We start from the raw sequence: 55,787 nt of genomic DNA, 5'->3' as shown, positions 1-55,787 counted from the left end.
GGACGCCTCGTCGTGGCCGGACCCGAGGTGCCCCTGGAGATCCGGCTCTACCGGAACGGCGCCAAGGCGTACGGAGCGAAGGCGCGCGCCGCCGTCGCGGCGATCTGGGCGGCGGCCGAGGCGGGTTAGTCCGAACCCAGGTCGATCCGAACCCAGGTTAGTCCGAACTCGCATGGGCCTTTCCGACACGGCATTGGCCCCCGGGCCGGACTTCGCGCATCCCGTCACCGGGACGAGCGGAGAGGACACGGGCGATGGCGGGGAGCGAGGTGCTGGGCGTGCTCGGCGGCATGGGGCCGATGGCGACGGTGGATTTCCTGCGCAAGCTCGTGGAGGCGACGCCCGCTGCCCGTGATCAGGACCATCTCGCCGTGATGGTGGCCCAGGCCGCCGATATTCCCGACCGGACCCGGGCGATCCTGGGGCAGGGGCCCGACCCGCTGCCGGCGATGACCCTGGCGCTGCGCCGTCTGGAGGCGGCCGGCGCCACCCACCTCGCGATCCCCTGCAACACCGCCCATCACTGGCACGGCGCGCTCCAGGCCCTGACGCCCATCCCGATCCTGCACATCGTCGACGCGGTGGCAGCAGAGCTCGCCCGCAGGGGCGTGGCCGGCGGGCCCGTGGGCCTGCTCGCCACCGACGGCACCCTTCGCACGGGGCTCTATCCGCGCCATCTCGGCCGCCACGGCTTCGCCTGCCGCGCGCCCGCCGATCAGGCGGCGGTGATGCGGGCGGTGCGCCTCGTCAAGGCGGGGCAGGGCGCCGAGGCCCGGCCGCTACTGCAGGCCGCGGCCGAGGCGCTGATGGCGGGCGGGTGCCGGCAGGTGGTGATGGCCTGCACCGAGATCCCGCTTGCCCTGTGCGACGCGGCGGAACCGCTCGGCGCCGTGCTGCTCGATGCGACCGACGCCCTGGCGCGGGCCTGCGTCGCGGCCGCCGCCGTTCCGACGAGCCGGGCGGCGTGATCCGGGCGACCTGAGAGAGCGGGCCTCAGTTCGCCTTGGCGTTGACCTCGAGCCGGTCGAACAGGGCCGCAGGGGTCGGGGCCGCGCCGAATTCCAGCATGCCGATGCCGGTGCCGTTCTTGGGCCGCAGGCTCAGGGAGAGGGTGCCGGGCTTCGTCACGAACTGGCCCATGGCGGCGCCCACCGCCTTGGCACCCGCCGAATTGCCCAGGATCGCGGGCACGCCGAAGACGCTGGCGGTGACGTATTCCTGCTTCAGCTCCTCGGGCTTGAGGCTGAGCACCTTCGACTGGGCGGCGATGAAGCGGTCGAACAGGCCGGTGTTCTCGATGGTGAGGTCCAGCGCCTTGGCGGTGGCCGACAGCATGGCGAAACTCGAGATGGCCACGTCCGGGTTGAACACCTCCGGGCCGATGCCGCCGATCATCCCGTTGATGCGCACGCGGCCCATGTCCTTGCCGGAGATCGAGACCTCGCTGAGCTTCAGCTCCCGGGCCCCCTCGTCCCAGGAGGTGTCGGCCACGAGGGCGAGGTCGAGGTCGCTGTAGCCGTAGAGGCCGAGGGAGCCCAGGCCCGGCACCCCGGCCACCGCCGAGGCCGGCAGGGTCAGGCCCGACAGGCTGAGGCGCCCGGCGGTCGGCACCCCGTCACGGGGCGGGGCGAAGTTCAGGGCGGCGTCCCGCAGGCCCACATTCATTGCGCCCGTCGCGTCGGCGGGGTCGCGGGGGCCGCGCGGGGTCGCCGGCTCGGGCGGCAGGTCGAGGCTGAGGTCCTTGAGCGCCAGGGTGCCGATGGCCGGCGTGAGCAGGCGCAGATCGGCCTCGGAGGGCTCCGCCGTCAGGGCCGCGAGCTTGCGCAGGGCCGCGATGGTGGGGCTCAGGGAGAAGCCGTCCAGGGAGAGGCGGGCGATGCGGGCCTTGGCGCCGTCGCCACCCGAGAAGGTGATGTCCTCCAGGGTGCCGCCGGCATTGGTCATCCCCATCCGGGCGATGCCGAGGCGGAACGCGTCGCGGGGCTTGGCCTCCTGCACGCTGAGGCCCGTCGCCTCCAGGGTGCCGAGGGAGACCGCCTCGGCGAGGTCGGCCCCCAGGGTCAGCAGGCGCGTGCGCTCGGCGGGGGCGATCGTCTCGTAATCGACGCCCGTGAAGGCCTGGAGCGCCCCGGTCCAGGTGGCCGGGATCTGGCGGCCGCTGAGGTCGCGCCCCTCGATCCGCGCGATGGTGACGGCGGTGCCGCGCGCATCCACGTAGGCGACCTCGTCCACCGAGAAGGTGGCGTAGACCCGCTGCAGGGCGCTCTTGCCGTCGCCCGGTTCGCCGTAGAGGCGGGCCAGCACGGCGAGGTCGACATCCGTCGCCCGCAGGCGGCCATAGGTGCCGGTGCCCTTCTGCGGCCCGCCCGCGACGAGGATCGAGGCCCCGGCGGCCGTCAATTCGGCGATGCGGCCGGCACGGACATCCCGCGCCATGACGTCGCGATAGGTCACGACCGGGGCCGCGGCCGGCCCCGCGCGCTCCACCCGCAATTCGGGGATCGCGAGGCTCGCGGCGTCCAGCCGGACGAGGCGGGCCGGCCAGGACTCGCCGGGGCCGGATTTCAGCAGGGCGGTGAGTTCGTCCTTGGAGAGGCGCGTGCCGCTCGCGGTGATGCGGGGCGCCTTGAGCACGGTATCGCCGAAGGTGAAGGTCACGTCCTGCAGCGTCACGTCCTGCACCGCCGAGGCCGCCTCCTGGGCCAGCACCGGCCCGGGCCGCGCCGCGAGGCCGGCCCCGAGGAGGACCAGGACGCAGGCCGAGGCGCCGGTCGCCCACGCACAGAGGGGGCGGCCTTTCGAGCGGGTCATGGGCGTATCCGGAATCGCTGGCTTGGAGGGCGCTGTCGAAAGAGCAGGCTCATCCGTGACGCAGTTTCGCGCGCGAGGCAATCGCGGGACGGCGCGCCGCGACCGCCCCCGGCGCCTCACAGGGAGAACGAGGTTCCGCAGCCACAGGAGGCGGTGGCGAGCGGGTTCTCGATCTTGAAGGATTGCCCGATCAGGTCGTTCACGAAATCGATGGTCGAGCCGCTCATGTATTCCAGCGACATCGGGTCGACGAGGACGGTGGCGCCGTCGCGCTCGATCGCGACGTCGTCGGCCGCCCGCGCCCGCTCGATGTCGAAGGCGTAGGAGAAGCCCGAGCAGCCGCCGCCGTTCACGCTGATCCGCAGGGAGGCGCCGGGCGGCTCGGCGCCCATGATCTCGTTGATGCGCTTGGCGGCGCGGGGCGTCAGAGTGATGTCGGCCATCGGGGATATTCTCGCGGGGTGCTCTCGAGATCCGCCGGCCGTCCCGGCCGGTCGCGGGCCGGGGCGGCGTTGGAACAACTGCTAGGGCACACAAGATATGCCTGGGGGGCCGATGCTGCAACGCGGCGGCGCGTTGGAGGCCGGGCCGAGGCCGGCGGAACTCTCTCGGTCGATCGAATGGGGGGCGGCGAGACGTGATGCAGGCGGATGAGACTGGGCGGGGCGAGGCCCGGCGGCGCGGTGAGCGCTGGCGGGCGGCCTATGCCACCGACCCGGCGGCCACCCGCGGGCGCCTGATCCCGGAGGCGATCTCGCCCACGCGCAGCGACTTCCAGCGCGACCGCGACCGGATCATCCACTCCTCGGCCTTCCGGCGCCTCAAGCACAAGACCCAGGTCTTCGTGCATCACGAGGGCGACCATTACCGGACCCGGCTGACCCACACCCTGGAGGTGAGCCAGATCGCCCGGGCGCTCGCGCGGGCGCTCGGCCTCGACGAGGACCTCGCCGAGGCGCTCGCCCTGAGCCACGACCTCGGCCACACCTGCTTCGGGCATACGGGCGAGGACACCCTGGACGCCTGCATGGCGGCCCACGGGGGCTTCGACCACAACGCCCAGGCCCTGCGCCTCGTCACCCGGCTGGAGCGGCGCTACGCCGGCTTCGACGGGCTCAACCTCGCCTGGGAAACCCTGGAGGGCCTCGTCAAGCACAACGGTCCCCTGCTGGAGTCGGAGGGGCGGCCGACCCCGCGCTGGACGGCGCGCGGCATCCCGGCCGCGATCCTCGAATACAACGCCCTCAACGACCTCGAACTCGCCCGCTTCGCCGGGCCCGAGGCGCAGGCCGCGGCGCTCGCCGACGACATCGCCTACGACAGCCACGACCTCGACGACGGCCTGCGCGCCGGCCTGTTCGATCTCTCCGACCTCGCCGAGGTGCCGTTCCTGCGCGGCCTCCTCGACGAGATCGACCGCCTCTATCCGAATCTCGAAGCCTCGCGAAAAATCCACGAGTTGGCGCGGCGCGTCATCACCCGCTTCGTGGAGGACGTGATCGCCGAGAGCACCCGGCGCATCGCCGCCCTCGATCCGCGCTCGGTCGCCGACATCCGGGCGGCGCGGGCGCCGGTCATCGCCTTCTCGGAGGCGATCGCGCGGGCGGATGCGGAGATCAAGGCCTTCCTGTTCGCCCGGATGTACCGCCATCCCGGCGTGCTCGCGGTGCGGGAGAAAGCCAACCTGATCGTGTCCGACCTGTTCGCCCGGTTCACGGCGGAGCCCGGCGCGATGCCGGACGAGTGGTCGGAGGGCCTCGCGGGGGCGGGGGAGGGCCGCATCGCCCGTCGGGTCGCCGACTACATCGCGGGGATGACCGACACCTATGCGGCGCTGGCCCACAAGCGGCTCTTCACCACGACGCCGGATCTGCTGTGGCACCCCAGCAGCCGGGGCCTGCCGCTGGCGGAGCCGTGACGCTCAGAGCGTCAAACCCTCGTGGAACAGGTCGGGGGAGATCGGCAGCATGAACTGCACGCCGAGGCCGCCCTCGAAGTAGCGCACGACCCGGCCCGGGGTGCGCCCGACCATCACGCTCGCGCCGAGGGGCGGGGCGGTCGCCGTGGAGAGGGCGACGCCGGACATCGAGAGATCGATGATCCGGGCCTGCACCTCGCGACCGCTCTCCAGGCGCAGGACGACACCGGCGGCGTGCGGCGTGAGACGCTCGTGGGTCCGGCCCTCGGGCAACCCGAGCGAATCGCGGTTGGCGAGCCAGGTCAACTGCGAGGCGATCTTGTCGCGCTTGCGCGGGGTCGCGATGAGCTGAACGGCGAAGCCGCCGGGTAGAAGCCGCGCGATGGTTCCCTCGAGCCGGCCGATATGCTCGAGGTAGAGGACGACGCGTTCCTGTAGGTCGCCCACGACCGCGCAGGTCAGGCGGACGCCGCCGGGCGACATGTCCACGGTCTGGCAAGGATATTCCCGCCGGTCGGACAGCATGTAGCGGCCGAGCATCGAGACCTTGACGCGCTGATGCCGACGCAGGTCGGAGCCACGGATGTCACGGTAGGGTTTGGCGGCAGAACGTGGGGTGGCCTCGATCATGGCGGGCGGATGTACTCGTTTCGAGGACTCACTCCCGGTAGAAATAGGCCCTCGGCGTTACGAAAGTTTTGCGCAACCGCCGCAGGACGCCTCGAAAAACGTCGTTGCCATCGGGCGTACTTATCAGGACCGCCCACCCGGATGGACGAGGAGATGCCCCCGGCGGAGCGGGGCGGTGTCGTTGGCGGGCTCGGGCAGGTTGCGCAGCGTCGCCTCGGCATCGAGGGCGGCCGGAGCCGGCTCGTGTCCCAGGATGCGCATGGAGGTCGCCCGCAGGCGCGTCACCGGACGGATGCCGAGCCAGTGGGGCACGCAGGCCGGGCTGAGCGCGCCGAGGATGCGCGAGTGGGTCTCGCCATGATGGCGCAAGGGGAGCAGCAGCAATTCGAGGTCGACGGCCTCGTCGCGCTCCGTGGTGCCGTGCAGGCCCGCCACGACCCCGACCGTGTCGACGGCCACGGCCTCGACCAGCCGCCACGGATCGGCGTCGGGCGTGCCCCAGATCTCGCCGAAGGACCGGCCCCTCAGCTCGCGCCCGAACAAGGCGCAGACATGGGTTCCGGCCAGCCGGACGGAAGCCGCGGCGCGGGATATGTCGACTTCGAGGATCAGGCTGTCGGCCAGGAGCGTGCGGATCTCGCCGGGCTCGATCTCGCTGCGCTCGGGGGCAGCGCGCGCGCGGCGCAGGCGGTCCCAGTAGCTGTGGAGCATGCGGCTGGTCGGGTGCTTCATGGTGTCCCACATTGGCACGGCTCGGAAGCGAACCGTCTCGAACTCGGAAACCGTCGGCGCGAACCGGGCCGGACCCGAAGGATGTGGTCCGTCACCCGCACAGCCTATGCCGTCCGCATTTTCCGCGCCCCGTTAAGTTTCGGTCAAGGTTAATGGTCCGGGCGGGTTGTCCACCGCCAAGTTTCAGGCGAAGTTGCGGGCCTTGCCGGAGGGAGGCCGCGCCGCCCTCCCGCGAGACACGGGAAGGAACGGGTCGGCCATGCCGGCCCGGCGGCTTGCTGGTCCTGGCCGGTGCCCGGGAACGCTCAGGCGTCACCGGGCGGCCTTCCACCTCGGGGAGGGCGCCCGCGCGCGTCCTCCCGTTTTTCGCGCCGCGCTGGTTTTTGGCACCGCGCGGGTCTTTCGCGGCACGCAGGACTTGCCGGGCCGATCCGGGAGCCGACATGGTGGCGCCATGGATGCCACGCCCGACCTGCCGCCCCAGAACCGCGTTCCGATCTTCAACATGCCGGGCGTGGTCACCGCGTCGATCGGGGTGCTGGTGGGCATCCACGCCCTGCGCGAATTCGTGCTGCCGGATATCTGGGACATCGCGGCCCTGATCGACCTCGCGCTGATCCCGGGGCGCTGGAGCGTGGCCCTCGACCCCGCCCGGGCCGGGGACCTGCTGGCGAACGCCGCGACCCTGGCGGGCGATCCCGACGTGGTCCAGGCCCGCCAGGCCTTCGCCCGCTACGTGGCGGCCGAGCCCGCCGCGATGCCCTGGACCTTCGCCACCTACGCGCTGCTGCACGGCTCGTGGATGCACGTCATCTTCAACACGGTCTGGCTCGCCGCCTTCGGCTCGCCGGTGGCCCGCCGCTACGGCCCCTGGCGCTACGGCCTCATCGCCCTGGCCGGCGCGGTGGCGGGCGGCATCCTCCACGTCATCCTCGACCCCTTGAGCACCGCGCCCCTGATCGGGGCGTCGGCGGGCGTCTCCGCCCTGATGGCGGCGGCGGCGCGCTTCGTGTTCCGGCCGCCCCCCGTCTACGCCGGGGGCGGACCGCCCTGGCAGCGTCCCGCTCCGCCGCCGCTGCAGACGATCCCCGAACTGATGCGCAACCGCACGGCGGTGATGTTCCTGGGCATCTGGCTCCTCACGAACTTCCTGTTCGGCATCATCGCCCTGCCGCTCGGTGCCGAGGCGACCTCCGTCGCCTGGGACGCCCATCTCGGGGGCTTCATCGCGGGCTTCTTCCTGCTGCCGCTGATCGACCGCTACGGGCGCTGACGGCGAGCCCGGGCCACCCCCAGGGTCCTGAATTATCCTGCAATCCGCACGCCTCGGGCTTGCGGGATCTTGCCATGTGGGCGCCGGGGCCACACAATCGCCTCAGACCGAGCCGGGCACCCTGCCGCGACTGGCCAAGCCCGGCCGCCCCGTCCCACGGGTGAATTCAGGGAAAGGACACGTCCATGACCGTCGCTCGCATCCTCGCCGAGAAGGGCCGCTCCGTCATCACGGTGGAGCCGCAGCGCACCCTCGACGAGGCCATCCACCTCCTGGCCGAGAAGCGCATCGGCGCCGTCGTCGTCAGCGATGCGGACGGAGCGGTGCGCGGCATCCTCTCCGAGCGCGACATCATGCGGGCACTGGCCGCCAAGGGCGCCAACGCCCTCGACGCCCTGGTCTCCGAGCACATGACCGCCGAGGTCACCACCTGCACCCGCGCCTGCAGCATCGAGGAGGTGATGCACCTCATGACCGATGGCCGCTTCCGCCACGTGCCCGTGGTCGAGGATGGCCGGCTCACCGGCCTCATCTCCATCGGCGACGTGGTCAAGCGCCGGATCGAGGCCGTCGAGGCCGAGCATCGGGCGATGCGCGACTACATCACCATGGCCTGACCTGAGCCGGCCGGAGCATCGCGCCAGCGGCCGGGAACCACCTCAGATCCGGGCGGCGGCCGCCGCCACGAGGCCGCGGATCTGAGGCAGGACGGCGCGGGCCGCCTCGCGGCCGAGGGCGATCCCCTCGGCGGCCCGGTGGAACTCGAACAGGCCCATCTCGGACAGACGCGGCACGATGGCGATGTCCGGCGGGTCGCCCGCCAGGCGGGCCCGCGAGATCCGGTCCTGCGTGATGTTGAAGGCGTCGAGCATCACCCGCGCCATGCCCGGGGTGGCGAGGCCGTTCGCCCGCTCGGGCTCGCTGCCTCCGGCCTGGCGCGAGCCGGGACGGCGCAGGATCCAGCGCCGGGGACGGCGGGGGACGGGCAGCACCGCTTCGGCCGTGATCCGCGCGGGCGAGGCTTCCCGCACGCCGGGGCGCGGGTCGCCGTTGAGGTTGACGCAGATCACGAGGTCGGCTCCCAGCGCCCGCGCGATCGTCACCGGCACCGGGTTGACCAGGGTGCCGTCGAGGAGGAGCCGGCCGCCACAGCGCACCGGCGGGAAGATGCCGGGCAGGGCGTAAGACGCGCGCAGCGCCTCCACGAGGCAGCCCCGGGTGAGCCAGACCTCCTCGCCGCTGTCGAGGTCTGTGGCGACGCTGGCGAAGCGGATCGGCAGGCCCTCGATGCGGCGGTCGGCCAGATCGTGCTGGAGGCGCCGCTTCAGGCGATCACCCGCGATGAGGCCGGAGCGGAGCCGCAGGTCGAGGAGGCCCATCACGCTGCGCCGGGTCAGCGACAGGGCGAAGGCCTTGAGCAGGCCGAGCTGGCCCGCCGCGTAGCAGCCGCCCACCACCGCACCGATGGAGCAGCCCGCCACCACGGCCGGGTGGATGCCGGCCTCCTCCAGCACCTCGATCACCCCGATCTGCGACCAGCCCCGGGCCGAGCCGCCGCCAAGCGCGAGGCCGATGCGCGGGCCGGGAGCCTGCGGCGCCGGCACGGGCTCGACGGCGCCGGCGGGAAAGCGCGCGCGCGCGGGCGAGACCTGCCGGATTTCGGCCTGCGCGGCCCCCGGGGACAGGCCGTCCCACATCATCGACACGGGGCGCAGGAATACGGAACGCACGACGGGGGCCGCCTCGGACAGGTCCGCATCGCACCGGGATCAGGCATCGGCGGGCCGCAGGGTCGCCTGCCCGGTCGCCGGATCGTGATCGACGCGGCGATAGAAGCAGGCGCGCCGGCCGGTGTGGCAGCAACCGCCGTCGCCGCCGACCGCGACGCGGATCAGCACGGCGTCCTGGTCGCAATCGACCCGCATCTCGACGACGCGCTGGACCTGACCGCTGGTGGCGCCCTTGTGCCAGAGCTCGCCGCGGGAGCGCGACCAGTACCAGGCCTCGCCGGTCTCCAGGGTGCGGGCCAGCGACTCGGCATTCATGTGGGCGAGCATGAGCACCTGCCCGTCGGCAGCATCGACGGCGATGCAGGAGACGAGGCCGTTGGCGTCGAAGCGGGGGGTGAAGGCCGCCCCCTCCTCGACCTCGGCCCGGCTGCCCGGCTCCGGGAAGGCGCGGGTCATCGGGAGACAGACGTCATCGCGGGCCGGCTCAGGACTTGTTGCGCACGAGGGTGAGGAAGCGGACCTGCTCGTTGGCGTCGTTGCGGAAGGCGCCGCGGAACTGGGTGGTGATGGTGGAGACGCCGGCCTTCTGGACGCCGCGCATGGCCATGCAGAGGTGCTCGGCCTCGACCATCACGGCGATGCCGCGGGGCTTGAGGATGCTCTCGATCACGTCGGCGATCTGCGCCGTCATGGTCTCCTGGGTCTGCAGGCGGCGGGCGAAGGTGTCGACCACGCGGGCGAGCTTCGACAGGCCGACCACGCCCTTGGTCGGGTAGTAGGCGATGTGCGCCAGTCCCATGAAGGGCACCATGTGGTGCTCGCAATGGGAGTAGAACGGGATGTCGCGCACCAGCACGATATCGGAATAGCCCTCGACCTCCTCGAAGACCCGCTCGAGGAGCGCGTCGGCGTCCTGCTCGTAGCCGCCGAAGATCTGGCCGTAGGCCTTCACCACCCGGGCCGGGGTGTCGCGCAGGCCCTCGCGGGTCGGGTCGTCGCCGGCCCAGCGCAGGAGCGTGCGCACGGCGGCCTCGGCCTCCTCGCGGCTCGGGCGGCCGGTGGCGATGGCGTCCGGCACCCGCTGGGCGGAGGCGGGCAGGGGGGCGATCTCGGGCTCGGGCGCCTCGGCGACGCGCGCGTTGTCGTTGCGCATGGCGCTGAGGGCGCCGTTCTGGCGGGTCGGTTCCATCCCGGATTCCTCCGTCTCGGTCAGGCGGTAGGAGAGGGACTTGAGCGCGGCATCCATGGCATCTTCCGCCCGGGCGATCCGGGTCGTCATCGGGTGGCTGTCAGGCTTTGCGTACATCGTCGAACCATGGGGCCGTGAAGCGGCCGATGCCCGGACGGTGCCGTCTGCCGTGGCGCGACCCGGGCCGTGGGCGCGGCCAGGGTCGACGAGCCGCCTCCTCGCGAAACGGTGCGTTGGCGCCTATATCGACGTTATCGCGCCGACGCGCAATGCGGGCCGCGCGGATCAGCCCTTCGGATCGGAAGCCGGCGGCCTGCCGGCCTCCCGGCGGGCCGCGCGGATCAGGTCGCAGACGGAACGGAACGCCATGCTCGACGACATCTACAACCGTCGCATCCTCGAACTGGCTGCCGACATCCCGCGCCTCGGGCGTCTCGCCGCCCCGGATGCCAGCGCCACCGCGCATTCGAAGCTCTGCGGCTCCACCGTCACGGTGGATCTGGCGGTGCGGGACGGCACGGTCACCGATTTCGCCCACGAGGTGAAGGCCTGCGCCCTGGGCCAGGCCTCGTCCTCGCTGATGGCGCGCCACGTGGTCGGCGCCAGCGCCCAGGAGTTGCGCGAGGTCCGCGCCGCGATGCGGCGGATGCTCAAGGAGAACGGGCCGGCGCCGGCGGGCGCCTGGGCCGACCTCGCCGTGCTGGAGCCGGTGCGCGACTTCAAGGCCCGCCACGCCTCGACGCTCCTGACCTTCGACGCGGTGGTGGATGCCCTCGACCGGGTCGAGGCCGGGGCGGTGGCGGCCGAGTAGCATGCTGCTTCGCCGCCTCGCCCACGGGGCGATCCGGGGCTACCAGCTCACCCTGTCGAGCCTGATCGGCCGCCAGTGCCGGCACTGGCCCTCGTGCTCGACCTATACGGACGGGGCGATCCAGCGGCACGGGCTCTGGGCGGGCGGCTGGATCGGGTTTTCCCGCATCTGCCGCTGCGGCCCCTTCGGCACCCACGGCATCGACCTCGTGCCGGAGGCGCTGCCGGCGCGGGCCGCCTGGTTCACGCCCTGGCGCTACGGCCGCTGGCGCGGCGTGAACGCGCCGCCCTCGCCCTTCGCCTGCGAGGCGGTCGAGAGCGGGTGAGGCCGGTCCCGTTGCGGGTCCTGTTCGGCCGATCCCGCCGTTCAGGCGACCTGCAGGACCGCATCGGGAGCCGCGAGCCCCATCTGGACCCGGTTGCGCCCCTTCAGCTTGGCCCGATACAGGGCCGCGTCGGCTATGGCGATCGGCGTCACGTGCGGACGATCGGCGTCCGGCACCATCGCGACGCACCCGATGCTCACGGTGACACCGACGCCGCCCTGGGGACCGCCCGGGAGGGACACCGGGGCGGCCTCGACGGACCTGCGGACCTGCTCGGCGATCACGTCGACCCGCCCGGCCTCCGGCCCGACCAGGATCACCGCGAATTCCTCGCCGCCGTACCGGAAGGTGGCCGCGGCCGGGTCCCGCATCGTCCCGTCGACGATGGCCGCCACCGCCCGCAGGCAGGCATCGCCGCCGAGATGGCCGTAGGTGTCGTTGAGGCGCTTGAAGTGATCGATGTCGATCATCATCAGGGCGACCGGCGTCCGGCACGGACCCTGGTCGCGCCAGACGCTCTCGAGCCGGGCATCGAAGGCCCGACGGTTCCCGATGCCGGTCAGGCCATCGGTGTCGGAGAGGCTGAGCAGCGTCCGGTTCCGCTCGACCAGGCTCTCGGACCGCAGCGCATCGCGCAGGTTCAGGAGATAGAAGCGCCGTTCGCTGATCTCGTTGCGGAAGGCGGCGAACAGCAGGTAGCCGGCCATGCTGAGGTTGAGCATGATGGCGAACAGACCGCCGCCGAGGTCGAACCGGGGATGGAACGCGACGGCCCCGGCCGTGAGCATCGTGGCACCGATCGCCACGATGGCCGCCTGGGGGACCGGGAGCGGCAGGGCGATGCAGCCGTAGACCATGACCATCGGGATCGCGAACGCGATCATCACGGCGTTCTGCATGTGCGACGCCAGCATCAGCGCCAGCATCGTGCCGATGATCGGGAACAGGAAGAGGGTACTGGCGAGGACGGACGGAACGATCCTCCGGTGCATCAGCCAGACCAGAACGAGCAGCGCGGGCGTGAGGACCGCGAGATCGAGGACGATCACCAGCGCGAGAACGTCGGGAATGACGAGGGCGTTGATGAAGATGAAGAGGTCGAAGACAGCCATCCCGGAGAGGTGGCAGAGGATGTAGCGGCGCGTGCGGCCCGGCTCGATCGCGCGCTGATATCGCGCTTCGAGGGCGGCGCCGAAGCCGATCTGCGACCAGGGCCGTCGGAGTTCGGCCTCGACCCACCTCGGCAACGAACCGTTCTCATCTGGGATCGCGTTCCCCGGACAGACATGCATCGAACCGCGCCGGACCTTCCTCGCAGGAGGCCTCGGCACGCCGTACCGTTCAGGTCATCCTGAGGGTATTCTGGCCCTGAACCTCTTAAGGTCTGTTTATCCGCTCGCTTCGATTGCCCTTCGACCGCAAGACGCACGACAAAATCAGACTATCGCCCAGGGAAAGTCATTCACAAGCACGTGAAGATCCAGGACGATAGCCTGCCGCGACGCCTCGGGCCGGCACCCGGCTCTCAGACCGGCGCCGCCGTGATCCACTTCAGAAACACCAGCGTCCCCGTCACCGTGAGCGCGCCGCCGATGCGGGTGGCGATCTGCGCGAACGGCATCAGCGCCATCCGGTTGGCGGCGGTGAGGATCGCCACGTCACCGGTGCCGCCCTGGCCGCTGTGGCAGGCGTTCACGATGGCGGTCTCGATCGGGTACATGCCGAGGCGGCGCCCGACGGCGTAGCCCGTCGCCATCAGGGTGACGACGGTGGCCACGATGGTGATGAGGTTGGGGAGCGTGAAGGCCGCCACCAGCTTGTCCCAGGGGGTGAGCGAGACGCCGATGGCGAAGAGCAGCGGGTAGGTCATGCCGACCTGCACGAACTTGTAGACGATGAAGCCGCCGGCCTGGAGCCGGGGCGAGACCGCGCTGGCGAGCTTGGCCAGTACCGCAAGGAACAGCATCGCCACGGGGGCGGGCAGGCCGGTGAGGTGGTGGCACATCACGCCCAGCAGGTAGAGCGTCACCGCCGTCAGGCCGGCCGCCGCCACCGTGGCGGCGTCGATCGGGCCGGTCTCGACGGGCGTGCCCGCCTCCATGTCGTTCTCGGTGTCGGGCTGCAGGCGGCCCTCGCCGGTGAGGTGCAGATTGCGCTTGCCCACCCAGTTCAGGGTGCCGGCCAGGATGATCGCCGTGAGGCTGCCCAGCATCACCGGCGGCAGCACCTGGGCGAAGACGTCGCCCTGCGGAATGCCGAGGATCGCCCCATAGCCGATGGAGAGCGGGATCGCGCCCTCGCCGACACCGCCGGCCATGATCGGCACGACGATGAAGAAGAACGTGTGGTGGGCACCCAGCCCGAGGAGCGTGCCCACCAGGGTTCCGACGCAGCCCGCCGCCAGGGAGCCGAGGCCGAGGGGGACGAAGATCTTGAGGAAGCCCTTGATCAGCACCGCCCGGTCCATGCCCAGGATGCTGCCGACGATGATCGCCGCGATGTAGAGGTAGAGGAAGTTGGTGAACTTGGTGAAGTCCGTGATCGCCTTGACGATCGGCCCCGGGATCAGCGCGTAATAGACCAGCGCCGAGGGGATGAAGGTGGCGAAGATCGCCCCCGCTCCGATCTGGCGCAGGACCGGCAGGCGCTTGCCGATCTCCGCGCAGGTGAAGCCCCCCAGCACCAGGACGGCGATCATCGTCGGCGCATCGGATTTGATCTCGCCCTCGGCGGTCAGCACCGAGAGCAGCGCCACCAGGATCACGTAGACCGGCAGCGGGATGATGCCGATCTGCAGGTCGACGAGGCGCCACCAGCCATGAGGCCACAGCTTCCGCGCCGGGACCTGGCCCACGGGCGTGTGCGCCCCCGGTACCTGGGCGGTCGTCGTGATCGCGATGCCCTCGGGATGTACCGTCTGTGCGGGGCTCGGCATGAACGTGTCTCCCGGCGATCGCCCTGCGCCCCGTCGGGACCGGACTTTTGTTCTGTGGCGTGGATGTTTTCTTGATCTCGACCGTGCTCGGGGCCCGGTGGTCGGCCAGCATCAGTCGTCTCGCGCCCACGTTGTCAATTGATCGGCCGCCACCACGGGACGCGGGGATTGATGATCCCCGGGAATTGTCAGGGCCGGAGCGGGATGGGATCGCGTGGCGTTTCTCCTTCCTGCCCAATGCGCATTCCTTCCCAATGCGAATGGGTCTAAACGGCCGGGCGCGGCGCCGCACTGGCAGCCGCCCCGATCACGACCCGCCCCCGCTTACCTGCCGCGTACGCAGGAGTGAGCCTCCAAGGAGCCACCGGCCATGCCGATCCTGACCTTCCCCGACGGCAACACCCGCAGCTACGACGCCGCGATCACCGGCCGTGCCGTCGTCGAGGGCATCGCCAAGTCCCTGGCCAAGCGCACCGTCGCCATGGCGCTCGACGGCACCGTGCGCGACCTCGACGACACGATCGCGCACGATGCGCGCATCGAGTTCCTCGACCGCGCCGACCCGCGCAGCCTCGAGCTGATCCGGCACGACTGCGCCCACGTGCTGGCCGAGGCGGTGCAGGCCCTGTGGCCGGGCACGCAGGTCACCATCGGCCCGGTGATCGAGAACGGGTTCTACTACGACTTCGCGAAGGCCGAGCCCTTCACGCCGGAGGACTTCCCGAAGATCGAGGCGAAGATGCGCGAGGTCATCGCCCGCGACGCCCCCTTCACGAAGGAGATCTGGAAGCGGGACGACATCCGGGCGCTCTTTGCCGAGAAGGGCGAGGCCTACAAGGTCGAACTGGTGGACGCGATCCCGCCCGGCGAAGACCTGAAGGTCTATCGCCAGGGCGACTGGTTCGACCTCTGCCGCGGCCCGCACATGACCTCGACGGGCAAGGTCGGGACCGCCTTCAAGCTGATGAAGGTGGCGGGCGCCTATTGGCGGGGTGATTCCAACAACCCAATGCTGACCCGCATCTACGGCACCGCCTGGGCCACGAAGGAGGACCTCGACGCCTACCTGCACCGGCTGGAGGAGGCCGAGCGCCGCGACCACCGGCGCCTGGGGCGCGAGATGGACCTGTTCCACTTCCAGGAGGAGGGGCCGGGCGTCGTGTTCTGGCACGCCAAGGGCTGGACGGTGTTCCAGGAATTGATCGCCTACATGCGCCGGCGCCTGCGCGGCGACTACCAGGAGGTCAACGCCCCCCAGATCCTCGACAAGGCCCTGTGGGAGACCTCCGGCCACTGGGGCTGGTACCGCGAGAACATGTTCGCGGCCCAGAGCGCCGGCGACGAGGCCGAGGACAAGCGCTGGTTCGCGTTGAAGCCCATGAACTGCCCCGGCCACGTGATGATCTTCAAGCACGGGCTGAAATCCTATCGCGACCTTCCCTTACGCATGGCCGAGTTCGGGGTGGTCCACCGCTACGAGCCGTCGGGGGCCATGCACGGGCTGATGCGGGTGCGCGGCTTCACCCAGGACGACGCGCACATCTTCTGCACGGAGGACCAGCTCGCCGACGAGTGCCTGAAGATCAACGACCTGATCCTCTCCACCTACGCGGATTTCGGCTTCGGCGAGATCGTGGTGAAGCTCTCGACCCGCCCCGAGAAGCGGGTCGGGTCGGACGCCCTCTGGGACCATGCCGAAGAGGTCATGACCCGCGTGCTCACCCAGATCGAGGAGCAGTCCGGCGGCCGCATCAAGACCGCGATCAACCCGGGGGAGGGCGCCTTCTACGGGCCGAAATTCGAGTACGTGCTGCGCGACGCCATCGGGCGCGACTGGCAGTGCGGCACCACGCAGGTCGACTTCAACCTGCCGGAGCGCTTCGGCGCGTTCTACGTCGATGCCGAGAGCGGCAAGAAGCCCCCGGTCATGGTCCACCGCGCCATCTGCGGCTCGCTGGAGCGTTTTACGGGCATCCTGATCGAGCATTTCGCGGGGCATTTCCCCCTCTGGCTCGCCCCTGTGCAGATCGTCGTGGCCACCATCACGGGCGACGCCGACCCCTATGCCCGGGAGGTCGTGGCCGCCGCCACCCGCCTCGGCCTGCGCGTCGAGGCCGATCTGAGAAACGAGAAGATCAACTACAAGGTCCGCGAGCACTCGCTCGCCAAGGTCCCGGTGATGCTGGTCGTCGGCCGCAAGGAGGGCGAGGAGCGCACGGTCTCGGTGCGGCGCCTCGGCAGCCAGCACACCCGCACCGGCGGCCTCGACGAGACCCTGGCCGCCCTGGTGGCGGAGGCGACCGCGCCGGACCGCATCCGGGCGGATGCGGTCGTCGAGACCGTGCCGAGCGAGAACGTCGCCCTGGATGGCCAGCACGGCGAGGCACCGACGCCCTGATGAAGGCCGGGCCCCCTCCGGACCCTATCCGGAGGGAGCCCGGATCAGGCGGCGCAGTTGGCCGCGTATAGGGTCAGGATGCGCTGCATGGCGGCGTAATCCTGGGGGCTCCCCGGATTGCGCAGCTCCGGCCCGTCGGGAAGGATGCCGGCGATCCCCGCATCGAGGTCGGCGACGAAGTGCCGGGGGCCGACCGGCTGGCCCATGCGGTTGGTGGTCTCGACCTCGCCGCAGAACGCCCCCGCGCGGCCCGCGCGCAGGCGGCCGTAGCGGGCGGTCTCGGGCATCCGCAAGGTGCGGCCGAGAAGGGCGGTGACGCGGGCGGCGGTGTCCGCGTCGAGGCCCGGCTCGGCCCCGTCCGGCGCTCGGGCGCCCGCCGGGATCGCCGCCAGGAGAAGGGCGAGGGCGCCGATCGAAACCTGCCGCATCCGCGCCCTCCTCCCCACGATCATCGGTGCCCTCGTCGTCAGGACGCCTTGGCGATGACCTCGACGTCGCGGTTCAGGCCGCTCTCGACCTTGAACTCGCGGGTGTAGACCTGCCCGTCGTGGCGGGCGATGAGGACGTAGTCGCCCTCCGCCAGGGTCACCTGCGGGAAGGCGCCGATGGCCTCGCGGATGGTGTCGCCGCCCGGCGTCAGCACGCTGAAGGCGGTGCCGGCGAAGGCCTCCGCCCCCTCGGCCGCGACGAGCTTCAGGGTCAGGGTGGCGGCGCGGTGGTTCAGGGTGGCGTCCGTGACCTTGCCGTTCTCCACCTTGAGGTCGGCGCGCTGGATCGCGTTCGAGCCGCCATAGGTCGAGACCACGTGGTAGGTGCCCTCGGGCAGGCGCAGGAGTTCGCCCGCCTTGACGCCGCTGCGCACGAGGCGCCCCTCCGAATTCGTCCCGATCGGCACGAAGACCGAGAAGGCGAGCTGGTCGGGGCTGAGCTTCACGTCGCCGATGGCGCCCGAGAGCTTGAGCGCCCCGGCATTGACCTTGAGCTGCTCGGAGGCCGGCCGGCCCGCCATGACGACGCGGCGCGAGGCGCTGGCGAAGCCGTAGGTCACGGTGGCGACGTAAGAGCCCGGCGCCAGGGTGAAGCTCGGCTCGGCCGCCTCGGAGCGGGCGACGATGGCGGGCTTCGCCCCGTCCGTGCGGTCCTCGTAGACGCGCCAGGCGAGGCCCGAGCGCAGGGGCTTGTCGCCCCCGGCGAACACCGCCGAGAGGGTGAGGGCCGCGCTCGCCACGCTGGGCAGCGGCGGCACCGAGGGATCGGACATGGACGGGGAGGGGAGGTTGGGCCCGATCCGGTTGTGGAAGGCGTTTCCGTCCTGCGCCGAGGCGGCCCCGGGATGGACGCCGAGGAGGAGGGCGCAGCCCAGCAAGACCGATCCGTACCCTGCCCGCGCCATCCCGCACCTCCCAATCCCGACCGGGGCGCCCCGCCGGCGTTGCCAATCCGCCGCCGACGCGCCATGTCACGAACGGCCGCCGCGCCCCGGTGCCCGCCCTCTGGAACCGGACCATGGCGGCGGCAAGGCCGGTCCGGCCTCCGGGCCCTCCCACGGCTCAGCCTCCACCCGCCCGATCCTGCTCCAGGGATGCCATGAACGCCACCCTCGATCTCCTGCGCACCCGCCGCTCGGTCCCGCCGCTGCGCCTCAGTGAGCCGGGCCCGGACGCGGCCGAGCTCGACGCCATCCTCACCATCGCGTCGCGGGTGCCGGACCACGGCAAGCTGGCGCCCTGGCGCTTCCTGGTGATCGCGGGCGAGGCCCGCACCCGCATCGGCGAGGCGATCGCCGCGGCCTACGCCGCCGACCATCCGGAGGCCGACGCCGCCCGCCTGGATCTCGAGCGCAACCGCCTCGCCCTGGCGCCCCTGGTGGTGGCGGTGGTGTCGCGGGCCGGGCCGCACGTCAAGATTCCGGAATGGGAGCAGGTGCTCTCGGCCGGCGCCGTAGCCATGAACCTCGTGGTGGCGGCCAACGCCGCGGGCTACGCCACCGCCTGGCTCACCGAGTGGTTCGCCTACGATTCCCGCATCCTCGACGTCCTCGGCCTCGACCCCAGCGAGCGCCTCGCGGGCTTCATCCATATCGGGCGCGCCGACGAGGTGCCGCCCGACCGGCCCCGACCGGTGCTGGCCGACATCGTCACCCGGCTCTGAAGGGCACCCCATGCATTACGACGCCGAGACCAAGGGCCTGCCGCACAACCCGCTGAAGGCCCTGGTGGCCCCGCGCCCGATCGGCTGGATCAGCGCGATGAACCGCGAGGGCGCGGTGAACCTCGCGCCCTATTCCTACTTCAACGCGGTGGCGTCCGGTCCCGACATGGTCATGTTTTCCTCGGCCGGGCGCAAGGACGCCATGACCTTCGCGGAGGAGGGCGGTGAGTTCGTCTGCAACATCGCCACCTACGACCTGCGCGAGGCGGTGAATGCCACCTCGGCGCCCCTGCCCCGGGGGACGAGCGAGTTCGCCTACGCGGGCCTGACCCCGGCGCCCTCGCGAAAGGTGCGGCCGCCCCGGGTCGCCGAATCGCCGGCCGCGCTCGAGTGCAAGTGGCTGCAGACCGTGCCGCTGACGCCGCTCGACGGCAGCGACGCCTCGCACTTCCTGGTGATCGGGCAGGTGGTCTCGATCTACATCGACGACCGCTTCGTCAAGGACGGCCTCGTGGACACCGGCGCCATGCGGCCGATCCTGCGCGGCGGCTATTTCGACTACTTCACCGCCGAACCGGAGACCCGGTTCGAGCTGCGTCGTCCGGCCGGCGGGGGCGGCTAGGCCACCCGCCGACGCCCCAGGCGCTCGGCGATGGCGATGCCGCCGATGACCAGCGCCAGCGCGAGGCCCTCGTGCCAGCGGAAGGGCTCGCCCACCAGCAGGATGGCGAGCCCCGCCCCGAAGATCGGGACCAGGTTGACGAAGAGACCGGCCCGGTTCGGGCCGATCAGCTCGACGCCGCGCATGAAGGCGAGCTGCGCGATGAGCGAAGGCCCCAGCGCCACGAACAGCACGATGACCCAGCCCTTGCGGGTCGGCCAGATCGTGTGGCCCAGCGCCCATTCGGCGTAGAGCGGCGGCAGGGAGGTCACGAGGGCCGAGAGCGCCACCGCGGTGAAGAAGCTCAGGCCCGAGACCTTGGGCCTGCGCGAGAGCGCCACGGTGTAGCCGGCATAGAGCAGGCAGGCGACCAGCATCAGCACGTCGCCCCGGTTGAAGGCGAAGGTGGCGAGCACGCGCCAGTCGCCGTGGGTCGCCGCCACCACGGCGCCTGCGAGCGTCACGACGACGCCCAGCACCTGCGCGCCCGTCACCGCCACCCGGAGGACGGCGTAGTTGATCAGGATGACGAGAACCGGGATCGACCCCTGGAACAGGGCGATGTTGATGCCGCTGGTGAACAGCCCGGCGGCGTAGAACAGGCTGGCGTAGAGGGTGTAGCCGCAGGCTCCCATCAGCAGGACGTAGCGCCAGTGGCGGGCCAGCCGGTCCCATTCCGCCACGAAGCCTGCCCGCGCCGGCAGCGCCAGGGCGAGGCAGGCGAAGGCCCAGCGCAGGCAGGTGAGCACCTGGGGCGAGACCTCGCCCGCCGCCCACTTGCTCGCCACCACGTTGCCGCCCCAGAGCAGCATCGTGAACACGAGGAGCGGGTAGGCGGCGGCCGACTCGGCCGCGGCCGCCGGCTCGGCCGCGCGTCCGGCGGGCGTCTCCGGGACGCGCATGGGCGGATCTCCCTGGGCTCAGGCCGGGCACGCGGCCGGCGACCGGGGCGGGATAGCCCGCCGCGCCGCGCGGGGACAGGCTGCACGGCGCAACGCCGCCATCGAAATCCACCCGCCTCCGCCGCTGGCGCCCCCCAGGGCCGCACCCATCCCCCGCTATCGATCCGCCCGCGCTATCGACGGGCGCGCCGATTCCCTATGCCGGTGGATAAGGTTATGCCGGCCCGGAACGCGGCGGCGACACGGCCGCGGACCAATCGGGGAGGGCGAGACATCCGGTGACGTGGCGATCCCTCCTCCTCGCCGGCCTGCTGACGGTCGGCCTCGGCGGCCTCGCCGTCTCGCCCCAGGGCGGTGCCCTCCTCGGCGCGGTGCGCGAGCGCCTCGAAGCGCTTCAGGCCCGACCCGGGCCGGCCAAATTCGTGCACCTGCCGGCCCAGCGCACCGCCGTGGAGGAGGGCCGCACCGTGGTGCGCCTCTCGGCCGCCGAGCGCGCCCGCATCGGCATCGTCACGCAGGCCCGGCCCCTCGCCGACCACCGGGAGGAGCTGCAGGCCTATGGCAGCGTCCTCGATCTGGCCCGGGTCACCGACCTGACCAACGCCTATGCCAGCGCCCGGGCCGCCCTCCAGACCGCCCAGGCCCGGGCCGAGGTCTCGCGCAGCGCCCTGCAGCGGGCGAGGTCGCTCGGTCAATACGCCACCACCGTGCAGCTTGAGACCGCCGGGGGCACGGCCCAGACCGACCAGGCCGCCCTGGCGGCGGCGGAATCGCAGGTGCGCACCCTCTCGGCCACCGCCCAGCAGGAATGGGGGCCGGTGATCGGCCGGGCCATCGTCGAGCGCTCGGCCACCGTCACCCGGCTCATCGAGCGGACCGACTTCCTGGTGCAGGTCACCCTGCCGCCGGGGGAGGGCCTGAAGGGCCCGCCGGCGGCGGCCTTCGCCGAGGTGCCGCCCCAGAGCGCGCGGGTCGCCCTGACCTACGTCTCCCCCGCCACCCGCACGGACCCGCGCATCCAGGGCCTGAGCTTCTTCTACACCGTGCCGGGCGACAGCGGCTTCCTGCCCGGCATGAGCATGCTGGCCTTCCTGGCGGCCGACCGCAGCGTCACGGGCCTGAGCGTGCCCGAGGAGGCGGTGGTGCATTGGCAGGGAGCGGCCTGGATCTACCGGGCGGTGAGCCCCGACGCCTTCGCCCGCCACCGGCTCAAGGCCGACCCGCCGATGTCGGCCGACGCCTACGTGGTGGAGGACCTGCCCGGCGACACCGAGATCGTGCTCTCGGGAGCTCAGGCGCTCCTCTCCGAGGAGATGAAGAGCCAGCTTCAGGTCTCGGGCGGCGTCGATGACGATTGAGGCGAGGGGACCCGGGGCGTCGGACGCGCGCGGGCCCCAGGCGGCGCTGGTCGCCTTCGCGGTACGCTTCCGCGGCATCGTCCTGGCGCTGAGCCTGGCGCTGGCCGCCTACGGCTTCGTGGTGCTGGCGGACGCCCAGTACGACGTCTTCCCGGAATTCGCGCCGCCCGCCGTGGTGATCCAGACCGAGGCCCCCGGCCTTAACCCGGAACAGGTCGAGGTGCTGGTGACACAGCCGATCGAGGTCGCGGTCAACGGCCTGCCGGGGGTGGTCTCCCTGCGCTCGAGTTCGATCCAGGGCCTGTCGGTGATCACCGTGACCTTCGGGGCCGGCAGCGACATCTACCGGGTGCGCCAGCTCGTCACCGAGCGGCTGACGGCGCTCGCCGGACGCCTGCCGCAGGGCGTGCTGCCGCCGGCGATGACGGCGCTCACCTCCGCCACCAGCACGGTGCTGCTGGTCGGCCTGACGACCGAGAGCCGCTCCGACATGGACCTGCGCACCCTGGCGGACTGGACGCTGCGCCTGCGCCTCCTCGCGGTGCCGGGCATCGCCCAGGTCTCGGTCTATGGCGGCGCGGTGCGCTCGCTCCAGGTGCAGATCCGCCCCAACGACCTCGTGCGCTTCAACGTCGGCGTCAACGACGTGCTGGCCGCCGCGCGGAAAGCCACGGGCGTGCGCGGGGCCGGCTTCGTCGATACGGCGAACCAGCGCATCGCCCTCCAGACCGACGGGCAGTCCCTCAGCCCCGAGGCGGTCTCGCGCACGGTACTGATCAACGAGGGCGGGGCCAGCGTGACGCTCGCCGACGTCGCCAACGTGGTCGCCACCGGCGAGCCGGCCATCGGCGCCGCCCTGGTGGACGGCCGGCCCGGCGTGCTCCTCATGGTGGGGGCCCAGTACGGTGCCAACACCCGCGCGGTCACCGCCCGGGTCGAGGCGGCCCTGGAGGACCTGCGCCCGGCCCTGGAGCGGGAGGGCGTGACCCTGCACGCCGACCTGTTCCGGCCGGCCAACTTCATCACCATCGCCAACGCCAACGTGCTGCAGGCCCTCGGGCTCGGCGGCATCCTCGTGGTCGTGGTGCTGTTCGTCTTCCTGTACGACTGGCGCACCGCCATCATCTCGGCCCTGGCGATCCCGCTCTCGCTCATCGCCGCCGTGGTGGCGCTCCAGGCGCTGGGCGAGAGCCTCAACACCATGACGCTGGGGGGCCTCGCCATCGCCATCGGCGAGGTGGTGGACGACGCGGTGATCGGCGTCGAGAACGTGGTCCGGCGCCTGCGCGAGAACCGCCGCCTCGGCGGCCCGCGCCCCGAGGGGCGGGTGGTCCTCGACGCGATCCTGGAGGTGCGCACGGCGGTGGCCTACGCCACCATCGCGGTGCTGCTGGTCTTCCTGCCCGTCCTCGCCCTGTCGGGCATCGCCGGCCGGCTGTTCGGACCCTTGAGCCTGGCCTACATCCTCGCGGTGGTGGCGTCCCTGGCCGTCGCCCTCACGGTGACGCCGGCGCTCGCGATGTGGCTGCTCACCGGCCGGCGCGCGGCCGACACCCGCGACCCGCCGGTGATGCGCGCCGCCCGCCGCCACTACGCGAGCCTGCTGACCCGGATCGACCGGTATCCCGCCCTCGTCATGGCCTGCGGCCTCCTCGTCACCCTCCTGGGGGCCGCCTTGGTGCCGTTCTTCGGCTCGACCTTCCTGCCCGACCTCAAGGAGGGCCACCTCATCCTGCACATGGCGGCCGCCCCCGGCACGTCGCTGCAGGAATCGATGCGTCTCGGCACCCGCATCACCGCCGAGCTGAAGGCGATCCCCGGCATCCGGGCGGTCGCCGCGCAGATCGGCCGGGCCGAGGCCGGCCAGGACACCGCCGGCACCCATTACAGCGAGATCCACATCGACCTCGAGCCCGGCCTCGACGGGGCGGGGCAGGGGGCGGCGGAGGCCCGCATCCGCGCCGTGATGGCGGGCTTTCCGGGCGCCGCGTTCTCCCTGAAGACCTTCCTCACCGAGCGGATCGAGGAGACCGTCTCGGGCTTCACCGCGCCGGTGGTGATCAACGTCTTCGGCAACGATCTCGCCGCGATCGAGACGGCCGCCCGCGACATCGCCCGCGAACTCGCCGAGGTGCGGGGCGCGGCCGACATTCAACAGAGCTCCCCGGCGGGCCTGCCCCAGGTCAATGTGGGCCTGAGGCCCAACGACCTGCGCCACTGGGGCCTGTCCGCCGTCGAGGTGATGGAGGTGGTGCGCACCGCCTACCAGGGCGACATCGTCGGCCAGACCTATTCGGGCAACGCGGTCTTCAACGTCCTCGTCATCCTCGATTCCGCCACGCGCGGCCGGCTCTCGGCCCTGAGCGACCTGCCCCTGCGCGGCTCCGGCGGCCGGGTGGTGCGCCTCGCACAAGTTGCGGACATCTACGAGACCTCCGGCCGCTACCAGGTCCAGCACGAGGGCGCGCAGCGGGTCCAGGCGGTCACCGCCAACGTGACGGGGCGCGACATCGCCGGCTTCGTTGCCGACGCCAAGCGCAAGGTCGCCCGCGAGGTCGCCTTGGCCCCCGGAACCTACGTGAGCTTCGCCGGCTCGGCCGAGGCGCAGGCGCGGGCCCGGCGCGACCTCCTTCTCTATTCGGGGCTCGCCGGCCTCGGCATCGTGCTGCTGCTCGCCATCGTGACGGGCAGCCTGCGCAACCTGATGCTGGTCTTGGTCAACCTGCCCTTCGCCTTCGTGGGCGGCGTGCTCGCGGTCTTCGCCACCGGGGCGGTGCTCTCGCTGGGGTCCATCGTCGGCTTCGTGACCCTGTTCGGGATCAGCTTGCGCAACACCATCATGATGGTGGCGCATTACGAGCACCTCGTGGTGGAGGAGGGGCAGGCCTGGGACCGCGACACGGCGGTGCTCGGCGCCGCCGACCGGATGGTGCCGATCCTGATGACCTCCCTCGTCACCGGCCTCGGTCTGATGCCGCTGGCCCTCGGAGCCGGCGAGCCCGGCCGCGAGATCGAGGGTCCGATGGCCATCGTCATCCTCGGCGGCCTCGCCACCTCGACGGTGCTCAATCTCCTCGTCCTGCCGACCCTGGCGTTGCGCTTCGCGCGCTTCGAGGCGCCGCAGGGCAGGGCGCTCCGACCGGCCGCCTGAGGGGCCGGCCCCCGGGGCGCGAGCCCGGCGCCCTGGCTTTGCCGGTCGCCCGCTCCGTTCTAGACTGAGGGAGGGGCCGAGTCGGACGGCCCGGAGCCCGTCATGCGTCTGAAGCCGCTGATTTCTCTCCTCGCCGCCCTCCTGCTGTCCGGATGGTCCGCCGCGCGCGCGGTGGAGATGCCGGTGCCGCCCCCGGCCGGGACCGCGCCCGGCACGCCCGTCCCCATCCAGTCCTTCCCGCTGACGCGGGTGGTGCCGAAGGGCGAGGCACGCGCCATCGCCTTCTTCTCCTACCTCTACCCCGACTGCGCGTCGCAGGGTCCCGTGGTGGCCCGCATCCTGGAGCCGCCGCGCCACGGTACCGTGACCTTCGCGCAGACCGAGTCCTTCCCGCGCTACGCGGCCGGCTCGCCGCTGGCCGCCTGCAGCGCCAAGCGCGCGCCCGGCCTCCGGATGACCCACGAGACCGAGGAGAACTTCGAGGGGCTCGACACCTACCGCATCCTCATCATCAACCCGGACGGGACGGCGGCGGAGTACGACGTGAAGGTCTGGGTGCGCTGAGGGCCGCGCGGGGCGGCGAACCCATCGCGCCGGTTCCGCATTGATAAGGACGGCGCCCGGGCCCCGGTCCGCCGCAACCGTGACGGAAGGTGACGCATGGCCCTGATCTTTGCTCTGCTCCTCATCGGGGCGCCAATGGCCCTGGCGATCCTGGAACTCCTCCGCATGCGCGGAACGCATCAACTCTGAATGGACTGAACGCGCCGACCCTGAGCCGCCCGCGATCGGCACGGGCTTTCCCCGATCGGGGAGGGACGGGCGAGACGCGGCCCCGCCCCACCCCGCGCCGGGAGCCCGACCGTGCACGCGCCCTCCGCGCCGGGACGACCCGCCCTCGGGTCCTTCCCGGCCTTCGTGTTCCTGCAGGGCAGCCTCTACGCCGCCTACGGCACCGTCTCGCCCTTTCTGCCCAGCTTCCTCGGCGAGCGCGGCCTCGACCCCTCCGAGATCGGCATCGTGCTCGCCGCCGGCACCCTGATACGGCTCCTGGCCGGCCCCCTGGCGGGGCGGATCGCGGACCGTCTCGACGCGACCCGCGCCGTCCTGGCCGCCGGGGCCTCGGCGGCGGGGTTCCTCGCCTTCGCCACGCTCCTCGGGCACGGCTTTTTCGCGCTCCTGTTCATCGGCCTTGCGCAGGCCGCGGCCCTTGCCGCCCTCGCGCCCCTGGCGGACGCCCTCACCCTCGCGGCGATCGAGATCGCGGCGATCGAGCGGGGGCGGGCCTTCGCCTACGGCTGGGTCCGGGGGGCCGGATCGGCCGCGTTCATCCTCGCCACCCTGCTCTCAGGGCAGGCCGTCGCCTGGGCGGGCCTCGGCAGCATCCTGGTGTCGAGCGGCCTCCTGTTCCTCCTCACCGCCCTGGCCGCGGGCCGGGTTCCGGCGGCTCCGCCTCCCGCCCGAGCGGAGGCAGACGGATTGGCAGCCCCGAACCTGCGCGGCCTGCTGGCCGCGCCGCTCTTCCGGCGGGTGCTCGTCGTGGCGGCCCTGGTCATCGGCAGCCACGCCCTGCACGAGGCCTTCGCGGTGATCCGCTGGCGCGCGGCGGGCCTCGGCCCCGGCACGGTCAGCCTGCTCTGGTCCCTGGCGGTGCTCTCGGAGGTCGCCGTGTTCGTCCTTGGCGGATCATGGCTGCTGGCGCGCCTGGGCACCGCCGGGGCGGCGATGCTGGCCGCCGCCGCCGGAATCTTACGCTGGGCGATCATGGCGACGACGGTGGCGGTGCCGATGCTGGCCCTCGGCCAGGCCCTGCACGGGTTCACCTTCGCGCTGCTCCACCTCGCCAACATGCGCCTGCTGGCCGACCTCGTACCCGGGCGCGGGGGCGCCACCGCCCAGACCCTCTACGCCACCCTGGGGCTCGGGCTCGCCAACACCGTCCTGACCGGGCTGGCCGGGTGGCTCTACGGCCGCTTCGGGGCGGAGGCGTTCTGGGGCATGGCGGCGCTCTGCGCCGGCGCGCTGCCGCTGGCGGCCGGGCTGCGGCGCCCCGGACCCGGGCGAGCGTGAGTCCTCAGAAAGCGGCCGGGCCGAGGGCCTGACCGGCGGCCCTCAGGCCGTGACCGCCTCGAAGCCCTCGAAGTTCGGATGTCCCAGGTAGAGCGGCTTCGTCGAGGGCACCCGGCTGTGGGCCTTCCGGAACTGCTCCGAGCGCGTCCAGGCCTCGAACTCGGCCTTCGAGCGCCAGACGGTGTGCGAGGCGTAGAGGACATGGTCCTCGTGCTCGGGCCCCTTCAGGAGATGGAATTCGACGAAGCCCGGCATCTCGCCGAGGTGACTGTCGCGCCCGAGCCAGACCTGCTCGAACTCGGCGGTGGCATCCTTGACGACCTTGAAGCGATTCATGGCAATGAACACGGGACACCTCTTCGACGATCCGCTTGGTCGAACCGGGCGATAGACCGGCTTGTGCTATCTGTCGAGCGTATTTATCACCGTACATGCCTGTCGATGTTCTTTTTAGTTGTTACAACGAAAAGACATACCTTGGAAGTCCTACAAGATGTCCCAGCCGGACGGTGTCGATTCCGTACCCCCCGCGGTTCAGGAACCCGCGATCCCGATGCCGCCGGCGGGAGCGACGGCGCAGATCAGCTCGCAATCTCTCCTGCGCGGGCAGCGCGAGATCACCATCCTGCACGGCGGGGATCGCTACCGCCTGCGGATCACCGCCAACGACAAGCTGATCCTCACCAAATGACCCGCGCGCCCGACCCGACCCGCCGTGCCGCGTTCCTCGCCGCCGGCTGCGCCCTGATGCTCCGTCCCGCGCGGGCGGCTGCGCCCGCCGTCGCGGACGGGCCGCCCGCCGCGGGCGGGACGGCCACCCGCATCGCCTCCCTCGGGGGCGCCGTGACCGAGATCCTGTGGGACCTCGGCGCCGGCCCGCGCATCGCCGTCGTCGACACCACCAGCACCTTCCCCGCCGAGGTGCTGCGGCAGAAGCCGAATGCCGGCTACCTGCGGGCGCTCTCGGCCGAGGGGCTGCTCTCCGTGCGCCCCGATCTCGTCATCGCGGCGGAGGGCGCAGGGCCGCCCGCCGTGCTGGCGCTGGTGGAGGAGGCGGGCGTGCCGGTCCGGTGGGTGCGCGAGCCGCCCTCCGCCGAGGGCGTCCTCGACAAGATCCTGGCTGTCGGCCGCCTCGCGGGGCTCGCGGCGGAAGCCGAGGCCCTGAGGCAGGCGGTCGCCGCCCGCTTCACGGCCCTGGCGCAGGCGCGGGCTCGCGTGGAGCGCCCGATCGGGGCCCTCGTCGTCCTCTCCCTCGCCAACGGCCGGGTCATGGTCGGGGGGCGCAACTCGACGGCGGACGGCATCCTGGCGCTCGCCGGCATCCGCAACGCGGCCGATCGGATCGAGGGCTTCAAGCCGATCACCGACGAGGCGATCGTGGCCGCCGCCCCAAATCTCGTCGTGATGATGGCCTCGGAGGGCAGCCCGCCGACGCCGGAGGCCGTGTTCGCCCCCGGGACCGCCCTGGCCCAGAGCCCGGCGGCCGCCCGCCAGGCCCTGGTGACCCTGGACGGGCTCACGCTCCTCGGCTTCGGCCCGCGCACCCCCGAGGCGGCGGACACAGTGATGCGGCGGGCCTATCCGGACCTCCGGCGTGGCTGAGGCGCGGGGTAGGGCGTCCGCCGCACGCGGGTCCGGTCTCCTCGTCTTCGCGGTCCTCGGCCTGGCCCTGGCGGGCGCGGTGCTGGCCTCCCTCGGCCTCGGCGCGGTCGCGATCCCGCCGGGCCGCGTCGTCGCGGTCCTGCTGCAGGGGGGAGGGGACCCGGACCTGGCGCGCGAGGCCCTGGTGATCCTCAACATCCGGCTGCCGCGCACGCTCCTCGGCCTCCTCGTGGGCGCCGGCCTCGCGGTCTCCGGTGCCCTGATGCAGGGCCTGTTCCGGAACCCCCTCGCCGATCCCGCCCTCGTCGGCGTCTCGGCCGGGGCGGGGCTGGCCGCCGCGGCGGTGATCGTCCTCGGGGATCGCCTGCGGGCAACCCTCGGCCTCTCCGGCCCTCTGCCCTACGCCACCCTGCCCGTTGCGGCGTTCCTGGGCGGGCTCGCGGCGACCCTCGGGCTCTACGCGGTGGCCTCCCGGGGCGGGCGCACCGCCGTGGCGACCCTGCTTCTCGCCGGCATCGCCCTCGCGGCCCTGACCGGTGCGCTGACGGGCCTCCTGGTCTATGCCAGCGACGACCGGCAGCTGCGCGACCTCACCTTCTGGTCGCTGGGCAGCCTGGGAGGCGCCACCTGGACCAAGGTGGCGGCGAGCGCCCCCGCGATCCTGCCCGTCCTCGTCCTCGTGCCGTTCCTGGGGCGCGGCCTCAACGCCCTGGTCCTGGGCGAGGCGGAGGCCTTCCACCTCGGAATCGCGGTGGAGCGCCTCAAGCGCTGCGTCATCCTGCTGGTCGCCGTGGCGGTGGGGGCCGGCGTGGCGGCGGCCGGGGTCATCGGCTTCGTCGGCCTCGTCGTCCCCCATGCCCTGCGCCTCGTCATCGGCCCCGAGCACCGCCGCCTCCTGCCCGCATGCGCCCTCCTCGGCGGGACCCTGCTGGTGCTGGCGGACGTGGCCGCGCGCCTCGTCGTGGCACCCGCCGAACTGCCGATCGGCATCGTCACGGCGCTGGTCGGCGCGCCCGTCTTCCTCTGGCTGCTGCTCGGCCGGTCGCGCGTCGCCCATGAGTGAGGCGCCGCTCCTCCTCGGCCGGGGCCTGACCTACGCGGCGGGCGGACGGTGCCTCGTGGAGGCGGCCGACATCCGGGCCGATCCCGGAACGGTACAGGTCATCGTCGGTCCCAACGGTGCCGGCAAATCCACCCTGCTGCGGCTCCTCAGCGGGGAGTTGCGGCCGCTCGCCGGCACCCTCGCCTATGCGGGCGAGCCGGCGGCGGCGATCCCGCCCTGGCGCCTCGCGACCCTGCGGGCGGTGATGCCGCAGGCGGCGCGCCTGACCTTCCCGTTCGCCGCCGCCGAGGTGGCGCGGATCGGTCTCGACGGCATCGGTCGCCGTCTCGGACGCGCCGCGCGCGATGCGATCCTCGAGGAGGCCCTGCGCCGCGCCGACGTCGCCCACCTGGCGGACCGGATCTACGCGACCCTCTCCGGGGGCGAGCAGGCCCGGGTGCAGTTCGCCCGGGCCCTGTGCCAGCTCGCGGCCGGGCGGACCGTGGCGCCGCGCCAGGTGCTGTTCCTGGACGAGCCGACCGCGAGCCTCGACCTGCGCCACCAGTCGAGCCTCCTGGACGCCGCCGCGCGGATCGCCGCCGAGGGCGCCGCCGTGGTGGCGATCCTGCACGACCTCAACCTCGCGGCGGCCTATGCCGACACCCTGGTGGTGATGGAGGCCGGGCGCATCGTCGCCCGCGGTGCCCCGGCCGACATCGTCCGGGACGACCTCCTGGCGGACGTGTTCGGCGTGCCCTGGCGCGTCGGCCAGATTCCGGGACCCGGCCAGCCCTTCGTCCTGCCGCAGCGCCGTGTGGCATCCATGCCACAGGCGTGAGCGAAGTTTTCGCAAGCCTGGAACGGCTTCAGATTCGCCCGATGGCAGATCCGAACGCCTCCAGATCGCGGCTGCGTCCCCTCCGTTGACCCGTCGGGGCGCGCCCCCCAGACCACCCGGGCACCAGCCAGCCAGCCCTCCGCCAGCCAGCCAATCGTTCGACTGCGTTCCCGGCGGATTTCCCCATGTCCCGATCGTCTCACCGCGCCTGGCTGGCGCTCGGCGTCTCGTGCGCGGCCCTCGGCGCCGCGCAGGCGCAGAGTCCAGGGCAGGCTCCGGCGCCCACACCCGTCCGCGCGGGACCGGCCGATGCCGATGTCAGCCTCGATACCATCTCGGTCTCCTCCACCAAGACCCCCGGTTCGGCGGTCGACGCGCTCTCGGGCACCAGCGTCGTCACAGCTGAGCAGATCGAGCGCATCCAGCCGAGCCGGCTCTCGGACGTGCTGCGCGACGTGCCCGGCGTCACCACCCAGGAGAACCAGAACGACCCGGCCCAGGCGATCAACATCCGGGGCCTGCAGGATTTCGGGCGCGTCAACGTGCTGGTCGACGGCGCGCGCCAGGATTTCCAGACCTCGGGCCACAGCGCCAACGGCGTGTTCTACCTCGATCCCGAACTCGTCGGCGGCGTCGACATCACCCGGGGGCCGACCGCCACCATCTACGGGTCGGGCGCCATCGGCGGCGTCGCTTCCTTCCGGACCCGCTCTATCGACGACATCCTGGCCCCCGACGAGACGGCCGGCGCCGTGCAGAAGCAGGGCTTCGGCACCAACGGCCAGAAATTCATCAACTCCACGGCGCTCGGCGCCCGCATCGGTACGGCGGCCGACGTGTTCGGGCAGTTCGTGTTCCGCAACAACGGACCGTACCGCGACGGCCTCGGCACCCTGGTGCGCGACACCGGCAACGAACTGACCTCGGGGCTCGCCAAATTCAACCTCCGCCCCGCCGACGGGCACGAGATCAGCGGCACGGCGCTGCTGCAGCGCTTCGACTTCGCCAACGCGGGCACCAGCAACGCCGGCGCGCGATTCGCCAATGCGGTGCAGGCCGACACCTACACGCTGGGCTACCGGTTCAGCCGGCCGGACGTGCCCCTGCTCGATCTCAGCATCAAGGGCTACACCACCACCACGCACAACGACCTGACCTACCTGCAGGACACCGCGAGCGGCCTCTACGGCCGCCTCGGCACCCGCGCGGGCGACCGCATCACCTACGACATCGAGACCACGGGCCTCGACGTCCACAACACCGCGCGCTTCGACACCTGGGCGCTCAGCCACGCGCTGACCATCGGCGGCGACGTCGTGCGCAACAGCGTCCACACCACCGACAAGGCCGGCGGCTTCGGCAGCGCCTTCACGCCCTCGGGCGAGCGCTCGCTGGCCGGCGCCTTCGTGCAGGACGAGATCCGCTACGCCGACTGGCTCCGGGTGATCGGGGCCCTGCGCTACGACACCTACGAACTGTCGGGCGGAATCTACCGCTCCAGCGGCGAGCGGGTGTCCCCGAAGATCACGGTGGGCGTCTCGCCGTTGCCCGGCATCGAGCTCTACGGCACCTACGCGGAGGGCTACCGCGCGCCCTCGATCACCGAGACGCTGGTCCAGGGCATCCACCCCTTCCCGGCCTTCAGCATCCTGCCGAACCCGACCCTGCGCCCCGAGGTGGCCCGCACGGTCGAGGGCGGCGTCAACCTGAAATACAACGAGGTCCTGGTTCCGGGGGACGTGTTCCGGGCCAAGGTCAACGTCTTCCAGAACGAGATCGACGACTTCATCAACATCCAGGCGGTGGGGCCGACCTACTTCGTGCCGGCCATCGCGGGCATCCCGGCTTCGACCTGCGCCCGCATTCCCGGACGCTTCCCCTGCGTGATCCCGGTCCAGTCGTTCCAGTACCTCAACATCGCCCGGGCCGAGCTCTCGGGCGTCGAACTCGAGGGCGCCTACGACTGGGGCAGGGGCTTCGTCTCGCTGGCCGCCACCCACACCGAGGGGCGCGACAGGGCGACCCGCCAGAGCCTCGTCACCGTGCCGCCCGACCGGATCAGCGCGACGCTCGGCCTGCGCTTCCTCGACGACCGCCTCACGGTGGGCAGCCGCCTCAACCTCGTGGATGCCCGCACCGACCTGCCGGCCGGCGCCACCATCCTGGCGACCAAGGCCTACGCGCTGGTGGACTTCTTCGCCTCCTACCGGGTCAACGACCAGATCAAGGCGGATTTCATCCTCCAGAACGCCTTCGACAAGCGCTACACCCAGTACCTCAACGCGCTGCCCAATCCCGGCCTCGTGGCCAAGGCCGCGATCAGCATCAAGTTCGCCACGCGCTGAAAGCGCGCCGCCTTCGCAACCGGGGGCAGGGGGGGGACGAGGCGCGGTGGGGCAGGGGGGCGACGCCCCTGCCCGCGGCCAAGCCTCAGGTCTGGGCCGCGTGCCGCGCCGGCCCGAACTGCGCGGCGTAGAGGCGGCCATAGGCGCCGCCGGACTTGAGCAGGGCCTCGTGCGGGCCCTCCTCGACGATGCCGTTCTCGCCCACCACCACGATCCGGTCCGCCTGCTGGATGGTGGCGAGCCGGTGGGCGATGACCAGGGTCGTGCGCCCTTGCGCGAGTTCGACAAGGGAGAGCTGGATCTCCTGCTCGGTCTGCGTGTCGAGGGCGGAGGTCGCCTCGTCGAGAATCAGGATCGGCGGGTTCTTCAGGAACACGCGCGCGATGGCGAGGCGCTGCTTCTGGCCGCCCGAGAGCTTCACCCCGCGCTCGCCCACAAGCGTGTCCAGGCCCTCGGGCAGGGTCTCCAAAAGGCCGTCGAGGCGGGCCCGGCTCGCCGCCGCCCGGATGGCGCCGTCATCCGCATCGAGGCGGCCATACGCGATGTTCTCGCGGATCGTGCCGGCGAACAGGAACACGTCCTGCTGCACGATGCCGATCTGCCGGCGCAGGGACGCGAGGGTGAGGTCCCGGATATCGTGCCCGTCGATGCTGATCCGCCCGGCCTCGACCTCGTAGAAGCGCGGGATCAGCGAACACAGCGTCGTCTTGCCCGCCCCCGAGGGGCCGACGAAGGCCACCGTCTCGCCCGCCCGGATCGCCAGGGTCAGGTCCCGCAGGACGGGGCGGCCCTCCGCATAGCCGAACCGCACGCCCTCGAAGCGGATGTCGCCGCGCAAGGGCGGTGCCGCAACGGCATCGGGACGGTCCACGATGTCGGGGGCGGTGGCCAACAGCGCCGCGTAGCGCCGGAAGCCCGCGATCCCCTTCGGGTAGGTCTCGACCACGGCGCCGATCTTCTCCAGGGGCCGGTAGAACACGCCCACCAGCAGCAGGAAGCCGACGAAGCCGCCGGGGCTCAGCTCGCCGCGCACCACGTAGGCGGCGCCGCCCAGCAGCACCACGATCTGGACGAGGCGCATGCCGAGGTAGTTGATCGACAGGCTGGCCGCCATGATCCGGTAGGCCTCGAGCTTGGTCGCGCGGTAGCGCGCGTTGTCGCAAGCGAAGAGGCGCCGCTCGTGCGGCTCGTTGGCGAAGGCCTGGACCACCCGCATGCCGCCGACATTCTCCTCGATGCGGGCGTTGAAGGCGCCGACCCGGCCGTACTGCGCCTGCCAGTTCCGGGTCATGCGCCCGCCGTAGCGCAGGGTCACGAAGGCGATCACGGGCAGGATCGCGGCCGTCATCAGGGCGAGCGGCGGGTGGACGAACAGCATCAGGCCGAAGGCGCCGAGCAGCGTCATCACGGCGATGAACAGGTCCTCGGGGCCGTGATGGGCGACCTCGCCGATCTCCTCCAGGTCCTTGGTCACGCGGGCGACGAGGTGGCCGGTCTTCTGGTTGTCGTAGAACCGGAACGAGAGCTTCTGCAGGTGGTCGAAGGCCCGCGCCCGCATCTCGGTCTCGATGTTGATGCCGAGCACGTGGCCCCAATAGGTCACCACCACCATCAGGCCGGCATTGGCCACGTAGACCAGCCCGAGGCCGAGGGCGGCGAGCAGGATGAGCTGCCAGTCCTGGCGCGGCAGCAGCACGTCCACGAAGACCTTCACCGCCATGGGAAAGCCGAGCTCGAGCAGGCCGGACAGCACGGCGCAGCCGAAATCGACAAGGAACAGCGTCCGGTGCGGCCGGTAATAGGCGAGGAAGGCCTTCAGCATGGGGTCTCCGTCGTGACGGATCGCGCGGGCGACCGGTCGAGGCGCGTCCTATCGCAATCCCGCCCGCATGCCCATCGCGGCGCCTCCTGGCGTGGTGCCGCGCGGCGCGGCGCCTCGCGGTTCTGTCCCGGCACCGGCGGCGCGGGGAGGGGTCTTCGCGAACCCCCGGCCCCGGCCGCCGCCGCATGGTCTCGATGCGGGATGGGCCCGATGCGGGTCACAGGCCGCGCCAGCGCCGGGCTCCGCAAATCCTCGAAGATGCGCGTTGAGAACCGGGTCCGGTCCGGCAAGCGGACCCACATCCCAGGCCAGGAACACCGTTCGCATAAGATATATTATGGAACTTGAGCCTGCGGAAACGGGGGCAGGGGCCTCACGCTGACGAAGGGTTCACCCATTCCCGACACCGCGTATTCATGCAATCTCCACACGGCGGATTCACGCAATCGGCAGGTCCCGGGTGCGCGACAGGTCCCGGCAGTGCTAAACCGCTGGCGGATGTCACAATTCCTCCCCATAATACATGATACCGGGCGCCGTCCGAGCGGAAGCCCGCCCGAATCGATCCTCTCCGAAGCGAACGCGATGCCGATCTTTGCGCGCCCCTCCGCAATCCTGAGCTTGGCTCTTCTGGCCATCGGGTCCGTTTCGCTCGCCACGGGCGCGCGGGCCGAGCCGCAGCGCACCGCCCTGGTGCAGCCGCCGCAGGTCATTGCGCAGCCGGCGCAGGCCAGTGCAACGGAGGCCGCGCGGTCGGCGCCGACGGTCCGTCCGGCGATCCCGCGCCGGGCGCTGGCCCGCCTGCCCCGCCTCGCCGGCCTCATCAGCCAGGGTCAGGCCATCCGCATCGTGGCCTTCGGCTCCTCCTCAACCGAGGGTTCGGGCGCCTCCTCCCCGGCCACGACCTACCCGGCCCAGCTCCAGCGCGACCTCGCGGCGCGGCTCGGCACGATGGGCTCCGTGCATTCCAGCGTCACAGTGCTCAACCGGGGCAAGGGCGGCGACGATTCCGAGGCCATGGCCCGGCGGCTGGAGCGCGACGTGCTCGCCGACAAGCCGGACCTCGTGATCTGGCAGACCGGTAGCAACGACCCGATGAGCGGCGTCAGCGTCGAGCGCTTCGCCGAGCTCACCCGCGCCGGCATCCTCGCCATGCGCGCCACTGGGGCCGACGTGGTCCTGATGGACCAGCAATGGTGCAAGAAGCTCTCGACCACCGACGGGGCCGAGGCCTACGGCGCCGCCCTGCACGCCATCGCCACGGAGCTCAACGTGCCGGTGATCCGCCGGAACGCGATGATGCGGGCCTGGGCCGCGCAGGGGCTGCTGTCGCCCACCCAGATGATCGGCCCCGACGGCCTGCACATGACCGACGCGGGCTACGACCGCCTGGCCCGGGCCGCCACCGCGCAGCTGCTGGCCAATGCCGGCCTGCCGCAGGATGCCAGCACCCAGAACTGAGGACCGGACCGGGAAGGCGGCCGGACCGCCCTCCTCCGGAAGCGTCACAGGTCCAGCGTGACGCTCAGGCCGTCATGGGCCGGCACGACGTTCGCAGGCAGCTTGGCCGCGAGGGTCGCGTAGTCGAGATCCGTGTGCAGGTTCGTCAGGATGGCCCGGCGTGGACGCACTGTCTCGATCAGCGCCAGGGCGTCCGAGACCGAGTAGTGCGTCGGGTGCGGGGTCTCCCGCAGGGCGTCGATGATCAGCAGGTCGAGCCCGTGCAGCCGTGCCTGCGACGTTTCCGGCATCAGGCTGACGTCGGGCGCGTAGGCCACCGGGCCGAAGCGGAAGCCGAGCGCGGCCTCGTTGCCGTGCTCCATGCCGAAGGGCAGGGCCGTCACGGCCCCGCCGGGCCCCTCCACCTGCATCGCCGCCCCGTCCGCCAGGTCGTTCATGTCGAGGATCGGCGGGTACTCGCTGCTGGGCGGCGTCTCGAAGCAGTAGCCGAAGCGCGCCTCCAGCAGGCTCCGGGTCCGGGCATCGGCGAAGACCGGGATGCGTCGGCGCATGTGGATCACCAGCGCCCGCACGTCGTCGATGCCGTGGGTGTGGTCGGCATGGGCATGGGTGAACAGGATGGCGTCGAGGCGTTGGACGGCCCGGGCCAGGAGCTGCTCGCGCAGATCCGGCGCGGTGTCGACGAGGAGGGTGGTGGCCGCCTCCCCCGGACGATCGTGACGCTCCACCAGGAGCGAGCAGCGCCGGCGCCGGTTCCGCGGCTCGCCCGGATCGCACGCCCCCCAGCCATAGCCGACGCGAGGCACGCCGCCCGACGAGCCGCAGCCGAGGATCGTCACCGTCAATGCAGCCATCGGCACCTCCGCTCCCGTTGGTATCGGAGGGGGGCGGGGCCTGTCACGTCCCGACCCGGGCCCCCTGCCCCGCTCACCCTGCGGCCTTGTGGAACAGGCGGTGGAAATTGGCGGTGGTCAGGGCAGCGAGCTCCGCGAAGTCCATGTCGAGGGTCTGGGCCAGGGAGCGGGCCGTGTCCGCCGTGTAGGCCGGCTCGTTGGTGCGGCCGCGATGCGGCTCGGGCGCCAGGAAGGGGGCGTCGGTCTCCACCAGGAGGCGGTCGGGCGGCACCGAACGGGCGATCGCCCGCAGGTCGTGCGAGCGCCGGAAGGTGACGATACCGGAGAAGGACACGCAGAAACCGAGTTCGACGCCGACCTCCGCGAGGCGCGCGCCTGACGAGAAGCAGTGCAGGACGGCCGTGAACGTGCCGCGCGCCATCTCGTCGACGAGGATCGCCTCCATCTCCGCATCGGCATCGCGGGAATGGATGACCAGCGGCAGGCCGGTCTCGCGGGCGGCGGCGATGTGACGGCGGAAGACCCGCTCCTGCACCGCCTCGGGGGCCGCGTTGTCGTAGTGGAAGTCGAGGCCCGACTCGCCGATGCCGATGCAGCGGGGATGGTGCGTGTGCGCCACGATGGCCTCGGTCGGCACGTCGGGCTCATCGCCCGCCCCGTCCGGGTGGGTGCCGATGGTGTGCCAGATTTCCGGGTGGGCTTCGGACAGGGTCTCGTAGGTCCGGGCCTTGGCGACCCGCGTGGAGATGGTGACCATCCGGCTCACGCCGGCCGCCTTGGCGCGGGCGACGACGCTCGGGAGATCCTCCGCGAAGTTCGGAAAATCGAGGTGGCAATGGCTATCGACGAGCATGACAGGGGGGCTCAGAAAACGGTCGGGCGGGCGAGGCACCGTCGCTCACGCGGACGGCGTCTCCGGCTCGACGAAGCGCGGGAACAGGCCGACGGGGGCGGGGAGCGGCGTGCCGGGCACGAGGCGGCCGCCCTCCCCCACATCGGCGAGTTGCCGACGGTCCGCCGGCACGGCCAGGAGGTCGAGGAGACGGGCGCCTGAGCCCGGCATGAAGGGCTGCACCAGGATGCCGATGGCCCGCAGGGTCTCGGCCACGACGTAGAGCGAGGCCGCCATCCGGGCCGGATCGGATTTGCGCAGGACCCAGGGCTTCTGCGCGTCGAAGTAGCGGTCGGCGGCCGTGATCACGGCCCAGATCTCGGCGAGCGCCGTGTGCAGGGCGAGCCGGTCCATGGCCTCGCGCACGGTGCCCGGCAGGGCATCGGCCAGGGCCAGCAAGGCGCGGTCGTCGTCCGTGAAGGTGCCATGCTCGGGGACCAGCCCGGAACAGTTCTTGGCAATCATCGAGAGCGAGCGCTGGGCGAGGTTGCCGAGGCCGTTCGAGAGGTCCGCCGTGTAGCGGGTGATGATCGCCTCGTGGCTGTAATTGCCGTCGCCGCCGAAGGGCACCTCGCGCAGCACGAAGTGGCGCACCGCGTCGACGCCGTAGGTCGCGATCAGGTCCATCGGGTCGACGACGTTGCCCAGCGACTTCGACATCTTCTCGCCCTTGGAGAGCAGGAAGCCGTGGCCGAAGACGCGCTTGGGCAGCGGCAGACCCGCCGACATCAGGAAGGCCGGCCAGTACACCGCGTGGAAGCGCACGATGTCCTTGCCGATGACGTGCAGGTCCATCGGCCAGAACTGCCTCCGGGGATCGGCGTCGTCGGGGAAGCCCGTGACGGTGAGGTAGTTCGTGAGCGCGTCGACCCAGACGTACATGACGTGGTCGGGATGCCCCGGCACCGGCACGCCCCAGTCGAAATTCGTGCGGCTGACGGAGAAGTCCTTGAGGCCGGAGCGCACGAAGCTCGCCACCTCGTTGCGCCGGGTCTCCGGGCCGATGAAGTCGGGCTCGGCTTCGTAGAGGGCGAGCAGCCGATCCTGATAGGCGGACAGACGAAAGAGAAAATTCTCCTCCTCCATCCAGGTCACCGGCGTGCCGGTGGCCTTGGCCACGGGCGTGCCGTCGGGGCCGGCCTCGAGTTCGTCCTCGGCGTAGTAGGCCTCGTCGCGCACGGAGTACCAGCCGGCGTACTTCGACAGGTAGAGGTCGCCGTTGGCCTCCATCCGGCGCCAGAGTTCCTGGGCGGCGGCGTAGTGCTCGGGCTCGGTGGTGCGGATGAAGCGGTCGTGGCTGCAGTCCAGGGCCTCGGCCACGGCGCGGAAGCGGGCGGACATGTCGTCCACGAGTTCGCGCGGGCCGATCCCGGCCTTGGCCGCCGTCTGCTGGATCTTGACGCCGTGCTCGTCGGTGCCCGTGGAGAACAGCACGTCGTAGCCGTCGAGGCGCTTGAAGCGCGCGATCGCGTCCGTGGCGATCACCTCGTAGGCATGGCCGATATGGGGCGCGCCGTTCGGGTAGGAGATCGCGGTGGAGAGGCCGAAGGTCTTGCGGCTTGCCGGGTCGGTGGCGGTCACGTCGAGGGGTTCCCCGGATACAGGGTTCACAGGATCAGGTCCCGGAATCGGGTCCTGGGATCACAGGACGGCGGAAGCCTAAGCTGACTTGCGTTGGGGTACCAACGCAAGTCAGCTTAGGCTATTGTTGTGTCGCAGATTTTTGTCGCAAAACCGGCGGCCGCTTTTGCGAAATCTGCTTACCATGCCGATCAGGCGGCGTCGCGGAGCGCGCCGGCCAGGTCGCCGAACAGGGACAGGACCAGCGGCCGGCGGTCGAGATTGTAGGTCGCGGCCTCCCGCGCGGCGCGGGCGATCTTGTCACATACCTCGACCAGGGCCGCAAGGCGGGCGGGGGGCTCGTGCCGGCGCCGATCGAGCTCGGCCGAGACGAAGCGGAACACCGTGTCGAGGCTCGCCGCGAAGAGCTCGTCGGATTCGCGTCCCGAGAGCTTCTCGGCGAGGGCGAGGATGCGGCGCCAGTCCGGATGGTCGAGGCGGGCCAGCAGGGTCTCGACCTCGGACACGAGGCCGGCCCGGGCCGGATCGAGGAGGGCGACGGCGTCGGCGACCGAGCCCTCCGAGAGCTGCGCCGCCCGGGCGAGCGCCTCGGAGCTCGGCTGCACGAAGGGCGGGGGAAAGCCGCCGATCACCCGCGCCACCTCGGCTTGCGCGAGCGGGCGCAGGGTCAGGGCCCGGCAGCGCGAGCGGATGGTCGGCAGGAGCCGCCCCGGCGCGTGGCTGACGATGAGGAAGAGGCAGCGGGGCGGGGGCTCCTCCACCATCTTGAGGAGCGCGTTGGCGCTGTTGGCGTTCAGGTCCTCGGCGCTGTCGACGATGCAGATGCGGTAGCCGCCGGCGCTGCCCGCCGTGGAGCCGAAGAGCGCGAGGGCGCCACGCGCCGCATCCACCGAGATCCGGGTCGCCAGGGTCTTGGCGTTGGGCGCCCGCGTCCGGCGCAGGGCCACGAGGTTGGGGTGCGACAGGGCCGCAACCTGCCGCGCCACCGGGTGGCCGGGATCGACGGAAAGGTGCGGGGGGACGTCCCGCGCGGTGGGGTTGGCGAGGAGCCAGCGGGCGACCCGGTAGGCCAGGGTCGCCTTGCCGATGCCGCGCGGGCCGCCGATGAGCCAGGCATGGTGCAGGCGCCCGGAGCCGATGGATTCGGCGAAGGCGGCCTCCGCCTCGGCATGGCCGACGAGGCCGGCCCGCTCGCGCGGGCGCGGGACCTCGGTCAGGTCGCCGGGCTCGACGTCCTCGGGGGGGCGCTCAGGCCGCATCGCCGTGCGCTCCCGGCGTCTCGGCGAAGAGCCCGGGCAGGCGCTCGGCCACCACGGTGCGGATCGCGGCCTCGACGGCATCGGCGGACAGGGCCGCGTTGACGACGGCGCAGCGCCCCGGCTCCGCCGCCGCGATGGCGAGGAAGGCGGCGCGCAGGCGCGCGTGGAAGGCCAGGGCCTCGGCCTCGAAGCGGTCCGGCCCCGCCGCGGCGCCGGCGGTCTCGTCCGCGGATTGCCGCGCGCGGGCGCGGGCGAGCCCGAGTTCCGGGTCGCAGTCGAGGATCAGGGTCAGGTCGGGCCGGGTCTGGCCGACGACCACCTCCTCCAGGCTCGTCAGGAGGGCCGGGTCGAGGCCGCCGGCCGCGCCCTGGTAGGCCCGGGTCGAATCCGCGAAGCGGTCGCACAGCACGATCTCGCCCGCCGCCAGGGCCGGGCGGATCAGGGTGTCGAGGTGGTCGATCCGGGCGGCGCAGAACAGCAGCGCCTCGGCGAAGGGGCCGTGGGGCTTGGCCAGCCCCGCGAGCAGCGCCTCGCGGATGGCCTCGGCCCGGGGCGAGCCGCCGGGCTCGCGCGTCGTCACCACGGGGCGGCCGGAACGCGCGCGCAGATGCGCGGCGAGGCGCCGGATCTGGGTCGACTTGCCGGCCCCCTCCCCGCCCTCGAAGGTGATGAAGCGCCCCCTGCCCGCTCCGCCCGCCCGCGCCGTCACGATTTCGCGCCGGCCTTCTCGAAAGCCTTGCGGAACAGGCCGGTGCCGACCTCCCAGGTGGCGTCGAGGGCCCTCTGCGGGATGGTGCCCGCCTCCACCGCCTCGCCGGCATAGAGCGGCAGGTCGAGGGCCTGGGTCTCGCCGCGGGTGATGCGCAGGCGGCCGACCTCCCGGCCCTGCTCGATCGGGGCGACCAGGGGGCCCTGGTAGACCGCCTTCGCGGTGATCTTGTCGCCGGAGCCGCGCGGCAGCAGCACGCGCACGGGCTTCCTGGCGACGAGGGGCACGCTGCCGGCCGCCCCGCCATAGACCGAGGCCTCCGCCACGGTCTCGTTCGCCGTGAAGATCTGGCGCGGCTCGAAGGCGCGGAAGCCCCATTCCATCAGCTTGCGCGATTCCGCCGCCCGGTCGCGGGCGGTCTTCAGGCCGCTCACCACCATGATCAGGCGCTGCCCGTTCTGCACGGCCGAGCCGGTCAGGCCGTAGCCGGATTCCTCGAGGTAGCCGGTCTTCAGGCCGTCGGCGCCGATATCGAGGGTCAGGAGCGGGTTGCGGTTCTGCTGCTTGATCTTGTTCCAGGTGAACTCGCGCTCGGCGAAGATCTTGTAGAGGTCCGGATAGGCCTCGATCAGGTGCAGGGCGAGCTTGGCGAGGTCGCGGGCGGTCACCTTCTGGTCGGGCGCCGCGTAGCCGGTGGCGTTGCGGAAGGTCGAGCGCGTCAGCCCGAGCACCTTCGCCCGCGCCGTCATCATCCGCCCGAAATTCTCCTCCGAGCCCGCGATGCCCTCGCCGATGGCGATGGCGGCGTCGTTGCCCGATTGCACGATGAGGCCGCGCAGGAGGTCGGACAGCTTGATGCGGCTGTTGAGCTGGGCGAACATCGAGGAGCCGCCGCCCCCCGCCCCGCCCCGGCGCCAGGCGTCCTCGGTAATCTGGAACTCCGAGTCCATGGTGAGCCGGCCCTGCCGGATCTCGTTGAACACGATCTCGGTGGTCATCAGCTTGGCCATGCTGGCAGGGGAGAAGAGCTCGTCGGCCCCCTTCTCGAACAGCACCGAGCCGGAATCGGCATCGAGCAGGATCGCGTGGGGGGCCGCCGTCTGGAAGCTCTGGGCCAGGGCGGCCGGCACCTTGACCAAGCTCAGCGCCGCCATCGCGACGGCGAGGACGACGCCCGACGTCACGCCGCGCCGCAACGAAGCGCGCCCTGCCACGACTGATCTCAAACCCATGTCCTGCCTCACGCCGACCCCGTCACCGCCCCCACGATCAAGCGTGACGTTACAGGCAATCGCCGCCAAGATCGAACCAAATCCCGTGCGATTTCAAGCACGCGACGATCCATCCGCCGCGCGGCTCCGGGCTCGCGCCCGGACTTCAGCGGGCCTCGGCGAACTGGGCCCGGGCGCGCCCCTGTGCCTTGGCGGGCGCTGCGGCGACGGACGTCCTGTCGGCGGCGCCGGCCCAGGTCGCGGACGCCGCCTTGGTACCGCCCGCCTTGGGTGCCGTGGCATCGGCCGCGAGGCGGGCCAGGGCTGCCTTCGACGGCGGAGCCATCTTGGAGGCCAGATCCGTCCTGGGAGCCGGAGCCATCTTGGGCGTCGAGCCCGCCTTCGAGGCGAGGCCGGAGGAATCCTGCGCGGCGAGCCGGGTCGCGGCTGGGTGTGACCCGGAGGATCTGGCGGAGGCCTGCAGCGGAGCCAGCGGTCTGCCCGCGGCGGCCACGCGGGTCGATCCGGACTCCGGCTTTCCGGTCACGGGCCGCGCGGGTTGGGCGAATGCGGCGGTGGCCGGCGGGACCTTGCCGGTTACTTTGCCGGCGGAGGGCACGGCGGCGAAGCGGCTCGCGACCTCGACCCGGCCGGGCTCCGGCCGGGCGCCGGCCAACCGCAGGGGCGGCGGCGTGAGGCTGAGCGGGGCGGCCTGCGCCACGGCGTGATGGGGCTCGGCAGGGGCGTGCCGCACGGGCCGGAAGGTCGTGTCGCGGTTCGCCGTGGGCTGGAGCGCGGCCGGGACCGCCACGGTGGCGGCGCCCGCCACCAGGACCGGCGCGGACCGGGCCGGGCGCGGCGCCGGGGCCGCCTCGGGCGCCTCGGCGCTCGCAACGCCGGAGGCCGGATTCGCGGTTTCGGCGTCGGCCTCGCGCTCGCCGGCCTCCTTGAAGGCCAGGGCCGGGCGGGTGGCGCGGGCCAGGCGCTCCGAGGGCACCTGGGGCGCGTCGGGACCGAGATCGGCCAGCATCACCGGGGATTGGCCACGGATGGCCGCCGGCTGCCCGTCGGTGCGCAGGGTCGCCAGCAGCTTGCGGTCGTCGCTGCCGGCGGTTGAGGCCTTGCCGGCATACTCGACGCGAACCCGGGCGGTGCCGCTGCGGCGGAATTCCAGGGCCTGGGCCACCTCCTCGGAAACGTCCATCAGGCGATTGGCGTGATAGGGGCCGCGATCGTTCACCCGCACGATCATCGAGTGGCCGTTTGCGAGGTTGGTGACGCGGGCGTAGCTCGGCAGCGGCAGGGTCGGGTGCGCGGCGGCGATGGAGTTGCGGTCGAAGACCTCGCCGTTGGCGGTCAGGCGCCCGTGGAAGGCCGCGCCGTACCAGGAGGCCAGGCCCTCACGGACGTAGCCCTTGGCATCCTCGCGCGGCACGTAAGTGCGCCCGGCCACCACGTAGGGCTTTCCGGAGAAGCGGCGGCCGCCGCCCTTGGGGATCACGTCGCCCTCGTTGTAGAGGCGCGGGCTCGCCTTGACGCCGTATTTCGGATCTCGGCCCGAGCCGCCGGAGGCGGGGGCGCCGGCGAATTTCTGGGTGTTCTGCGCGCAGTTGGCGGTGGTCAGGGCCACGGCCGAGACGGCCAGCAGTCGCCACAGCGGCAGCGGGGCCGGCCCCGGATGTCCGGCCTTCGTCGAACGCGCCATCGCGATGATCCGCCCCAAGCCCTCGCCCCGATACGCACACACGCTGGATCGGCCCGCCGGCGGGCAAGAGCAGGACCGGCCGGACCCTCGGCGGGGGCGCTTCCGCCCCGTTCGAGAGCCGGAGGATTGTCCGGATGGCGTAAAAGAAGGCTGAACGATGCCGGGCCGGACCTGTCCCTCGGCACGGATGCCTTGGGGCTCGGGTCTGATGCGACAGATCAGGATGTCTGCGTAACCGCTTGTCGTTGAACCTGAATTTTCCGGTGTTCGGAGCCTGCACGCCCATTCGAGCGCGGCATCCACCCTGCCCTCATCCGGCGCGTACGGACACCCTGACAAAAGACTGTCAGGGCTCTCTTTTTCGGGTTTTTACGAAGGACCCGAAGCCTCAGCGGGCCCCCGGGTCGTTGAGCTGCTCGATCGAGCGGGCGCCGCGCTGCTTGAACAGCAGGTCGAGGGCTTCCAACATCAGGCCGTGCATCTTGGCGCGCTCCGCATGAGCAATGTCGCGCAGCTGGTCGTAGACCGGCGGCTCGAGATAGACCGACATCTGGCGAGCGCGTTCCTTCAGGGTGGCGGGCGTGCGGCGGGGCGGGGCACCGGTGTCGAGCTGGACGATCTCGGCAGTCTGCTGGGGCTTTCCCGGCGCGGACGACGCCGCGACGATGGAGGCGAGGCTGAGCTTAGGCGGCTTTGGCATGCTTGCTCACCTGCATGCGCTTCTCGATCCAGCCCCAGAGCTTGCGCACCTCCATGGCGGCCTGCCCCTTCGGGTTGAACTCGGTGACGCCCTGTCCAACGCCGATTGCGTCCTGGTGGTCCGTGCGGGCGACGATGTTCACGTCGGGCAGGATGCCGAGCACGGCGAGCCCGTCGGCGGCGTCGCGGATGCGGTAGGAGCGCGGCGGGGTCTGGTTCAGCACGAAGGCGAACTTCTTCTCCAGCCGGTAGATCGCCGCCAGCGTCGGCTTGAAGGCGCGCAGGTCCGCCGGCGTCGGGCGGCACGGGATGATGCAGAGGTCGGCGGCGCGGATCGCCGAGAGGGTGCCGGCGGAATCCACGCCGGGCGTGTCGATGAAGACGTAGTCGTAGGCGGACTCGCGCAGCTGGGCCATCACGCCCTCGATCTGCGTGGCGTCGATCTGCGCCACCTCCGGGCCCTCGGCGCTGCGATGGTCGAGCCAGTCGCTGATCGTGGCCTGGCGGTCCATCTCGAGGATGCAGACCGAGAGCCCGCGCTCCTGAGCGGCGACCGCCAGCGAGATGCAGAGCGTGCTCTTGCCGCTCCCCCCCTTCTGGGTGACGAACGTGATGGCTTTCATCCTGACATCCCTTCGCGAGCGTCGACGAATCCGGGTGACGTGAGGCGGGCGGACAGGTCCGGCAGGCCCGGATCGGCGGCGGGGAATGGCCGCTGGTCCCCGTCCTGTGACACCAGGATGCTGCGATCCGGGTGTCGCCCATCATGGTTAACCAACGGTTAAGCCTGCGGGCTGAGCCGCGGCCGCGATCAGCAATCTCAGGTTGCCTGATGGGAACCCAAATTCACCCCGTCCCCTTTTCGCGCGGTCTGATCTCTCCTAGAATACCGACCTGTGGACGATCCCGGGCCGTCCGGACTCTCAACCTCAGGTCAATACGTGGCCGGTCCGTGGGTGCCGGTGAGGAAGCTCATGGCGCGATCTCCCTCCCTCGGTCCGGACGGCGCGGACGATCCGGACGGCCTGCGCGCGGCTCTCGCCGCGTCCGGCGTGGTCGGCGTCTGGCGCCACGACATCTGGGCGGATCGCCTCGCCCTTTCGGCGCCCCTGGCGCGGCTCCTGGGGCTCGTGCCGGAGGCGGGGAGGCGGGGGCGTCCCCTGGCGGATCTCCTCGCGGCGACGCACGGGGACGACCGGGTCCGCCTCGAGAGCGCACTCCACGCGGCCATCACGCGGGGCGGCACCTTCGCGGTGGCCTTCCGCACCGCGCCCGCCGCGCGCTGGCTCGACCTGCGCGGCCGCATCGAGCGCGACCCCGCCGGGCGGCCGACCTGGGCGCGGGGGATCGTCCTCGACCTCACGGAGGATCGGACGGAGAACGCCCGGGACCAGCACCGGGTGAACCGGATGGCCGAGCACGCCATCGCCCTGCGGGGCCTCGCCGAGGCCCTCGAACGCCCAGGGCTGACCCGCCTCCTCGACCGCCTCATGGTGGAGATCGGCTTCGAGCTCGCCCGCCATCTCCGGGAGGCGCCGGACGGGCAGCGTCACTGAGACGGGGAGCCCGGGCCCGAAGTCGTCCGCAGGGTTTCCGGCAGGATCAGCGGGGCAGGGCCGTCGCCTCCTGGGCTGGGCGGGGCGGGTGGCTCGCCAGCGCCCGCAGGGTCGCCCCCGCCTCGGGGCCTGCGAGCGCCCGGGCATAGGCCGCGATCAGTCCGGCGCAGTCGCGCGGGGGCCGCGCCGCGGACCGGGCCGGGCTTAAGGCCCCGCCGCCCTGCCCCACCGCCCGCGCGAGCAGGGCGCGCGGCGCGGCGTCGGCCCGCCCCCCACTCCCGGCCGAGAGCGCCTCCTGCGCCAGCAGGAGGTTGCCCTCCCCGCCGATGGCGCGGCAGGCTTCGGGCTCGGCGCGCCGCATCGCCCGCAGGAGCGTCCGGCCGATCTCGACCCAGGTCGCATCGTCCGCGCCGCGCAGCACCCGCGCGATCTCGGCCTGGGCGCGGCCGCGCAGGGCATCGAGGGCCTCGCCCTCCGGGCGCCCGGCCCGGTAGCCGTCGAGATAGGCGTTCGCAATGTCCGCCAGGATCGTCCCGCGCCCGTCGAGCGCCTCCAGCAGGGGCAGGGCGCGCAGGATTGCCGCCCGGGCGCCGGCGGGGCTCGGATCGTCGTCGAGGGTGGAATCCGGGAAGCGGTCGGTCTCCACGATCTCGGTGGCGACCCGGGCCTGGATCAGCCGCACGGCCTCGGGGATCCAGAGGGTCTCGGAAGGGACCGCGAGGGCTTGCGCCGCGAAGGCCGGCTCGACCCCCGCCGCCACGTAGGCCGCCAGCTCCACCGAGCCCTCCGCCTGCAGGATCTGCCCGAACAGGCCGGCATCGTAGGGGGCGTGGAAGCCGAGGCGACCCTGCGCCACGAGGGACCGGGTCGCGCCGCGCACGAAGGCCAGGGTGCAGGCCGAAACGCAGTAATCCGGCACGTAGGTGGCGAGGTTCCGCGCGGCGATGAGCTCGCCGATCGCCAGGGCCTCGTCGACGAGGCCGCCCTCGCTGGTGAGGTGGATGCGCGTCACCTCCGGGTGGGCGGCCAGCAGCGTGCCGAGGCGCGCGGCCGTCCCCTCCCCGATCTCGCCGGCGAGCCGGACGTCGCGCCCGTACGGGCCGAGGGCGATGCGGGCCGCCGGCCCCGGCGCGCGGGTCTGGACAAGGTCCTCCAGTCGCAGCGAGAGGTCGGCGTACGTGGCCTTGAGGAGGGCGGGCACGCCGGAGGCGGTCAGGGCGCAGCAGGCCGCGGCGGCCAGGATCGCCGTACCGAGCCGGCGGCGCCCTTGTCCAAGCTGGCGCCTGGCGCCGAACCCCGCAATCCGAACCTCATCCGCCATGCGACAGCCCTCCCGATCCGGCGCCAGCGACAATCATCGCGGCGGCAGGACAGGCCGATTATTGGCCCTGCGAAGTCTCACGCAAACACCCTGCCAGTCCTCGCGCAGTCGCGGCGGTTCTCAAGATTTGAGGAGAGGGATGTTTGTCGATGTGGCCCCGCCGCAACGGAGAAGAATCGCCTGTCACCGATCCCGGAGACCGCCAAAGTCTTCCAAGGCGCGGTCGAACGTGTCGCAGGCGGCCTCAGGTCCGCTCGGGCGGGCGCAGGAGGTAGGTGTCCATGATCCAGCCGTGGCGGGTCCGCGCGGCCTCGCGGAAGGCGCCGATCTCGGCGGCGACGTCGCCCAGGCGGCCGGAGACCAGGATCTCGTCGGGGGTGCCGAGGAAGGCGCCCCAGTAGATCGTCAGATCGGGGTCGAGGTGGTCGAAGCGGGGCCGGCCGTCGAGCATCACCACGGTGGCGTCCGCGCCTTTAGGCAGGCCGCCGGCGATCTGCCGGCCGGTGGTGATGGTGATGGGCCCGCCGATGCGGTTGAGGGGGATGCGGTGGCCGGCCGCCAGCGCCTGGACACTGGTGATGCCCGGGATCACCCGGACCGCGAGTTCGAGGGTTCCGCGCGCAAGAATCCGGTCGATGATCCGAAGCGTGCTGTCGTACAGGGAGGGATCTCCCCAGACCAGGATGGCGCCGCAGCCCTCGGGCCCCAGTTCGCGCGCGATCATCGCCTCGTAGAGGGCCGCGCGCGCGGCGTGCCAGGCCTCGACGGTGGCCCCGTAATCGGCGGGGTTGCGGTCGCGCTCCGGGTCCTGCGCCTCCACGAAGCGATAGGGCTTCTCGGTGAGGTAGCGGGTGCAGATCGCGCGGCGCAGGTCCACGAGGTCGGCCTTCGCGCGCCCCTTGTCGAGGGCGAAGACCACGTCGGCGGTGTTGAGGGCGCGGATCGCCTGGATCGTCATGTGCTCGGGGTTGCCGGTGCCGATCCCGATCACCAGGAGTGTTCTCATCGCGCGCCGTCCTCCACTCCCGCCCGGGCCGCCCGCTTAGAGCATGCGGCGGGGAAGGGGAACCGGCTCCGCCAAACCGCCTGCGTTCCCAGCCCCTTAGGGTGATCCCGGGTGTCCGCGGGCACGCCGCGCGCGAAAACCGGTCTGTCGCTCTCCCGTCCCGTGTGCTATGCACCGGCCCGACATGACGCGCGTCCGGCACATGGCACTCTGGCTCGCGGCGGTGATCGCTCTGATCGCCGTCGGCCTCATGCCGTCGGGTGCGCAGGCCCATGCCGGCCATCCGCGCGCGCCAAGTGCCTCCGCGACCGCCCTCCCCCCGACCGCATCGGCCGAGGCCCGGACCGGCGAGGCGCAGACGCTGCTCCCCCACCTCGCGGTCCGGACGGTCGTCGTGCTGGCGGCCTCCCCGGTCAGGGCGCTGGGCACCGGCGCCTGCGACGGTACCTGCTGCAATGCAGGCTGCCGCACGGGCTCCTGCTGCACCGGGGCCGGGCTCGCCCCGGACACCGACGACGCGGCCGGCCCGCGCGGTCCAGGCGACCGCGCCCTGGCACGCGCCCTCCCCGCCCGGACGGACATCGTCCCGGAAGCCCTTCCCGAACCACCCAGATCCTAAGCCCGACGCTGCCCCGCGTCCCCCAGGCCCGCGAGACTCCCGACGGAGGCGCGAGGCCGGGACGCCGTTCCGTGCTCCTCGGCGAAAGAATCCTGGTCCATGCTCCGTTGCCTCGCGGCCGCCCTGCGCGTGCTCGCTCTCCTCGTCGCCCTCGCGCTCCTCGGCCCCCCTGCCCTGTCCGGGCCGGCCCTCGCCCATGAGGGCCACGATCACGGCGCGGAAGCGCCGCCCGCCCCGGCCGCGACCGCCCCGCGGGCGGAGGCCGTCTCCGAGCGTTTCGAGCTCGTGGCCGTGGTGCAGGGCACCGACCTCGTGCTCTACCTCGACGCGCTTGCCACCAACGCCCCCGTCCCGGAGGCGGGGGTCGCCGTGATGACGCCGGAGGGCCGGCGCAGGGCCGCCGAGACGGCGCCCGGCACCTACCGTCTCGCGGCCCCCTGGCTCGCGGCCGGAGACGACCACGACCTCGTCGTCGGCGTCTCGGTCGAGGGCCGCACCGACATCCTCAACCTCGATCTCCACCTGCCCGCCGCGACCCCGGCCGCCGGCCCGTCGACCCCGGTCGCAGCCGCGACGGCCACGGCCCTGGCCGACCGCCTCGCCCGGCAGAATCCGGCGGCCCTGGCGGCCAGCGGCTTCCTGATGGGGCTCGGGGTGTTCGCCCTGGCGCGCCGGCGACGCGCGGGCCAGGCTCTCGTCGGCCTTCTCGCGGTCGGGGCGACGCTGGTCGTGGCCTTCATCCTCGGCGGCGCGGCGCAGGCGCACGAGGGCCATGGCCCGGACGAGACGGCGGCCCCCGTCACCCCGGCGGCCCTGACCGGCGGCACCCTGATGGAGCGGGCGCGTCGCCTGCCCGACGGCTCGGTCTTCGTGCCCAAATCGCTCCAGCGCCTGCTGGCCCTGCGCACCGGCCTGACGGCGCAAGCCTCCGTCACCCGCGGCGCCGAGCTGCCGGGCCGGATCATCCCCGACCCGAATGCCAGCGGCGTGGTGCAATCCTCCGTCGGCGGCCGGCTGGCGCCGCCCGAGCGCGGCTTTCCCCGCCTCGGCACGCGGGTGGCGCGCGGCGACGTGCTCGCCACCGTGACCCCGCCGGTCCAGGCGGTGGACGTCTCCGACATGCGCCAGCGCCAGGGCGAACTCGACCAGCAGATCGCCATCCTGGAGCGCCGGGTCGGGCGCTTCGAGCGCCTCTCCAGCACCGGCGCGGTGGCGCAGACGCAGCTCGACGACGCCCGCTCGGAACTCGGCGGCCTGCGGGACCGCCGCGCCGCCCTCGACGCCATCCGGCGCGAGCCCGAAGCCCTCGTCGCCCCCGTCGACGGCGTCATCGCCGAAGCGAACGCGGTGGCGGGCGCCATGGCGGCCCCCGGCACGGTGGTCTACCGGATCGTCGACCCGGGCAGGCTCTGGGTCGAGGCCCTGAGCTTCGAGGCGCTGGCCGAGGGCAGCCGGGCCACCGCGCGGCTCGGCGACGGCGGCACTCTGCAGCTCGCCTATCGCGGCACGGGCCTCGCCGACCGCAACCAGGCGGTCCCGGTCCAGTTCGCGATTCAAGGCGACGGGCGCAGCCTGCGTCTCGGCCAGTTCGTCACCGTGCTGGCCCCTATCGGCTCGGCCAAGCCCGGCTTGCCGGTGGCCCGCTCCGGCATCGTCCGGGCGGAGGGCGGCAGCCTCGTCTACGAGCATGTCAGCGCCGAGCGCTTCATGGGCCGCCCGGTGCGGGTGGCGCCCCTCGATGCCGACCGGATGCTGGTGGAGGACGGGATCGCGGCCGGGCGCCGCGTCGTCGTCCAGGGCGCCGAGCTCCTCGACCAGATCCGCTGACGGGAGCGCCCGATGTTCGAAGCCATCGTCACGCAGTCCCTGCGCAACCGCCTGCTCGTGCTGGCGCTCGCCGCCGCCCTGGTGCTGACCGGGCTCCTCGCCCTCACCCGTCTGCCGGTCGACGTCCTGCCCGATCTCAACCGCCCCACCGTCACGGTGATGACGGAGGCCGAGGGGCTCGCCCCCCCGGAGGTGGAGCAGCGGGTCACCTACCCGATCGAGACCCGGATGAACGGCCTGCCCGGCGTCACCCGGGTGCGCTCGGTCTCCGGCATCGGCCTGTCCATCGTCACCGTCGAGTTCGCCTGGGACGCCGATCTCTACCGGGCGCGCCAGTTCGTGGCCGAGCGGCTGGCGCTGGCCCGCACGGAACTCCCCGCCAACGTGATGCCCCAGATGGGGCCGGTCTCCTCGATCATGGGCGGCATCCTGCTGGTGGCGGTGACGTCCGAGACCGCGAGCCCGATGAGCCTGCGCGAGACCGCCGACTTCACCATCCGCCCGCGCCTCCTCGCGATCCCGGGGGTGGCGCAGGTCATTCCCATCGGCGGGGAGGTGCGCCAGTTCCGGGTGGCGCCGAACCCCGCCGCCATGCGGGCGCTCGGCGTCACGAACGCCAGCCTGACCCAGGCGCTCGAAGGCTTCGGCACCAATGCGGGCGGCGGCTTCACCGATGCGGGCGCCCGCGAGGTGCTGATCCGCGCCATCGGCCGGACCATCGACCTCGACGACCTGCGCAACCTCGTGGTCGGCACGCCGGCTGGGCCGGTCTACCTGCGCCAGGTGGCGGAGGTGGACTTCGCCCCCCGGCCCCGGCGGGGCGACGGCGGCTACATGGGCAAATCCGCCGTCATCGTCTCAGTGGAGAAGCAGCCGGGCGTCGACACGGTGCGGCTCACGAAGACCGTGGAAGACGCGCTCGGTCAGCTCGGCCCCAGCCTGCCGCCCGGAATCAAGGCCGACAAGGTGCTGTTCCGGCAGGCGGACTTCATCGAGACGTCGCTCCGCAACGTCGTGACGGTGCTCCTCGAGGCCGTCGCCGTGGTGGCCGTGGTGCTGTTCGCCTTCCTGATGAACGCGCGCACCACCCTGATCTCGCTGACCGCGATTCCCGTCTCGATCCTCGCCACGGCGGCGATCTTCTCCGCGCTCGGCCTCTCCATCAACACGATGACGCTCGGCGGCCTCGCCATCGCCATCGGCGAACTCGTCGACGACGCGGTGGTGGACGTGGAGAACATCCTGCGGCGCCTGCGCGAGAACCGGCAAGAGAACCTGAATGGGGGCTCGCCCCATTCGTCCTTCGCGGTGATCGTGGCGGCCTCCAACGAGGTCCGCTCCGGCATCGTCTACGCGACCGTGATCATCTGCCTCGTCTTCGTGCCGCTCTTCGCCCTCTCGGGCATCGAGGGGCGGCTCTTCGCGCCGCTCGGTCAGGCCTACATCATCGCGATCCTGTCGAGCCTTCTCGTCTCCCTCACCCTGACCCCGGCCCTGGCCTCCTGGCTGCTCCCCGGCCTCAAGGGCCTGGAGGCGCCGGAGGGCCGGCTGATCCGGGGGCTGAAGGCCGGCAACGGCCGCCTCGTCGCGTTCGCCTTCGGCCACCAGCGCGGCGTGATGGCGGCGGCCATCCTCGGCGTGGGCGCGGCGGCCTATGCCGCCACCACCCTGCCACGGGCCTTCCTGCCGCAGTTCAACGAGGGCTCCTTCACCGTCAACCTCGCCTTCACGCCGGGCATCTCGCTCGCCGAATCGAGCCGGATCGGCGCCATCGCGGAGGGGCTGGTGCTGGACATCCCGGAGGTGGACCGGGTCGGGCGCCGCACCGGCCGGGCCGAACTCGACGAGCACGCCGAGGGCGTCCACTCCACCGACCTGGAGATCGGCATGAAGCCGAAGGGGCGCCCGCGCGAGGCGATCGTGGCGGACTTGCGCGCGCGCCTCGGGGTGCTGCCGGTCTCGGTCAATATCGGCCAGCCGATCTCGCACCGCCTCGACCACATGCTCTCCGGGGTCAGGGCCGAGATCGCCCTCAAGCTGTTCGGCGAGGACCTCGACGGCCTGCGCCGCACGGCGGACGCCCTCAAGACGGCGTTCGAAAAGATCCCCGGCATCGCGGATCTCGCCATCGAGAAGCAGGTCCGCATCCCCCAGCTCGAGGTTCGGGTCGATTCCGGCCGCGCCGCCCTCTACGGCATCAGTCCCGGCGCCGTGGTGGATGCGGTGAGCCGGCTCGCCAACGGCCGGGTGGTCTCGACGCTCGTCGACGGCCTGCGCCGCTACGACGTGACCCTGCGGCTGCCCGAATCCGGCCGCTCGGTGGCGGCCCTGCGCGAACTCCTCATCGAGACGCCCACCGGCTGGGTCCCGGCCCACGCGCTCGCCGACATCGCCGAGCGCGACGGCCCCAACCAGATCCTGCGCGAGAACGGCCGGCGGCGCCTGGTCATCCAGGCCAACACCCAGGCCGGGGCGGACGGCTCGGCCGTGGCCGCGGCCATCGCCGAGACGCTCGCGCGGACCACCCTGCCCCAGGGCATCACCGCGACTCTCGAGGGCGCATTCCAGGCGCAAGGGGAGGCGACCCGTACCATCGGGCTCCTCAGCCTCGTCTCATTGGCCCTGGTCTTCGCCCTGTTGGCGAGCCGCTACCGCTCCGGGGTGCTGGCGCTGATCGTCATGGGCAACGTGCCGCTCGCCCTCATCGGCAGCGTGGCTGCGCTGTTGATCGCGGGGCTGCCCCTCTCGGTGGCCTCGATGATCGGCTTCGTGACGCTCACCGGCATCGTCGCCCGCAACGGCATCCTGAAGATCAGCCACATCCTCAACCTCGGGCTCGCCGAGGGCCTGCCCTTCGGCCCCGCCCTGGTGCTGCGGGCCAGCAACGAGCGGCTGGTACCGGTCCTGATGACGGCGCTGGCCGCCGGCATCGCCCTGGTGCCGCTGCTGGTGGACGGCACCGCCCCCGGCAAGGAGATCCTCCATCCCGTCGCCGTGACCATCTTCGGCGGCCTGTTCAGCGCCACCCTCCTCGACGCGGCGCTCACCCCCGTCCTCGTCCTGCGCTTCGGCGCGGGCGCCTTCGCCCGCCTGCGGGCGGCGCGGGCACCCGCACCCGGCCCTGTCGCGGGCGCCCCCGCCCCGGCCCTGTTCTGACCCCAAGGAGATCGCCCCCATGAAGACCGCGACCGCACTCCTGAGCGCCCTCGCACTCCTCGCCCTGACCGCCGCCGCCCCGGCGGCGGAGGACCATCACCACGACGGGGACGGCCACGACCATGGCCACGGCACGCCGGGCCACCAGCACGGGGGAAAGCCCGCCGGCGCGAAGGCCGGGGCCCCCTCGCCCTCCACCAAGGCGTTCCAGGAAGCCGCCATGCGCATGCACGGCGACATGGAGATCCGCTATTCCGGCGACGTCGACCGCGATTTTTCCGCCGGCATGATCCCCCACCATACCGGCGCCGTCGCCATGGCGCGGGTCGCCCTGCAATACTCGAAGGACTCGGAAGTCCGGGCGCTGGCCGAGGGCATCGTCAAGACACAGGAGGCCGAGATCGCCCAGTTGCAGGCCATCCTGAAGCGCAAGGAAGCGGAGGCCAAGGCGGCGGGGCGCTGAGAAGCGCCCCTGGTCGGACACCGCCGCGGTTCTATCTGGACCCTTTCCAGACAAGCCGGCCGGAGGCGTCCCCCGCATGAGCTTTTCCATCACGCTGACCGTGAACGGGGCGGCGCGCAGCATCGTCCTTGAGGATGCGCGCGTCACCCTCCTCGACCTTCTGCGCGAGCGCCTCGACCTCACCGGGGCCAAGAAGGGCTGCGACCGGGGCCAGTGCGGCGCCTGCACCGTCCTCATCGACGGCGTCCGGGTGAATGCCTGCCTGGCGCTGGCCGTCAGCCACGACGGGGCCTCGATCACCACGATCGAGGGTCTCGCCGAGGGCGATGCCCTGCACCCGGTCCAGGCCGCCTTCCTCGAGTATGACGGGTTCCAGTGCGGTTTCTGCACCCCGGGCCAGATCCTGAGCGCGGTCGGGCTGATCCAGGAGGGCCAGACCGGGGGCGACCCCGAGCGGGTGCGCGAGGGCATGAGCGGCAATCTCTGCCGCTGCGGCGCCTACGCGGGCATCACGCAAGCCGTGCTCGCCGCCCATACGGCGATAACGGGGCCGGACGTCCTGCCCGGCCGCCAGCTCGCGGAGGATGCGGCGTGAAGGCCTTCGACTACATCCGCGCGACCAGCGTCGCCGAGGCGGTGGAGGCCGCCGCCCGACCGGGGGCCGCCTATCTCGCCGCCGGCACCAACCTCGTCGACCTGATGAAGGGCGGGATCAGCCGGCCCGACACGCTGGTGGACATCACCCGCCTGCCCGGCCTCGACCGGATCGAGCGC

The 55,787-nt window shown here is 72.2% G+C and carries 52 protein-coding genes (2 of these 52 cut by a window edge); 27 read left to right on the top strand and 25 right to left on the bottom strand.

All coding sequences use genetic code 11. The features are described from left to right. A protein-coding gene (locus MKK58_RS17065; RefSeq protein ID WP_243913185.1) for a LysR family transcriptional regulator crosses the window boundary here: on the top strand, window positions 1–129 show its end. Its footprint begins 744 nt before the window's first position; 129 of the gene's 873 nt are visible here — the last part of the coding sequence; the start codon falls outside the window, past its left edge; it ends in the stop codon at window positions 127–129. A gap of 125 nt (window positions 130–254) precedes the next feature. After that, complete coding sequence (locus MKK58_RS17060; RefSeq protein ID WP_279578415.1) at window positions 255–968, top strand: amino acid racemase; 714 nt, start codon at window positions 255–257, stop codon at window positions 966–968. A 25-nt stretch (window positions 969–993) separates the two neighbouring features. Here the strand turns inward: MKK58_RS17060 and MKK58_RS17055 are convergent, their stop codons facing one another. Together MKK58_RS17055 and MKK58_RS17050 are read right to left on the bottom strand one after the other, a co-directional pair. Then, window positions 994–2,811, bottom strand: a complete 1,818-nt coding sequence (locus tag MKK58_RS17055; protein WP_243913184.1) for a hypothetical protein — start codon at window positions 2,809–2,811, stop codon at window positions 994–996. A gap of 116 nt (window positions 2,812–2,927) precedes the next feature. Further along, complete coding sequence (locus MKK58_RS17050; RefSeq protein ID WP_238280585.1) at window positions 2,928–3,254, bottom strand: HesB/IscA family protein; 327 nt, start codon at window positions 3,252–3,254, stop codon at window positions 2,928–2,930. A 197-nt stretch (window positions 3,255–3,451) separates the two neighbouring features. Between MKK58_RS17050 and MKK58_RS17045 the strand changes: the two genes are divergently transcribed. Next, entirely contained in the window at window positions 3,452–4,729 is a 1,278-nt protein-coding gene (locus MKK58_RS17045; protein WP_243913182.1) for a deoxyguanosinetriphosphate triphosphohydrolase, read from the top strand. Window positions 4,730–4,732: 3 nt separating this feature from the next. Here the strand turns inward: MKK58_RS17045 and MKK58_RS17040 are convergent, their stop codons facing one another. Then, the gene (locus tag MKK58_RS17040) at window positions 4,733–5,359 is read right to left on the bottom strand and encodes a PilZ domain-containing protein (protein ID WP_243913181.1); all 627 of its coding nucleotides are present in this window, start codon (window positions 5,357–5,359) and stop codon (window positions 4,733–4,735) included. A 123-nt stretch (window positions 5,360–5,482) separates the two neighbouring features. After that, window positions 5,483–6,091, bottom strand: a complete 609-nt coding sequence (locus tag MKK58_RS17035) for a PAS domain-containing protein (RefSeq protein WP_243913179.1) — start codon at window positions 6,089–6,091, stop codon at window positions 5,483–5,485. A gap of 454 nt (window positions 6,092–6,545) precedes the next feature. Here MKK58_RS17035 and MKK58_RS17030 point away from each other — a divergent pair, with 454 nt between their 5' ends. Continuing rightward, window positions 6,546–7,364 carry a rhomboid family intramembrane serine protease gene (locus MKK58_RS17030; protein ID WP_243913177.1) on the top strand — a complete coding sequence of 273 codons (819 nt, stop codon included), beginning with the start codon at window positions 6,546–6,548 and terminating at the stop codon, window positions 7,362–7,364. A 185-nt stretch (window positions 7,365–7,549) separates the two neighbouring features. Further along, window positions 7,550–7,981 carry a CBS domain-containing protein gene (locus MKK58_RS17025; RefSeq protein ID WP_243913176.1) on the top strand — a complete coding sequence of 144 codons (432 nt, stop codon included), beginning with the start codon at window positions 7,550–7,552 and terminating at the stop codon, window positions 7,979–7,981. A gap of 42 nt (window positions 7,982–8,023) precedes the next feature. Here the strand turns inward: MKK58_RS17025 and MKK58_RS17020 are convergent, their stop codons facing one another. From MKK58_RS17020 to folE, 3 genes are all read right to left on the bottom strand, one after another. Further along, a complete protein-coding gene (locus tag MKK58_RS17020) occupies window positions 8,024–9,064 on the bottom strand; it encodes a patatin-like phospholipase family protein (protein ID WP_409565263.1) in 1,041 nt (346 codons plus the stop codon). 69 nt (window positions 9,065–9,133) lie between these two features. Then, entirely contained in the window at window positions 9,134–9,550 is a 417-nt protein-coding gene (hisI, locus tag MKK58_RS17015; RefSeq protein WP_243913175.1) for a phosphoribosyl-AMP cyclohydrolase, read from the bottom strand. Window positions 9,551–9,578: 28 nt separating this feature from the next. Next, window positions 9,579–10,400, bottom strand: coding sequence for a GTP cyclohydrolase I FolE (gene folE, locus MKK58_RS17010; protein WP_243913174.1), 822 nt, complete (start codon window positions 10,398–10,400; stop codon window positions 9,579–9,581). A gap of 250 nt (window positions 10,401–10,650) precedes the next feature. Between folE and MKK58_RS17005 the strand changes: the two genes are divergently transcribed. Further along, entirely contained in the window at window positions 10,651–11,094 is a 444-nt protein-coding gene (locus MKK58_RS17005) for an iron-sulfur cluster assembly scaffold protein (protein WP_243913173.1), read from the top strand. Window positions 11,095–11,098: 4 nt separating this feature from the next. Continuing rightward, entirely contained in the window at window positions 11,099–11,419 is a 321-nt protein-coding gene (gene yidD / locus MKK58_RS17000) for a membrane protein insertion efficiency factor YidD (RefSeq protein WP_243913236.1), read from the top strand. Window positions 11,420–11,460: 41 nt separating this feature from the next. On the opposite strand, the gene MKK58_RS16995 is transcribed toward yidD, so the two are convergent. Continuing rightward, on the bottom strand, window positions 11,461–12,666 hold the full coding sequence (locus MKK58_RS16995; protein ID WP_243913172.1) for a GGDEF domain-containing protein: 1,206 nt from the start codon (window positions 12,664–12,666) through the stop codon (window positions 11,461–11,463). Window positions 12,667–12,944: 278 nt separating this feature from the next. Beyond that, on the bottom strand, window positions 12,945–14,354 hold the full coding sequence (locus MKK58_RS16990) for a 2-hydroxycarboxylate transporter family protein (protein ID WP_243913171.1): 1,410 nt from the start codon (window positions 14,352–14,354) through the stop codon (window positions 12,945–12,947). Window positions 14,355–14,724: 370 nt separating this feature from the next. Here MKK58_RS16990 and thrS point away from each other — a divergent pair, with 370 nt between their 5' ends. Continuing rightward, window positions 14,725–16,752, top strand: coding sequence for a threonine--tRNA ligase (thrS, locus tag MKK58_RS16985; protein ID WP_243913169.1), 2,028 nt, complete (start codon window positions 14,725–14,727; stop codon window positions 16,750–16,752). A gap of 44 nt (window positions 16,753–16,796) precedes the next feature. On the opposite strand, the gene MKK58_RS16980 is transcribed toward thrS, so the two are convergent. Both MKK58_RS16980 and MKK58_RS16975 read right to left on the bottom strand, forming a co-directional pair. Next, window positions 16,797–17,180, bottom strand: coding sequence for a hypothetical protein (locus tag MKK58_RS16980; RefSeq protein WP_243913167.1), 384 nt, complete (start codon window positions 17,178–17,180; stop codon window positions 16,797–16,799). A 38-nt stretch (window positions 17,181–17,218) separates the two neighbouring features. After that, window positions 17,219–18,145 (bottom strand): hypothetical protein, encoded by a 927-nt coding sequence (locus tag MKK58_RS16975; protein ID WP_243913165.1) that lies wholly within the window; start codon window positions 18,143–18,145, stop codon window positions 17,219–17,221. 194 nt (window positions 18,146–18,339) lie between these two features. Between MKK58_RS16975 and MKK58_RS16970 the strand changes: the two genes are divergently transcribed. After that, window positions 18,340–18,903 carry a nitroreductase gene (locus MKK58_RS16970; RefSeq protein WP_243913164.1) on the top strand — a complete coding sequence of 188 codons (564 nt, stop codon included), beginning with the start codon at window positions 18,340–18,342 and terminating at the stop codon, window positions 18,901–18,903. Between the two features lie 10 nt (window positions 18,904–18,913). Further along, the gene (locus MKK58_RS16965; protein ID WP_243913163.1) at window positions 18,914–19,525 is read left to right on the top strand and encodes a flavin reductase family protein; all 612 of its coding nucleotides are present in this window, start codon (window positions 18,914–18,916) and stop codon (window positions 19,523–19,525) included. Here MKK58_RS16965 and MKK58_RS16960 read toward each other — a convergent pair. Further along, a complete protein-coding gene (locus tag MKK58_RS16960; protein ID WP_243913162.1) occupies window positions 19,522–20,466 on the bottom strand; it encodes a DMT family transporter in 945 nt (314 codons plus the stop codon). The two genes, MKK58_RS16965 and MKK58_RS16960, sit on opposite strands and share 4 nt — an antisense overlap. Before the next feature lie 278 nt (window positions 20,467–20,744). On the opposite strand from MKK58_RS16960, the gene MKK58_RS16955 reads away from it, so the two are divergent. From MKK58_RS16955 to MKK58_RS16940, 4 genes are all read left to right on the top strand, one after another. Continuing rightward, the gene (locus tag MKK58_RS16955; protein ID WP_243913161.1) at window positions 20,745–21,824 is read left to right on the top strand and encodes an efflux RND transporter periplasmic adaptor subunit; all 1,080 of its coding nucleotides are present in this window, start codon (window positions 20,745–20,747) and stop codon (window positions 21,822–21,824) included. Beyond that, on the top strand, window positions 21,814–24,975 hold the full coding sequence (locus MKK58_RS16950) for an efflux RND transporter permease subunit (RefSeq protein ID WP_243913160.1): 3,162 nt from the start codon (window positions 21,814–21,816) through the stop codon (window positions 24,973–24,975). The genes MKK58_RS16955 and MKK58_RS16950 overlap by 11 nt, the downstream gene beginning before the upstream one ends. A 102-nt stretch (window positions 24,976–25,077) precedes the next feature. Beyond that, window positions 25,078–25,539 carry a hypothetical protein gene (locus MKK58_RS16945; protein WP_243913159.1) on the top strand — a complete coding sequence of 154 codons (462 nt, stop codon included), beginning with the start codon at window positions 25,078–25,080 and terminating at the stop codon, window positions 25,537–25,539. Window positions 25,540–25,839: 300 nt separating this feature from the next. Further along, window positions 25,840–27,045 (top strand): MFS transporter, encoded by a 1,206-nt coding sequence (locus MKK58_RS16940; protein ID WP_243913157.1) that lies wholly within the window; start codon window positions 25,840–25,842, stop codon window positions 27,043–27,045. Between the two features lie 42 nt (window positions 27,046–27,087). Here MKK58_RS16940 and MKK58_RS16935 read toward each other — a convergent pair whose 3' ends face one another. After that, complete coding sequence (locus tag MKK58_RS16935) at window positions 27,088–27,393, bottom strand: antibiotic biosynthesis monooxygenase family protein (protein WP_243913155.1); 306 nt, start codon at window positions 27,391–27,393, stop codon at window positions 27,088–27,090. Window positions 27,394–27,538: 145 nt separating this feature from the next. Between MKK58_RS16935 and MKK58_RS16930 the strand changes: the two genes are divergently transcribed. The 5 genes from MKK58_RS16930 (at window position 27,539) to MKK58_RS16910 (ending at window position 32,872) form a co-directional block, all read left to right on the top strand. Next, complete coding sequence (locus tag MKK58_RS16930; RefSeq protein WP_243913153.1) at window positions 27,539–27,736, top strand: hemin uptake protein HemP; 198 nt, start codon at window positions 27,539–27,541, stop codon at window positions 27,734–27,736. Then, window positions 27,733–28,647, top strand: coding sequence for a hemin ABC transporter substrate-binding protein (locus MKK58_RS16925; protein WP_243913151.1), 915 nt, complete (start codon window positions 27,733–27,735; stop codon window positions 28,645–28,647). The genes MKK58_RS16930 and MKK58_RS16925 overlap by 4 nt, the downstream gene beginning before the upstream one ends. Beyond that, the gene (locus MKK58_RS16920; protein ID WP_409565261.1) at window positions 28,640–29,710 is read left to right on the top strand and encodes a FecCD family ABC transporter permease; all 1,071 of its coding nucleotides are present in this window, start codon (window positions 28,640–28,642) and stop codon (window positions 29,708–29,710) included. The genes MKK58_RS16925 and MKK58_RS16920 overlap by 8 nt, the downstream gene beginning before the upstream one ends. Continuing rightward, entirely contained in the window at window positions 29,703–30,527 is an 825-nt protein-coding gene (locus MKK58_RS16915; RefSeq protein ID WP_243913149.1) for a heme ABC transporter ATP-binding protein, read from the top strand. Before MKK58_RS16920 ends, MKK58_RS16915 begins: the two co-directional genes overlap by 8 nt. A gap of 185 nt (window positions 30,528–30,712) precedes the next feature. After that, window positions 30,713–32,872: a TonB-dependent hemoglobin/transferrin/lactoferrin family receptor gene (locus MKK58_RS16910; protein ID WP_243913147.1), complete on the top strand. Its 2,160-nt coding sequence runs from the start codon at window positions 30,713–30,715 to the stop codon at window positions 32,870–32,872. A gap of 85 nt (window positions 32,873–32,957) precedes the next feature. Here MKK58_RS16910 and MKK58_RS16905 read toward each other — a convergent pair whose 3' ends face one another. Beyond that, window positions 32,958–34,694 (bottom strand): ABC transporter ATP-binding protein, encoded by a 1,737-nt coding sequence (locus MKK58_RS16905; protein ID WP_243913146.1) that lies wholly within the window; start codon window positions 34,692–34,694, stop codon window positions 32,958–32,960. A gap of 585 nt (window positions 34,695–35,279) precedes the next feature. Here MKK58_RS16905 and MKK58_RS16900 point away from each other — a divergent pair. Next, window positions 35,280–36,155, top strand: coding sequence for an SGNH/GDSL hydrolase family protein (locus MKK58_RS16900; protein WP_243913145.1), 876 nt, complete (start codon window positions 35,280–35,282; stop codon window positions 36,153–36,155). A 44-nt stretch (window positions 36,156–36,199) separates the two neighbouring features. Here the strand turns inward: MKK58_RS16900 and MKK58_RS16895 are convergent, their stop codons facing one another. The 9 genes from MKK58_RS16895 to MKK58_RS16855 all read right to left on the bottom strand — a co-directional run bounded on the left by MKK58_RS16895 (window position 36,200) and on the right by MKK58_RS16855 (window position 45,688). Further along, entirely contained in the window at window positions 36,200–37,009 is an 810-nt protein-coding gene (locus MKK58_RS16895) for an MBL fold metallo-hydrolase (RefSeq protein ID WP_243913144.1), read from the bottom strand. Window positions 37,010–37,082: 73 nt separating this feature from the next. Further along, a complete protein-coding gene (locus MKK58_RS16890) occupies window positions 37,083–37,862 on the bottom strand; it encodes a TatD family hydrolase (RefSeq protein ID WP_243913143.1) in 780 nt (259 codons plus the stop codon). 45 nt (window positions 37,863–37,907) lie between these two features. After that, window positions 37,908–39,482 (bottom strand): methionine--tRNA ligase, encoded by a 1,575-nt coding sequence (gene metG, locus MKK58_RS16885; RefSeq protein ID WP_243913142.1) that lies wholly within the window; start codon window positions 39,480–39,482, stop codon window positions 37,908–37,910. Between the two features lie 191 nt (window positions 39,483–39,673). Beyond that, entirely contained in the window at window positions 39,674–40,741 is a 1,068-nt protein-coding gene (locus MKK58_RS16880) for a DNA polymerase III subunit delta' (protein ID WP_243913140.1), read from the bottom strand. Continuing rightward, window positions 40,731–41,450 carry a dTMP kinase gene (gene tmk, locus MKK58_RS16875; RefSeq protein ID WP_243913138.1) on the bottom strand — a complete coding sequence of 240 codons (720 nt, stop codon included), beginning with the start codon at window positions 41,448–41,450 and terminating at the stop codon, window positions 40,731–40,733. The genes MKK58_RS16880 and tmk overlap by 11 nt, the downstream gene beginning before the upstream one ends. Continuing rightward, window positions 41,447–42,604: a D-alanyl-D-alanine carboxypeptidase family protein gene (locus tag MKK58_RS16870; protein WP_243913232.1), complete on the bottom strand. Its 1,158-nt coding sequence runs from the start codon at window positions 42,602–42,604 to the stop codon at window positions 41,447–41,449. Before MKK58_RS16870 ends, tmk begins: the two co-directional genes overlap by 4 nt. Before the next feature lie 223 nt (window positions 42,605–42,827). Continuing rightward, complete coding sequence (locus MKK58_RS16865; RefSeq protein WP_243913137.1) at window positions 42,828–44,366, bottom strand: septal ring lytic transglycosylase RlpA family protein; 1,539 nt, start codon at window positions 44,364–44,366, stop codon at window positions 42,828–42,830. Between the two features lie 388 nt (window positions 44,367–44,754). Then, on the bottom strand, window positions 44,755–45,066 hold the full coding sequence (locus tag MKK58_RS16860; RefSeq protein WP_243913135.1) for a ribbon-helix-helix domain-containing protein: 312 nt from the start codon (window positions 45,064–45,066) through the stop codon (window positions 44,755–44,757). Further along, entirely contained in the window at window positions 45,050–45,688 is a 639-nt protein-coding gene (locus MKK58_RS16855; protein WP_243913133.1) for a ParA family protein, read from the bottom strand. The genes MKK58_RS16860 and MKK58_RS16855 overlap by 17 nt, the downstream gene beginning before the upstream one ends. Window positions 45,689–46,039: 351 nt before the next feature. Between MKK58_RS16855 and MKK58_RS16850 the strand changes: the two genes are divergently transcribed. Further along, window positions 46,040–46,621: a PAS domain-containing protein gene (locus tag MKK58_RS16850; protein WP_243913132.1), complete on the top strand. Its 582-nt coding sequence runs from the start codon at window positions 46,040–46,042 to the stop codon at window positions 46,619–46,621. Between the two features lie 46 nt (window positions 46,622–46,667). Here the strand turns inward: MKK58_RS16850 and MKK58_RS16845 are convergent, their stop codons facing one another. Further along, window positions 46,668–47,942: a hypothetical protein gene (locus tag MKK58_RS16845; RefSeq protein WP_243913131.1), complete on the bottom strand. Its 1,275-nt coding sequence runs from the start codon at window positions 47,940–47,942 to the stop codon at window positions 46,668–46,670. A 244-nt stretch (window positions 47,943–48,186) separates the two neighbouring features. After that, the gene (gene cobF / locus MKK58_RS16840; protein ID WP_243913130.1) at window positions 48,187–48,948 is read right to left on the bottom strand and encodes a precorrin-6A synthase (deacetylating); all 762 of its coding nucleotides are present in this window, start codon (window positions 48,946–48,948) and stop codon (window positions 48,187–48,189) included. 202 nt (window positions 48,949–49,150) lie between these two features. Between cobF and MKK58_RS16835 the strand changes: the two genes are divergently transcribed. The 6 genes from MKK58_RS16835 to MKK58_RS16810 all read left to right on the top strand — a co-directional run. Then, window positions 49,151–49,567 carry a hypothetical protein gene (locus tag MKK58_RS16835; RefSeq protein ID WP_243913129.1) on the top strand — a complete coding sequence of 139 codons (417 nt, stop codon included), beginning with the start codon at window positions 49,151–49,153 and terminating at the stop codon, window positions 49,565–49,567. A gap of 99 nt (window positions 49,568–49,666) precedes the next feature. Beyond that, window positions 49,667–51,394, top strand: coding sequence for an efflux RND transporter periplasmic adaptor subunit (locus MKK58_RS16830; RefSeq protein ID WP_243913128.1), 1,728 nt, complete (start codon window positions 49,667–49,669; stop codon window positions 51,392–51,394). A 12-nt stretch (window positions 51,395–51,406) separates the two neighbouring features. Continuing rightward, window positions 51,407–54,550 (top strand): efflux RND transporter permease subunit, encoded by a 3,144-nt coding sequence (locus MKK58_RS16825; protein ID WP_243913127.1) that lies wholly within the window; start codon window positions 51,407–51,409, stop codon window positions 54,548–54,550. 19 nt (window positions 54,551–54,569) lie between these two features. Then, window positions 54,570–55,013 (top strand): DUF305 domain-containing protein, encoded by a 444-nt coding sequence (locus MKK58_RS16820; RefSeq protein ID WP_243913126.1) that lies wholly within the window; start codon window positions 54,570–54,572, stop codon window positions 55,011–55,013. Between the two features lie 76 nt (window positions 55,014–55,089). Next, window positions 55,090–55,608, top strand: coding sequence for a (2Fe-2S)-binding protein (locus MKK58_RS16815; protein ID WP_243913125.1), 519 nt, complete (start codon window positions 55,090–55,092; stop codon window positions 55,606–55,608). Further along, window positions 55,605–55,787, top strand: partial view of an FAD binding domain-containing protein gene (locus tag MKK58_RS16810; protein WP_243913124.1) — the 5' end (the start) only. Its footprint extends 900 nt past the window's final position; 183 of the gene's 1,083 nt are visible here — the first part of the coding sequence; its start codon is at window positions 55,605–55,607; its stop codon lies off the right edge, out of view. The genes MKK58_RS16815 and MKK58_RS16810 overlap by 4 nt, the downstream gene beginning before the upstream one ends.

This window comes from Methylobacterium sp. J-078, from assembly GCF_022829285.1.
In the GTDB taxonomy this organism is placed as follows: Bacteria; Pseudomonadota; Alphaproteobacteria; order Rhizobiales; family Beijerinckiaceae; genus Methylobacterium.
This window is presented reverse-complemented; position numbering and strand designations above follow the sequence as displayed.

Bases quoted from the DNA above. Each gene is read 5' to 3' on its own strand.
- MKK58_RS16960 (WP_243913162.1), bottom strand. From the start codon at position 20,466: ATGCGCGTCCCGGAGACGCCCGCCGGACGCGCGGCCGAGCCGGCGGCC.
- MKK58_RS16950 (WP_243913160.1), top strand. From the start codon at position 21,814: ATGACGATTGAGGCGAGGGGACCCGGGGCGTCGGACGCGCGCGGGCCC.
- hisI (WP_243913175.1), bottom strand. From the start codon at position 9,550: ATGACCCGCGCCTTCCCGGAGCCGGGCAGCCGGGCCGAGGTCGAGGAG.
- MKK58_RS16965 (WP_243913163.1), top strand. From the start codon at position 18,914: ATGCATTACGACGCCGAGACCAAGGGCCTGCCGCACAACCCGCTGAAG.
- MKK58_RS16850 (WP_243913132.1), top strand. From the start codon at position 46,040: ATGGCGCGATCTCCCTCCCTCGGTCCGGACGGCGCGGACGATCCGGAC.
- MKK58_RS16845 (WP_243913131.1), bottom strand. From the start codon at position 47,942: ATGGCGGATGAGGTTCGGATTGCGGGGTTCGGCGCCAGGCGCCAGCTT.
- MKK58_RS16990 (WP_243913171.1), bottom strand. From the start codon at position 14,354: ATGCCGAGCCCCGCACAGACGGTACATCCCGAGGGCATCGCGATCACG.
- MKK58_RS16970 (WP_243913164.1), top strand. From the start codon at position 18,340: ATGAACGCCACCCTCGATCTCCTGCGCACCCGCCGCTCGGTCCCGCCG.
- MKK58_RS16870 (WP_243913232.1), bottom strand. From the start codon at position 42,604: ATGGCGGCGCTGAGCTTGGTCAAGGTGCCGGCCGCCCTGGCCCAGAGC.
- thrS (WP_243913169.1), top strand. From the start codon at position 14,725: ATGCCGATCCTGACCTTCCCCGACGGCAACACCCGCAGCTACGACGCC.
- MKK58_RS16975 (WP_243913165.1), bottom strand. From the start codon at position 18,145: ATGGCGCGGGCAGGGTACGGATCGGTCTTGCTGGGCTGCGCCCTCCTC.
- MKK58_RS17025 (WP_243913176.1), top strand. From the start codon at position 7,550: ATGACCGTCGCTCGCATCCTCGCCGAGAAGGGCCGCTCCGTCATCACG.
- MKK58_RS17045 (WP_243913182.1), top strand. From the start codon at position 3,452: ATGCAGGCGGATGAGACTGGGCGGGGCGAGGCCCGGCGGCGCGGTGAG.
- MKK58_RS16860 (WP_243913135.1), bottom strand. From the start codon at position 45,066: ATGCCAAAGCCGCCTAAGCTCAGCCTCGCCTCCATCGTCGCGGCGTCG.
- MKK58_RS17030 (WP_243913177.1), top strand. From the start codon at position 6,546: ATGGATGCCACGCCCGACCTGCCGCCCCAGAACCGCGTTCCGATCTTC.
- MKK58_RS16880 (WP_243913140.1), bottom strand. From the start codon at position 40,741: ATGCGGCCTGAGCGCCCCCCCGAGGACGTCGAGCCCGGCGACCTGACC.
- MKK58_RS17040 (WP_243913181.1), bottom strand. From the start codon at position 5,359: ATGATCGAGGCCACCCCACGTTCTGCCGCCAAACCCTACCGTGACATC.
- MKK58_RS16825 (WP_243913127.1), top strand. From the start codon at position 51,407: ATGTTCGAAGCCATCGTCACGCAGTCCCTGCGCAACCGCCTGCTCGTG.
- MKK58_RS16910 (WP_243913147.1), top strand. From the start codon at position 30,713: ATGTCCCGATCGTCTCACCGCGCCTGGCTGGCGCTCGGCGTCTCGTGC.
- MKK58_RS16820 (WP_243913126.1), top strand. From the start codon at position 54,570: ATGAAGACCGCGACCGCACTCCTGAGCGCCCTCGCACTCCTCGCCCTG.
- MKK58_RS16890 (WP_243913143.1), bottom strand. From the start codon at position 37,862: ATGCTCGTCGATAGCCATTGCCACCTCGATTTTCCGAACTTCGCGGAG.
- MKK58_RS16830 (WP_243913128.1), top strand. From the start codon at position 49,667: ATGCTCCGTTGCCTCGCGGCCGCCCTGCGCGTGCTCGCTCTCCTCGTC.
- MKK58_RS16945 (WP_243913159.1), top strand. From the start codon at position 25,078: ATGCGTCTGAAGCCGCTGATTTCTCTCCTCGCCGCCCTCCTGCTGTCC.
- MKK58_RS17050 (WP_238280585.1), bottom strand. From the start codon at position 3,254: ATGGCCGACATCACTCTGACGCCCCGCGCCGCCAAGCGCATCAACGAG.
- MKK58_RS16900 (WP_243913145.1), top strand. From the start codon at position 35,280: ATGCCGATCTTTGCGCGCCCCTCCGCAATCCTGAGCTTGGCTCTTCTG.
- MKK58_RS16905 (WP_243913146.1), bottom strand. From the start codon at position 34,694: ATGCTGAAGGCCTTCCTCGCCTATTACCGGCCGCACCGGACGCTGTTC.
- MKK58_RS17005 (WP_243913173.1), top strand. From the start codon at position 10,651: ATGCTCGACGACATCTACAACCGTCGCATCCTCGAACTGGCTGCCGAC.
- MKK58_RS16835 (WP_243913129.1), top strand. From the start codon at position 49,151: ATGGCACTCTGGCTCGCGGCGGTGATCGCTCTGATCGCCGTCGGCCTC.
- MKK58_RS16925 (WP_243913151.1), top strand. From the start codon at position 27,733: ATGACCCGCGCGCCCGACCCGACCCGCCGTGCCGCGTTCCTCGCCGCC.
- MKK58_RS17020 (WP_409565263.1), bottom strand. From the start codon at position 9,064: ATGATGTGGGACGGCCTGTCCCCGGGGGCCGCGCAGGCCGAAATCCGG.
- MKK58_RS17055 (WP_243913184.1), bottom strand. From the start codon at position 2,811: ATGACCCGCTCGAAAGGCCGCCCCCTCTGTGCGTGGGCGACCGGCGCC.
- cobF (WP_243913130.1), bottom strand. From the start codon at position 48,948: ATGAGAACACTCCTGGTGATCGGGATCGGCACCGGCAACCCCGAGCAC.
- MKK58_RS16915 (WP_243913149.1), top strand. From the start codon at position 29,703: ATGAGTGAGGCGCCGCTCCTCCTCGGCCGGGGCCTGACCTACGCGGCG.
- MKK58_RS16980 (WP_243913167.1), bottom strand. From the start codon at position 17,180: ATGCGGCAGGTTTCGATCGGCGCCCTCGCCCTTCTCCTGGCGGCGATC.
- MKK58_RS16895 (WP_243913144.1), bottom strand. From the start codon at position 37,009: ATGGCTGCATTGACGGTGACGATCCTCGGCTGCGGCTCGTCGGGCGGC.
- MKK58_RS17035 (WP_243913179.1), bottom strand. From the start codon at position 6,091: ATGAAGCACCCGACCAGCCGCATGCTCCACAGCTACTGGGACCGCCTG.
- MKK58_RS16855 (WP_243913133.1), bottom strand. From the start codon at position 45,688: ATGAAAGCCATCACGTTCGTCACCCAGAAGGGGGGGAGCGGCAAGAGC.
- MKK58_RS16930 (WP_243913153.1), top strand. From the start codon at position 27,539: ATGTCCCAGCCGGACGGTGTCGATTCCGTACCCCCCGCGGTTCAGGAA.
- MKK58_RS16865 (WP_243913137.1), bottom strand. From the start codon at position 44,366: ATGGCGCGTTCGACGAAGGCCGGACATCCGGGGCCGGCCCCGCTGCCG.
- MKK58_RS17060 (WP_279578415.1), top strand. From the start codon at position 255: ATGGCGGGGAGCGAGGTGCTGGGCGTGCTCGGCGGCATGGGGCCGATG.
- folE (WP_243913174.1), bottom strand. From the start codon at position 10,400: ATGTACGCAAAGCCTGACAGCCACCCGATGACGACCCGGATCGCCCGG.
- MKK58_RS16815 (WP_243913125.1), top strand. From the start codon at position 55,090: ATGAGCTTTTCCATCACGCTGACCGTGAACGGGGCGGCGCGCAGCATC.